At 64.0% G+C, this 54850-nt stretch carries 52 protein-coding genes and 2 pseudogenes (2 of these 54 only partly in view); 25 read left to right on the top strand and 29 right to left on the bottom strand.

Translation table 11 applies throughout. The annotated features are described in order from the left end of the window. Positions 1-3088: the 3' portion of a bifunctional proline dehydrogenase/L-glutamate gamma-semialdehyde dehydrogenase PutA gene (gene putA, locus ACMGE0_RS05750; RefSeq protein WP_436814900.1), read on the top strand. Its footprint begins 35 nt before the window's first position; 3088 of the gene's 3123 nt are visible here — the last part of the coding sequence; its start codon lies off the left edge, out of view; its stop codon occupies positions 3086-3088. A 335-nt stretch (positions 3089-3423) separates the two neighbouring features. Here the strand turns inward: putA and ACMGE0_RS05745 are convergent, their stop codons facing one another. After that, positions 3424-5757: a TonB-dependent hemoglobin/transferrin/lactoferrin family receptor gene (locus tag ACMGE0_RS05745; RefSeq protein ID WP_436814899.1), complete on the bottom strand. Its 2334-nt coding sequence runs from the start codon at positions 5755-5757 to the stop codon at positions 3424-3426. A gap of 302 nt (positions 5758-6059) precedes the next feature. Between ACMGE0_RS05745 and ACMGE0_RS05740 the strand changes: the two genes are divergently transcribed. After that, positions 6060-7739, top strand: coding sequence for a formate--tetrahydrofolate ligase (locus tag ACMGE0_RS05740; RefSeq protein WP_436814898.1), 1680 nt, complete (start codon positions 6060-6062; stop codon positions 7737-7739). Between the two features lie 163 nt (positions 7740-7902). On the opposite strand, the gene ACMGE0_RS05735 is transcribed toward ACMGE0_RS05740, so the two are convergent. Continuing rightward, a complete protein-coding gene (locus tag ACMGE0_RS05735; protein WP_436814897.1) occupies positions 7903-8823 on the bottom strand; it encodes an extensin-like domain-containing protein in 921 nt (306 codons plus the stop codon). Between the two features lie 320 nt (positions 8824-9143). On the opposite strand from ACMGE0_RS05735, the gene ACMGE0_RS05730 reads away from it, so the two are divergent. The 6 genes and pseudogenes from ACMGE0_RS05730 (at position 9144) to queF (ending at position 13981) form a co-directional block, all read left to right on the top strand. After that, the gene (locus ACMGE0_RS05730) at positions 9144-11333 is read left to right on the top strand and encodes an anthranilate synthase (RefSeq protein ID WP_436814896.1); all 2190 of its coding nucleotides are present in this window, start codon (positions 9144-9146) and stop codon (positions 11331-11333) included. Then, entirely contained in the window at positions 11333-11836 is a 504-nt protein-coding gene (locus ACMGE0_RS05725) for a GNAT family N-acetyltransferase (RefSeq protein ID WP_436814895.1), read from the top strand. The genes ACMGE0_RS05730 and ACMGE0_RS05725 overlap by 1 nt, the downstream gene beginning before the upstream one ends. 63 nt (positions 11837-11899) lie before the next feature. Next, positions 11900-12101 (top strand): annotated as a pseudogene (locus ACMGE0_RS05720) (type II toxin-antitoxin system RelE/ParE family toxin); the annotation flags it as partial. A gap of 27 nt (positions 12102-12128) precedes the next feature. Beyond that, positions 12129-12431, top strand: coding sequence for a HigA family addiction module antitoxin (locus tag ACMGE0_RS05715; protein WP_436814894.1), 303 nt, complete (start codon positions 12129-12131; stop codon positions 12429-12431). A gap of 171 nt (positions 12432-12602) precedes the next feature. Next, positions 12603-13520, top strand: a complete 918-nt coding sequence (locus ACMGE0_RS05710) for a cation diffusion facilitator family transporter (protein ID WP_436814893.1) — start codon at positions 12603-12605, stop codon at positions 13518-13520. Continuing rightward, the gene (gene queF, locus ACMGE0_RS05705; RefSeq protein WP_436814892.1) at positions 13517-13981 is read left to right on the top strand and encodes a preQ(1) synthase; all 465 of its coding nucleotides are present in this window, start codon (positions 13517-13519) and stop codon (positions 13979-13981) included. Before ACMGE0_RS05710 ends, queF begins: the two co-directional genes overlap by 4 nt. Here queF and ACMGE0_RS05700 read toward each other — a convergent pair whose 3' ends face one another. Then, positions 13982-14794: a DUF2076 domain-containing protein gene (locus tag ACMGE0_RS05700; protein WP_436814891.1), complete on the bottom strand. Its 813-nt coding sequence runs from the start codon at positions 14792-14794 to the stop codon at positions 13982-13984. 95 nt (positions 14795-14889) lie between these two features. Next, the gene (locus ACMGE0_RS05695) at positions 14890-15477 is read right to left on the bottom strand and encodes a HupE/UreJ family protein (RefSeq protein ID WP_436814890.1); all 588 of its coding nucleotides are present in this window, start codon (positions 15475-15477) and stop codon (positions 14890-14892) included. Between the two features lie 217 nt (positions 15478-15694). On the opposite strand from ACMGE0_RS05695, the gene ACMGE0_RS05690 reads away from it, so the two are divergent. After that, positions 15695-16282: an ATP-dependent Clp protease proteolytic subunit gene (locus tag ACMGE0_RS05690; RefSeq protein ID WP_436814889.1), complete on the top strand. Its 588-nt coding sequence runs from the start codon at positions 15695-15697 to the stop codon at positions 16280-16282. A 64-nt stretch (positions 16283-16346) separates the two neighbouring features. On the opposite strand, the gene ACMGE0_RS05685 is transcribed toward ACMGE0_RS05690, so the two are convergent. After that, the gene (locus tag ACMGE0_RS05685) at positions 16347-17381 is read right to left on the bottom strand and encodes a MerR family transcriptional regulator (protein WP_436814888.1); all 1035 of its coding nucleotides are present in this window, start codon (positions 17379-17381) and stop codon (positions 16347-16349) included. Positions 17382-17438: 57 nt separating this feature from the next. Further along, the gene (locus ACMGE0_RS05680; RefSeq protein ID WP_436814887.1) at positions 17439-17633 is read right to left on the bottom strand and encodes a hypothetical protein; all 195 of its coding nucleotides are present in this window, start codon (positions 17631-17633) and stop codon (positions 17439-17441) included. A gap of 149 nt (positions 17634-17782) precedes the next feature. On the opposite strand from ACMGE0_RS05680, the gene ACMGE0_RS05675 reads away from it, so the two are divergent. From ACMGE0_RS05675 to leuA, 3 genes and pseudogenes are all read left to right on the top strand, one after another. Beyond that, positions 17783-18997, top strand: a complete 1215-nt coding sequence (locus ACMGE0_RS05675) for an alpha/beta hydrolase (protein WP_436814886.1) — start codon at positions 17783-17785, stop codon at positions 18995-18997. Between the two features lie 109 nt (positions 18998-19106). Next, positions 19107-20290, top strand: a pseudogene (locus tag ACMGE0_RS05670) (benzoate/H(+) symporter BenE family transporter). Positions 20291-20620: 330 nt separating this feature from the next. Further along, the gene (gene leuA, locus ACMGE0_RS05665; RefSeq protein ID WP_436814885.1) at positions 20621-22363 is read left to right on the top strand and encodes a 2-isopropylmalate synthase; all 1743 of its coding nucleotides are present in this window, start codon (positions 20621-20623) and stop codon (positions 22361-22363) included. Between the two features lie 12 nt (positions 22364-22375). Here the strand turns inward: leuA and ACMGE0_RS05660 are convergent, their stop codons facing one another. Beyond that, on the bottom strand, positions 22376-22840 hold the full coding sequence (locus ACMGE0_RS05660; RefSeq protein WP_436814884.1) for a winged helix-turn-helix transcriptional regulator: 465 nt from the start codon (positions 22838-22840) through the stop codon (positions 22376-22378). A 21-nt stretch (positions 22841-22861) separates the two neighbouring features. Here ACMGE0_RS05660 and ACMGE0_RS05655 point away from each other — a divergent pair, with 21 nt between their 5' ends. Beyond that, positions 22862-23824, top strand: coding sequence for a quinone oxidoreductase family protein (locus ACMGE0_RS05655; protein ID WP_436814883.1), 963 nt, complete (start codon positions 22862-22864; stop codon positions 23822-23824). Here the strand turns inward: ACMGE0_RS05655 and ACMGE0_RS05650 are convergent. From ACMGE0_RS05650 to ACMGE0_RS05640, 3 genes are all read right to left on the bottom strand, one after another. Next, positions 23821-24666, bottom strand: a complete 846-nt coding sequence (locus ACMGE0_RS05650) for an anti-sigma factor family protein (RefSeq protein ID WP_436814882.1) — start codon at positions 24664-24666, stop codon at positions 23821-23823. The two genes, ACMGE0_RS05655 and ACMGE0_RS05650, sit on opposite strands and share 4 nt — an antisense overlap. Positions 24667-24669: 3 nt before the next feature. Continuing rightward, positions 24670-25149, bottom strand: a complete 480-nt coding sequence (locus ACMGE0_RS05645; protein WP_436814881.1) for an RNA polymerase sigma factor — start codon at positions 25147-25149, stop codon at positions 24670-24672. A 100-nt stretch (positions 25150-25249) separates the two neighbouring features. Then, entirely contained in the window at positions 25250-26203 is a 954-nt protein-coding gene (locus ACMGE0_RS05640) for a metallophosphoesterase family protein (protein ID WP_436814880.1), read from the bottom strand. A 65-nt stretch (positions 26204-26268) separates the two neighbouring features. Between ACMGE0_RS05640 and ACMGE0_RS05635 the strand changes: the two genes are divergently transcribed. Continuing rightward, positions 26269-26757, top strand: coding sequence for an NUDIX domain-containing protein (locus tag ACMGE0_RS05635; protein ID WP_436814879.1), 489 nt, complete (start codon positions 26269-26271; stop codon positions 26755-26757). On the opposite strand, the gene ACMGE0_RS05630 is transcribed toward ACMGE0_RS05635, so the two are convergent. Next, positions 26748-27131 (bottom strand): SecDF P1 head subdomain-containing protein, encoded by a 384-nt coding sequence (locus ACMGE0_RS05630; protein ID WP_436814878.1) that lies wholly within the window; start codon positions 27129-27131, stop codon positions 26748-26750. The two genes, ACMGE0_RS05635 and ACMGE0_RS05630, sit on opposite strands and share 10 nt — an antisense overlap. 26 nt (positions 27132-27157) lie before the next feature. Further along, a complete protein-coding gene (locus ACMGE0_RS05625; RefSeq protein ID WP_436814877.1) occupies positions 27158-28147 on the bottom strand; it encodes a glutathione S-transferase family protein in 990 nt (329 codons plus the stop codon). A 263-nt stretch (positions 28148-28410) separates the two neighbouring features. Here ACMGE0_RS05625 and ACMGE0_RS05620 point away from each other — a divergent pair, with 263 nt between their 5' ends. Then, positions 28411-28929, top strand: coding sequence for a GNAT family N-acetyltransferase (locus ACMGE0_RS05620; RefSeq protein WP_436815069.1), 519 nt, complete (start codon positions 28411-28413; stop codon positions 28927-28929). Between the two features lie 74 nt (positions 28930-29003). Then, complete coding sequence (locus tag ACMGE0_RS05615) at positions 29004-30317, top strand: MFS transporter (RefSeq protein WP_436814876.1); 1314 nt, start codon at positions 29004-29006, stop codon at positions 30315-30317. Between the two features lie 15 nt (positions 30318-30332). Here the strand turns inward: ACMGE0_RS05615 and ACMGE0_RS05610 are convergent, their stop codons facing one another. The 6 genes from ACMGE0_RS05610 to ACMGE0_RS05585 all read right to left on the bottom strand — a co-directional run bounded on the left by ACMGE0_RS05610 (position 30333) and on the right by ACMGE0_RS05585 (position 38288). Next, positions 30333-30752, bottom strand: a complete 420-nt coding sequence (locus ACMGE0_RS05610; RefSeq protein ID WP_436814875.1) for a GNAT family N-acetyltransferase — start codon at positions 30750-30752, stop codon at positions 30333-30335. A 42-nt stretch (positions 30753-30794) separates the two neighbouring features. Then, complete coding sequence (locus ACMGE0_RS05605; protein WP_436814874.1) at positions 30795-31211, bottom strand: GNAT family N-acetyltransferase; 417 nt, start codon at positions 31209-31211, stop codon at positions 30795-30797. 4 nt (positions 31212-31215) lie between these two features. Then, the gene (locus ACMGE0_RS05600) at positions 31216-33282 is read right to left on the bottom strand and encodes a hypothetical protein (RefSeq protein ID WP_436814873.1); all 2067 of its coding nucleotides are present in this window, start codon (positions 33280-33282) and stop codon (positions 31216-31218) included. 198 nt (positions 33283-33480) lie between these two features. Further along, a complete protein-coding gene (locus ACMGE0_RS05595; protein WP_436815068.1) occupies positions 33481-36327 on the bottom strand; it encodes a DUF4159 domain-containing protein in 2847 nt (948 codons plus the stop codon). Continuing rightward, entirely contained in the window at positions 36327-37247 is a 921-nt protein-coding gene (locus ACMGE0_RS05590) for a DUF58 domain-containing protein (RefSeq protein ID WP_436814872.1), read from the bottom strand. Before ACMGE0_RS05590 ends, ACMGE0_RS05595 begins: the two co-directional genes overlap by 1 nt. 27 nt (positions 37248-37274) lie before the next feature. After that, positions 37275-38288, bottom strand: coding sequence for an AAA family ATPase (locus ACMGE0_RS05585; RefSeq protein WP_436814871.1), 1014 nt, complete (start codon positions 38286-38288; stop codon positions 37275-37277). Between the two features lie 198 nt (positions 38289-38486). On the opposite strand from ACMGE0_RS05585, the gene ACMGE0_RS05580 reads away from it, so the two are divergent. The 3 genes from ACMGE0_RS05580 to ACMGE0_RS05570 are packed head-to-tail and all read left to right on the top strand — an operon-like array spanning position 38487 to position 41001. Then, the gene (locus tag ACMGE0_RS05580; RefSeq protein WP_436814870.1) at positions 38487-39110 is read left to right on the top strand and encodes a DUF1285 domain-containing protein; all 624 of its coding nucleotides are present in this window, start codon (positions 38487-38489) and stop codon (positions 39108-39110) included. Next, the gene (locus ACMGE0_RS05575; RefSeq protein WP_436814869.1) at positions 39107-39742 is read left to right on the top strand and encodes a CoA pyrophosphatase; all 636 of its coding nucleotides are present in this window, start codon (positions 39107-39109) and stop codon (positions 39740-39742) included. The genes ACMGE0_RS05580 and ACMGE0_RS05575 overlap by 4 nt, the downstream gene beginning before the upstream one ends. Continuing rightward, positions 39739-41001 carry a CCA tRNA nucleotidyltransferase gene (locus ACMGE0_RS05570; RefSeq protein WP_436814868.1) on the top strand — a complete coding sequence of 421 codons (1263 nt, stop codon included), beginning with the start codon at positions 39739-39741 and terminating at the stop codon, positions 40999-41001. Before ACMGE0_RS05575 ends, ACMGE0_RS05570 begins: the two co-directional genes overlap by 4 nt. Positions 41002-41005: 4 nt before the next feature. On the opposite strand, the gene ACMGE0_RS05565 is transcribed toward ACMGE0_RS05570, so the two are convergent. From ACMGE0_RS05565 to hemF, 3 genes are all read right to left on the bottom strand, one after another. Beyond that, positions 41006-41197: a DUF1059 domain-containing protein gene (locus tag ACMGE0_RS05565; RefSeq protein WP_436814867.1), complete on the bottom strand. Its 192-nt coding sequence runs from the start codon at positions 41195-41197 to the stop codon at positions 41006-41008. 101 nt (positions 41198-41298) lie between these two features. After that, a complete protein-coding gene (locus ACMGE0_RS05560) occupies positions 41299-41577 on the bottom strand; it encodes a hypothetical protein (protein WP_436814866.1) in 279 nt (92 codons plus the stop codon). A 128-nt stretch (positions 41578-41705) separates the two neighbouring features. Beyond that, the gene (gene hemF / locus ACMGE0_RS05555) at positions 41706-42629 is read right to left on the bottom strand and encodes an oxygen-dependent coproporphyrinogen oxidase (protein WP_436814865.1); all 924 of its coding nucleotides are present in this window, start codon (positions 42627-42629) and stop codon (positions 41706-41708) included. A gap of 190 nt (positions 42630-42819) precedes the next feature. Here hemF and ACMGE0_RS05550 point away from each other — a divergent pair, with 190 nt between their 5' ends. Continuing rightward, entirely contained in the window at positions 42820-43077 is a 258-nt protein-coding gene (locus ACMGE0_RS05550) for a hypothetical protein (RefSeq protein WP_436814864.1), read from the top strand. Here ACMGE0_RS05550 and ACMGE0_RS05545 read toward each other — a convergent pair. From ACMGE0_RS05545 to soxR, 3 genes are all read right to left on the bottom strand, one after another. Then, entirely contained in the window at positions 43074-43376 is a 303-nt protein-coding gene (locus ACMGE0_RS05545) for an addiction module antidote protein (protein ID WP_436814863.1), read from the bottom strand. The two genes, ACMGE0_RS05550 and ACMGE0_RS05545, sit on opposite strands and share 4 nt — an antisense overlap. 3 nt (positions 43377-43379) lie before the next feature. Next, the gene (locus ACMGE0_RS05540; protein ID WP_436814862.1) at positions 43380-43676 is read right to left on the bottom strand and encodes a type II toxin-antitoxin system RelE/ParE family toxin; all 297 of its coding nucleotides are present in this window, start codon (positions 43674-43676) and stop codon (positions 43380-43382) included. Between the two features lie 61 nt (positions 43677-43737). Next, positions 43738-44217, bottom strand: a complete 480-nt coding sequence (gene soxR / locus ACMGE0_RS05535; protein WP_436814861.1) for a redox-sensitive transcriptional activator SoxR — start codon at positions 44215-44217, stop codon at positions 43738-43740. Between the two features lie 92 nt (positions 44218-44309). On the opposite strand from soxR, the gene ACMGE0_RS05530 reads away from it, so the two are divergent. Together ACMGE0_RS05530 and ACMGE0_RS05525 are read left to right on the top strand one after the other, a co-directional pair. Further along, entirely contained in the window at positions 44310-44879 is a 570-nt protein-coding gene (locus tag ACMGE0_RS05530) for an NADPH-dependent FMN reductase (protein ID WP_436814860.1), read from the top strand. After that, complete coding sequence (locus ACMGE0_RS05525; protein ID WP_436814859.1) at positions 44876-46105, top strand: MFS transporter; 1230 nt, start codon at positions 44876-44878, stop codon at positions 46103-46105. The genes ACMGE0_RS05530 and ACMGE0_RS05525 overlap by 4 nt, the downstream gene beginning before the upstream one ends. Before the next feature lie 11 nt (positions 46106-46116). On the opposite strand, the gene ACMGE0_RS05520 is transcribed toward ACMGE0_RS05525, so the two are convergent. Together ACMGE0_RS05520 and ACMGE0_RS05515 are read right to left on the bottom strand one after the other, a co-directional pair. Next, the gene (locus tag ACMGE0_RS05520; RefSeq protein WP_436814858.1) at positions 46117-47769 is read right to left on the bottom strand and encodes a Na/Pi cotransporter family protein; all 1653 of its coding nucleotides are present in this window, start codon (positions 47767-47769) and stop codon (positions 46117-46119) included. Positions 47770-47908: 139 nt separating this feature from the next. Beyond that, complete coding sequence (locus ACMGE0_RS05515) at positions 47909-48382, bottom strand: tRNA (cytidine(34)-2'-O)-methyltransferase (RefSeq protein WP_436814857.1); 474 nt, start codon at positions 48380-48382, stop codon at positions 47909-47911. Between the two features lie 383 nt (positions 48383-48765). Here ACMGE0_RS05515 and ACMGE0_RS05510 point away from each other — a divergent pair, with 383 nt between their 5' ends. Next, positions 48766-50619 (top strand): ABC transporter ATP-binding protein, encoded by a 1854-nt coding sequence (locus ACMGE0_RS05510; protein WP_436814856.1) that lies wholly within the window; start codon positions 48766-48768, stop codon positions 50617-50619. A gap of 32 nt (positions 50620-50651) precedes the next feature. Here ACMGE0_RS05510 and ACMGE0_RS05505 read toward each other — a convergent pair whose 3' ends face one another. Beyond that, the gene (locus ACMGE0_RS05505) at positions 50652-50933 is read right to left on the bottom strand and encodes a type II toxin-antitoxin system RelE/ParE family toxin (RefSeq protein ID WP_436814855.1); all 282 of its coding nucleotides are present in this window, start codon (positions 50931-50933) and stop codon (positions 50652-50654) included. Then, positions 50933-51193: a CopG family ribbon-helix-helix protein gene (locus tag ACMGE0_RS05500; RefSeq protein WP_436814854.1), complete on the bottom strand. Its 261-nt coding sequence runs from the start codon at positions 51191-51193 to the stop codon at positions 50933-50935. The genes ACMGE0_RS05505 and ACMGE0_RS05500 overlap by 1 nt, the downstream gene beginning before the upstream one ends. 152 nt (positions 51194-51345) lie before the next feature. On the opposite strand from ACMGE0_RS05500, the gene ACMGE0_RS05495 reads away from it, so the two are divergent. Continuing rightward, positions 51346-53208 (top strand): ABC transporter ATP-binding protein, encoded by a 1863-nt coding sequence (locus tag ACMGE0_RS05495; protein ID WP_436815067.1) that lies wholly within the window; start codon positions 51346-51348, stop codon positions 53206-53208. Between the two features lie 3 nt (positions 53209-53211). Here the strand turns inward: ACMGE0_RS05495 and ACMGE0_RS05490 are convergent, their stop codons facing one another. Next, positions 53212-54156, bottom strand: a complete 945-nt coding sequence (locus ACMGE0_RS05490) for an endonuclease/exonuclease/phosphatase family protein (RefSeq protein WP_436814853.1) — start codon at positions 54154-54156, stop codon at positions 53212-53214. 378 nt (positions 54157-54534) lie between these two features. Here ACMGE0_RS05490 and petA point away from each other — a divergent pair, with 378 nt between their 5' ends. Next, positions 54535-54850, top strand: partial view of a ubiquinol-cytochrome c reductase iron-sulfur subunit gene (petA, locus tag ACMGE0_RS05485; RefSeq protein WP_436814852.1) — the 5' portion only. It continues 263 nt past the right edge of the window; only the first 316 of its 579 coding nucleotides appear in the window; it begins with the start codon at positions 54535-54537; its stop codon lies beyond the right edge, outside the window.

Raw genomic sequence — 54850 nt, 5'->3', positions numbered from 1 at the left:
CTTCAACGCCCCCTATGCCGGCGACGACGACCGGCTGATCCGGCAATTCGCAGCCCGCACCGGTTTCTCGCCGGCGCAGGACGCGGCGATCGACCAGCGGGCGCGGCGGATGATCAGCGCCATCCGCGACGGTTCGGGCAAGGTCGGCGGCGTCGAGGATTTTTTGCGCGAATACGGGCTTTCGACCCGCGAGGGGCTGGCGCTGATGGTGCTCGCCGAAGCGCTGCTGCGCGTGCCGGACGCGCTGACGCAGGACCGGCTGATCGAAGACAAGCTGCGGGAGGGCGGCTGGAGCACCCACGAGGCGTCCGGCGAGAGCTGGTTCGTCTCGGCCTCGGCATGGGCGCTCGCCGTCTCGGCCCGCGTCATCGGACCCGGCGAGACGCCGGAGGGGATCCTTCGCGGCCTCGTCAAGCGCGTCGGCCTGCCCACCGTGCGCAGCGCCACCAAGCAGGCGATGCGCTTCCTCGGCCACCATTTCGTGCTCGGCGAGACGATGAAGGACGCGCTTTCCCGCGCCGCCAGGAGCGAGGAGAAAGGGTACCGCCATTCCTTCGACATGCTGGGCGAGGGCGCCCGCACGGCGGAAGACGCCAAGCGCTATTTCCGCTCCTATGCCGACGCGATCCAGTCGATCGGCGCCTATATGGCGAAGAACGGCAAGGGCAAGCAGCTTCCCGACCGCATGGGCATTTCCGTCAAGCTCTCGGCGCTGCATCCGCGCTATCTTGCGACCCATCGCGACCGGGTGATGAAGGAGCTGGTGCCCGACCTTCTTGACCTTGCGCGGATGGCGAAGGAATACCAGCTCAACTTCACCGTCGACGCGGAGGAGGCCGACCGGCTGGAACTTTCGCTCGACGTGATCGCGGCCGTCTTTTCCGACCCCTCGCTTTCCGGCTGGGACGGCTTCGGTCTCGCCATCCAGGCCTATCAGAAGCGCTCGACGGCGGTGATCGACTATGTCGACCAGCTCTGCGCGACGCTCGGCCGGCGGATGATGGTGCGCCTCGTCAAGGGCGCCTATTGGGATACGGAGGTGAAGCGGGCGCAGGAGCGCGGCCTCGAAGACTATCCGGTCTGGACGCGCAAGCCCGCGACGGACCTTTCCTATCTCGCCTGCGCGCAGCAGCTCCTTTCCAAGCGGGCGCGTATTTTTCCGCAGTTCGCGACCCACAACGCCCTGACGGTCTCCACCATCCTGGAGCTTGCCGGACCGGACCGTTCCGGCTTCGAGTTCCAGCGGCTGCACGGCATGGGCGAGGCGCTCTACGACGACCTGCTCGAAAGCAACGACCGGATCGCCTGCCGCATCTATGCGCCGGTCGGCGGCTATCGCGACCTGCTCGCCTATCTCGTGCGCCGCCTGCTGGAGAATGGCGCCAACTCCTCCTTCGTGGCGGTGGCCGGCGACAAGAACGTCGCGGTGGAGAAGCTGCTGGAAAGACCGGCGGCGCGGCTGGGGCTCGACGACGGCATCAGCGCGCGGCACAGGCAGATCCCGCTGCCCTCCGACATCTACGGGCGCCGCAAGAACAGCGCCGGTTTCGAATTCGGCCATCGGGAAAATCTGGAAAAGCTCATGGCGAGCCTCGACAGGCCGTGGCCGGAGGTGAAGGCGGGGCCGCTGGTCGCCGGCCTCGCCTCGAAGGCCGAGGAAAAGCCGGTCACGTCGCCGGCCGACCGGTCGAAGATCGTCGGCACCGTGCGTCACGCGACCGTGCAGGACGTCGACGCCGCGTTTACGGCAGCCGGCAAGGCCTTCAAGGCCTGGTCGCGCCAGCCGGTGGAGACCCGCGCCGCCTGCCTGGAGCGGATGGCCGGCCTGCTCGAAGAAAACCGAGACCGGCTGCTGGCGCTGCTTGCCGCGGAAGCCGGCAAGACGCTGGACGACGGCATCGCGGAGATCCGCGAGGCGGTGGATTTCTGCCGCTACTATGCCGACAGAAGCCGCGAACTCTTCGGCATGCCGGTGCCGATGCCCGGCCCGACCGGCGAGGACAACCGGCACTTCTGGCGCGGCCGCGGCGTGTTCGGCTGCATCTCGCCCTGGAATTTCCCGCTCGCCATCTTCCTCGGCCAGGTCTCGGCGGCGCTCGTGGCCGGCAATACCGTGATCGCCAAGCCGGCGCCGCAGACGCCGCTTATCGCTTTCGAGGCGGTCAAGCTCTTCCATCAGGTCGGGGTGCCGGCGGAGGCGCTGGCAATGCTGCCGGGCGGTCCGGAGGTGGGTGCGGCGATCACCGCGCATCCGAAGCTCGCCGGCGTCGCCTTCACCGGTTCGACGAAGACGGCATGGGCGATCAACCGGGCGCTTGCCGCCAAGGACGGTCCGATCGTGCCTCTCATCGCCGAGACCGGCGGCATCAACGCGATGATCGTCGACGCCACGGCGCTTTCCGAGCAGGTCGCGGACGACGTGGTCGTCTCGGCCTTCCGCTCGGCCGGCCAGCGCTGCTCGGCATTGCGGCTGCTCTTCCTGCAGGAGGATGTCGCCGACGGCATGCTGAAAATGATCGAAGGGGCGGCGGCGGAACTCAATCTCGGCGATCCCATCAGGCAGAACACCGATGTCGGCCCGATCATCGACGAGAGCCAGCGGCGGATGCTTTCCGACCATGTGGCGGAGATGCGGACGAAGCAGAAGGTGCGCTATGCCGGACATGTGCCGGAGACGGGCAATTTCTTCGCGCCCCATATCGTCGAGCTCGACAGCCCCGCGGCGCTGACCAGGGAAGTCTTCGGCCCCGTGCTGCATGTGGTGCGCTGGAAGGCGAAGGAGCTCGACAAGGTGCTTTCCGCCATCGACGCCACCGGCTACGGCCTGACGCTCGGCATCCACAGCCGTATCGAGGCCACGATCCGCAAGGTGACGGAGGCGCTGGATGTCGGCAATGTCTATGTCAACCGCAACATGATCGGCGCCGTGGTCGGCACCCAGCCTTTCGGCGGCTCGGGCCTTTCCGGCACCGGCTTCAAGGCGGGCGGCCCGGCATACCTGATGCGGTTCGCCGAGGAGCAGGTGATCTCGGTCAACACGGCCGCCGCCGGCGGCAATGCCAGCCTGATCGCGATCGGCGAGGGGTGAGACGCGCCGGCCGCAGGCCGGCAAAACGCTCCGGTGGAGCGTTTTGAGCGTCGAACGCCCGGAGATCAAGCGACGGGCTGGGATACGGCGCAGCGTACTGGGTCTTACTCCCGCAAACGGAAAGGCTCGGACCGCCGCTCCGGGCCCTTTTCGTCGAGCGGTGAAACATCGAGGATGATCTTTTCGACCCGCAATTCCAGCGGTTTCATGCGATCTCCGCGCGGTTCAAGGACGCGCTCCGCATAGTCGGCGATAGGGAAGGCTGCAAGACGGATGCAAACGAAGAAACGCCGCACCTTGCGGCACGGCGTTTCTTCGTCTTGGGCAGGGAACAATCAGAATTTCTTGCTGACGGACACTTTGAACGAGCGACCGGCTTCGCTGAAATAGTCGCGGCTGGCCATTGTCGTGCCGTCCGGCACGCTGACGGCATCCCAGTATTTCTTGTCGAAGACGTTGAAGACGCCCGCCTGCACCCGGAGGCCCTTGACGTCGATGTCGCCGATCCGTTCGGGAGCCCACCAGGCGGACAGATCGACGATACCGTAGCCGGGCGCTTCGAAACCGCGGGACGTGCCGGTTCCGCTTACCTTGTCACGCTTCGATGCCATGGAGAGCGAGACGTCCGTGCCCCAGGTCTCCGCCGCATAACCGAGGCCGACGATCGCCCGCAATGGCGCGACGGAGTTCAGATATGCGCCGGTTCCGGTATCGCGGCCATGCGTCCAGGCGAACGAGCCCCAGGTGCGCCAGTTCGGGTGGAACTGCCATTCGCCCGAAAGCTCGAGACCGTATATGTGGACCTTGTTGAGGTTTTCGTAGCCAGTGATGCCGCCCACCGGATACTCGCCACCCGGAGGCGCGATCATGACGGTGTCGATGAAGTTGCGATAGTAGTTGTTGAAGACCGTGGCCGAGAACGCATAGTCGGTCGCCTGGTATCTGGCACCGATCTCGAAGCCGTTGCTGGTTTCCGTCTCGAGGTCGGGATTGCCGATGCGGGCATAGGAGCCCGGAGCGCCATAATTCTGGTAGAGCTCCAGTGCGGTCGGGGCGCGGAAGCCGCGGGCATACTGGGCGAACAATTCCAGTTCCTGGGTTGCCTGCCAGGCGAAGCGGAGCTTTGGCGAAATGCCGAAATCTTCGCTCGACTTGAGATAGGCGGGATCGAAGTTTGGGCTGCCTTCGAATGCGGCGGTGGACTTAGGATCGTGGCTATACCAGTCGAAACGGACGCCAGGCGTTATCGTCAGGCGGTCATCCATCAGCTTGATATCGTCTTCGACAAAGGCGCCGAATGTGACGCTATCGACGTCGGGCATATCCGATGAGTTCGAATGCAGCATACGGCAAGATTGCGGGCCGACGCTTTCGCCGCCGATCGTCAATTCGGGGATCGTCGACCAATCGACATCCGGGCAATTGTCGACGCCGGAGGAATATTGGTGGGTCTTCTGCCAGTAGAGTTCGCCGCCAAACCGGAATTCGTTGCTGACGCCGCCGATCTGCAGCTCTTTCTTGGCATCGCCGGTGATGCCGTAGGAGGTCTGCTCGATCATGTTGTTGCGTTTGTAGACGCCGTAGGGAGGACCATACAGCAGGTCGGCGCCGCTTTGCCCCGTATCGGTGATGAAACCCGGAATGAAGGCACGCCCGTCCATGAGGCGGGTCGCATCGACCGTGTTGTTCAGTTTTTCCTTCTGCCAATAGATGTTGACGCTCGCCTGGTCGACAATGTCTGTACCGTCGGGGGAGATGAAGTCGTAGGAGCCGGAGAAGCGCTTGCGATCGACCTCCTCTCCGGATTTGAAACTGCCCTGTTCGTAGCTCGATGTCGTGCCACGCATATTGTCGATGTCTTCATCGCGATTGAACAGGTCTGCCGTCAGGCCGAACCGGTGGCCGCCTTCCAGATACTGATGGAATTTTACCAGCAGATTCTTCTGGTTGTAATCCATTGGATTGGCCTCGGTGCGCGTCGAGCCGTAACCACCGACATCACCCTGGTTGTCGGTCTCGTGTCCCTTCTTGTAGCCGCCCTGAATCAGGAGCCAGCTGTCGTTGGCACGACCGGCAATGGCGGCGTTGCCGCCAAAGCTGTCATCCGTGCTGTCATAGGTGCTCTTGGTAAGCGCGCCGAAATTCTTGCCGTCTTCGATAAGGTCCTCGGGATTGAGAGTGCGCAGTTCCACGACACCGCCGAGCGCGCCGGAGCCGAAGCGGCTGGAATCGGCGCCCTTGGTGATGTCCACCGAAGACAGGCTGTCGAAGTCGAAAGCATTCACGCCACCCTGCGCGCTGTCGCGCGGGTCGGTCAGCCAGGGCAGGCGGATGCCGTCGATAGTTGTCAGGACGCGCTGGTCCTGAAGGCCGCGGATGTTGACGCTCTTGGTGGCGCTGTTGAAATTCACGCCGGCATCGATGCGTCTGGCGAAATCCTTGAAATCGGTGACCATGCGCTGATCGAGCTTCGGGCGTTCGGTCGTCTGCGTCAGCGGGGAATCAGCCACCCGGCCACCTTTTTCCGCCTGCAGGACGATCGGTTTCAGTTCGGTCGACTGGCTGGCCGTTTCCCCTTCCTGTGCGTTGGCCGCAGACGTGATGCCCAAAGCAACAACGACTGCCGTTCCGGCCCACAGATGCCGGTGTCGTGACGAAGCTGAAATCATGAAAGTCCCCTAAAAAACATGCGACAGCGCCACGCGCCGTTGCTCACGAGCGCGCGGGAAGAGCTTGGATTTATCGATTTCCGCTCAGCGGAAGCCCCGGGAAGGAGAATTAAAAATCTCCACAAAAGGAGTCAAGTTTAAAATGGAATATGATACTCAAGTTATGGTGTGGCGGGATGACACGGTATTCGGAATGCGCGACGTGACCGGTCCAGCCATTCCCACATTGCTTTTCCTTCGTTATTCATAACTAAACGGGCATATTTTAAACGCCGCCAACCATGGGAACGGGGGAAGAGCGCATGGCAGCCGTCAAGTCGGATATCGAGATCGCGCGCGCCGCGGCCAAGAAGCCGATCGCCGAGATCGGGACGCGATTGGGAATACCTGCGGAGGCGCTGGCACCCTACGGCAACGACAAGGCGAAGGTGGGTGCCGAATTCATCGCCTCGCTTTCGGGCCGCGAGGACGGCAGGCTGATCCTCGTCACCGCGGTCAATCCGACGCCGGCCGGCGAAGGCAAGACGACCACGACGGTCGGCCTCGGGGACGGATTGAACCGCATCGGCAAAAAGGCGGTGATCTGCATTCGCGAGCCTTCGCTCGGCCCCTGCTTCGGGGTGAAGGGCGGGGCGGCCGGCGGTGGTTATGCGCAGGTCGTGCCGATGGAGGACATCAACCTGCATTTCACCGGCGATTTCCACGCGATCACGGCGGCGCACAACCTGCTTTCGGCGCTCGTCGACAATCATATCTACTGGGGCAATGCCGAGAACATCGACGTGCGCCGCATCACCTGGCGGCGCGTCATGGACATGAACGACCGGGCGCTGCGGCAGGTCGTCGCCTCGCTCGGCGGTGTCGCCAACGGCTTTCCGCGCGAGAGCGGCTTCGACATCACGGTCGCCTCGGAAGTGATGGCGATCCTCTGCCTGGCGGCGGATCTCGAGGATCTCGAAAGGCGGCTCGGCGATATCGTCGTCGGCTACCGCTTCGACAGGACGCCGGTGTTCGCCCGCGACCTGAAGGCGCATCAGGCCATGACGGTGCTGCTCAAGGATGCCATGCAGCCGAACCTGGTGCAGACGCTCGAAAACAACCCGGCCTTCGTGCATGGCGGCCCGTTCGCCAACATCGCGCATGGCTGCAATTCGGTCATCGCCACGAAGACGGCGCTGAAGCTCGGCGACTACGTGGTGACCGAAGCGGGGTTCGGAGCCGATCTCGGCGCGGAAAAATTCTTCGACATCAAGTGCCGCAAGGCGGGGCTGAAACCCGATGCGGCCGTGATCGTCGCGACGGTCCGGGCGCTGAAGATGAACGGCGGCGTGAGGAGGGACGATCTTGGCCGCGAAGACATCGAGGCGCTGAAGCGCGGTTGCGCCAATCTCGGCCGGCACATCGCCAATGTCAGGAAATTCGGCGTACCGGCGGTCGTCGCCATCAATCATTTCACGTCCGATACGGAGGCCGAGATCGCGGCGGTGAAGGACTACGTGGCGCGGCACGGGTCGGACGCCATCCTTTGCCGGCACTGGGCGGAAGGTTCGGCGGGCATAGAGGAACTGGCGGAGAAGGTGGTGGAGCTTGCGGAAGGCGGGCAGGCGAAGTTCCAGCCGCTCTATCCCGACCATCTGCCGCTTCTCGAAAAGATCGAGATCATCGCCTCGAAGATCTATCATGCCGGCGAGGTGACGACCGACAAGGGCGTGCGCGACCAGCTCAAAGCCTGGGAGGAGCAGGGCTACGGCGACCTGCCGATCTGCATCGCCAAGACGCAATATTCCTTCTCCACCGATCCCAGCCTGCGCGGCGCGCCGGAGGGCCATGTGGTGCATGTGCGCGAAGTCAGGCTTTCCGCCGGCGCCGGCTTCGTCGTCGCCATCACCGGCGAGATCATGACCATGCCCGGCCTGCCGCGCGTCCCCTCGGCCGAGCGGATATTTTTGAATGAAGAGGGGTTCGTGGAGGGGTTGTTCTGAAGGGGGCGCCGAGCCGATTGCCCCTCACCCTGACCCTCTCCCCGCTTGCGGGGAGAGGGGACGTGCCATGCTTGACGGTTTGATCAGCGGAAAACGGTGCGGCACATTTTCTTCTCCCCGCGTGCGGGGAGAAGGTGGCGGCAGGCGGATGAGGGGCGATGCTCTAGCGGCAATACCTGTAGCCGTTCGTCCGCTCCATGATGTCGAGATGCAGGTGGGTTTCGTGGGCGGCGTCGCTGCCCGGTGACAGGACGGTCGTGAAGTGCAGGCAGGCGCCGGCCGTCGCGGTGCGCTGGAAGGCGCCTTCGAGCGTGGAATCCTCGTCGCGCGGCTTCATCTCCATCGTCTTGCCGTTGTCGAGCTTGAAGGCGGCGACGTCGAAGGCGTTGCCGCGGGCGTGTTCGGAAATCTTTCCCGTCGAGGCGCCGTTGCGAAGCCGGCAGGCATAGGTGGAGCCCGGCACGATCCCTACGATCTTCCGCCCCGGCATGGCGATGTTCATCGCCGGCTGGACCGTGTCCTTCAGCCAATGCGCCAGGGTGAGCGCCGTCTTGCATCGCATCGGTGCGCGGCCGAGCCCGATGTCCGGCAGGACCTCCGTGACCTCGATGGGATGCTCGATCCCGCAGCCGTTGCCGTCGTCGATCGGGTCGATCGGCTGGAACTTCGCGCCGAGAGAGGTGAGTTCCGCAAGACAGGCTTTCAGTTCCTCGGGGTTTTCCTTGACGAGCGGAGGCGGTGGAGGAGGAGGTGGAGCCGTGGCCTTATCCTCTTCTTCCTCCTTGCCGTCGGGCTTGGGGCCGTCGTCGGTTGCAGGGGGCGTGGAGGTGTCCTGGGCCGGTTTCGGCAGGGGCTTGGGAACCTTGGCGGCTTCGGGCGGTTCGGGCCCGGTGGGAGCTGGCGGCGCAAGGGTGCCGGCTCCCGGAGCCTGAGCGTTCGGAGCTCCGGCTTCGGGAGCCTTTATCTCTGGTGCCGGCTCGGCTCTTTCGGCCGGTTTTTCGATCGGGACCGGGCCGGTTCCCGGCAGGGTGGCGCCCATCAGAAAGGGTGCGCCGATCAGAAGCAATGTCCGGAACCACGGCATGCTCGTTTTTCCTCCCCGGAGCGGGTTTCCGGGGTGCAACGCGTTTGCCCCGGTTTTGGTCGCATCGCGGCAGAAGAAATTCGCTTGCGCGCCGTCGCGACTGCGGCTAACAATTCCGCCCATGACGATTTCGATGAACATCGGTAACTGGTGGCCGGCACGCTTCACGCGGCCTTGACCAGTCATGTCCATCGACAGACGACACAAAGCCGCCCGAGAACCGAGGCGGCTTTTTTGTTGGCCGCAAGGGACCGGGCAAACGAGCAATTCCAGGAAGGTTTCCGTCCGGAATTGCGCCGAACATGGGATCGGAGAAGACAATGGTGACGATCATTCGGGATGACGGTTCGGAAGTCTACGAGACCAGGGGAGGGATCACCGTCAGCCGGCAGCGGCGGGCGGCCGATTATGCCAGCGCCATCTCCTCCTATGTGGACAGGCTCGACGAGCGGCGCGGCGCCGTCTTCTCCTCCAACTACGAGTATCCGGGCCGCTATACCCGGTGGGATACGGCGATCGTCGATCCGCCGCTCGGCATCTCCTGCAACGGCCGCGAGGTGTGGATCGAGGCCCATAACGAACGCGGCGAAGTGCTGCTCGGCTTCATCGCGGCCAAGCTGAAGACCATCGCCGATCTGACGCTGGGGGAGCAGACCGCCCGCAGGCTGGACCTCACCGTCAACGAGCCCACCCGGGTGTTTACCGAGGAGGAGCGGTCCAAGATGCCGACCGTCTTTTCCGTGCTTCGCGCGGTGGTAGACCTCTTCCATTCCGAGGCGGACTCGGCGATCGGCCTGTTCGGCGCCTTCGGCTACGATCTCGCCTTCCAGTTCGATGCGATCAAGCTTTCCATGGCGCGGCCGGAAGACCAGCGCGACATGGTGCTCTTCCTGCCCGATGAAATCCTGGTCGTGGACCATTACTCGGCCAAGGCCTGGATCGACCGCTACGATTTTGCCAAGGACGGTCTGACCACCGAGGGCAGGTCTTCGGAAATCGCGCCGGAACCTTTTCAGCGCACGACCGTGGTGCCGCCGAAGGGCGACCACAAGCCGGGAGAATACGCGGCTCTCGTCACCAAGGCGAAGGAAAGTTTTCGACGCGGCGACCTGTTCGAAGTCGTGCCCGGCCAGAAGTTCATGGAGCGCTGCGACTCGAAGCCCTCGGAGATTTCCAACCGGCTGAAGGCGATCAATCCGTCGCCCTATTCCTTCTTCATCAATCTCGGGAAACAGGAATACCTGATCGGCGCCTCGCCGGAAATGTTCGTGCGCGTTTCGGGCCGGCGGATCGAAACCTGCCCGATTTCCGGCACGATCAAGCGCGGCGAGGATGCGATCTCGGATAGCGAACAGATCCTGAAGCTCTTGAACTCCAAGAAGGACGAGTCCGAACTCACGATGTGCTCGGATGTGGACCGCAACGACAAGAGCCGCGTCTGCGAGCCGGGCTCGGTGAAGGTGATCGGCCGCCGGCAGATCGAGATGTATTCGCGCCTCATCCATACCGTCGACCATATCGAGGGGCGCTTGCGGCCGGACATGGACGCTTTCGACGGTTTCCTCTCGCATGCCTGGGCGGTCACCGTCACCGGCGCGCCAAAACTCTGGGCCATGCGCTTCATCGAGAACCACGAGAAAAGCCCGCGCGCCTGGTATGGGGGGGCGATCGGCATGGTGGGGTTCAACGGCGACATGAACACGGGCCTGACGCTGCGCACCATCCGCGTCAAGGACGGCATTGCGGAAGTAAGGGCAGGAGCGACGCTTTTGAACGACAGCGATCCCCATGAGGAAGAGGCCGAGACGGAACTCAAGGCTTCCGCCATGCTTGCCGCCATCCGCGATGCCCGCACCGGCAACACGGCCACGGCCGGCCGCGACGTCGCGCGCGTCGGTCAGGGCGTGAAGATCCTGCTCGTCGATCACGAGGACAGTTTCGTCCATACGCTCGCGAATTACTTCCGCCAGACGGGGGCGACGGTCTCGACCGTGCGCACGCCGGTGCCGGAAGAGGTGTTCGACCGCCTCGACCCAGACCTTGTCGTCCTGTCGCCCGGACCGGGCAATCCGAAGGATTTCGACTGCAAGGCGACGATCAAGACGGCGAGGGCCAGAAACCTGCCGATCTTCGGCGTCTGCCTCGGCCTGCAGGCGCTCGCCGAAGCCTATGGCGGCGAACTGAGGCATCTGGCGCTTCCCATGCACGGCAAGCCGTCGCGCATCCGCGTGCTGGAGCCGGGCATCGTCTTCTCCGGCCTCGCCCGGGAAGTGACGGTCGGGCGCTATCACTCGATCTTCGCCGATCCGAAGACGCTGCATCCGGACTTCATGATCACGGCGGAGAGCGAGGACGGCACGATCATGGGCATCGAGCACGTCAAGGAGCGCGTGGCAGCCGTGCAGTTCCACCCGGAATCGATCATGACGCTCGGCGGCGACGCGGGCATGCGGATGATCGAGAACGTCGTGGCGCATCTGGCGCGCAAGCGCGAGACGAAGGCGGCGTGATGTCTTCCGAAACCGTCGTCATCGAGGCCATGCGGCCCGAGCATATCGAGAGCTTTCACAAAGCTCTCGATATCGTTTCGAGAGAACGGAGATACCTGACCTTTCTGGAGGCGCCGCCGCTCGAAAGCTTGCGCGAATTCGTTCTCGGGATGATCGAGGGCCGCCATCCGCAATTCGTGGCGGTGATTGACGGCGAAGTGGTCGGCTGGTGCGATATCCGCCGCGAAGGCAGGCCGAGCCATGCTCATCGCGGCTCGCTCGGCATGGGCATCGTTCCGGCCCATCGCGACAAGGGGCTGGGCAGGAGGCTGATTACGGCGACGCTCGATGCGGCTCGAACGCTCGGCCTGCATCGGGTCGAGCTCGACGTTCATGCGGACAATCCAAGGGCCATCGCGCTCTACGAAAAGGTCGGCTTCGTGCGCGAAGGCGTGGCGCGCGACGCGGTGAAGATCGACGACCGGTATATTGACGCGATTCAGATGGCGGTGATTTTCGGGTAGGCTTGGTATCATTCAATGATACCAAATCTTGACTTCCTTTGGTATCTCACTATGATACCAATCATAGTTCGTCGGGCACAGATGCTGCTGGCGGTGCTGGATGCGGCGAGTTCGCTGGAAGATCTTCGCTCACCTCCGGGTAATCGCCTCGAAAAACTTTCTGGAGACCGAGAGGGAGAGCATTCGGTCCGTATCAACAAACAGTGGCGGATTTGCTTCGTCTGGACCGAAGCCGGAAGAGGTGGAAATCACCGATTATCACTAAGCCAATCGTGGCACGAAGGAGATCGATATGGGTGTCAGCAAGCTTCCGCCTATCCATCCCGGCGAAATTCTGCGGGAGCTCTATCTCGAGCCTCTGGAAATGACGCCTTATGCGCTTGCCAAGAAGTTGAACGTCCCTCGTACCCGCATTGAGCGGATCGTGGCGCAAAAGACTGGAATTACCTCCGATACCGCTCTGCGGCTTGCGAAGTTCTTCAAGACATCGCCGGAATTCTGGATGAATCTCCAGAACGGTTTCGACCTCAAGATCGAAGCTCAAGCGCTAAAGGACGAGCTTGAACGGATCCCGGAGTTTGAGGCCGCCGCTTAAAGCGGTCACGAGAAGACATTCTCCGTCGAGGCGATGTCTCCTTTGACAAGCCATCTCATCTGAGTCATACACCCGGCCAACCGAAACCGCCGAGCGACCTGCGTCGCTCCGGCGGTTTCGCCGTTTTGGGGCTCAGGTCCTGCAAATCATTCGCATACGCATGAGGAATAAATGGTGGCGAGGGATACGAAAATCGTCGAACGGCTGGCCTTCTGGAGCATCCCGCTGTCGCTTGCGGTGATGGGCCTGAAGATGCTTGCCTGGTGGGTGACGGGCTCGGTCGCGTTGCTTTCGGACGGGCTCGAATCCTTCGTCAACGTCGCCGCCGCCTTCATCGCCTATTTCGTCATCCGATATGCGCAGCGCCCGGCCGATCACGACCATCAGTTCGGCCATCACAAGGCGGAATATATCTCCGCCGTCGTCGAAGGCGTGCTGATCGTCGTGGCGGCGCTGCTCATCATCCAGGAAGCGTGGGGTGCGCTTTTTGCGCCTAAACTTCTGGATGCGCCGGTGCTCGGCCTCGCGATCAACGGGCTTGCGGGCATCATCAACGGCGTCTGGGCGACGATCCTGATCAGAACCGGCAAGGCGCATCGTTCGCCGGCGATGGAGGCGGACGGGCGGCATATCATGTCCGACGTGGTGACATCGGCCGGCGTCTTCGTCGGCCTCATCCTCGCCCTCCTCACGGGCTATGCCATCCTCGACCCGCTGCTCGCCATCCTCGTCGCCTTCAACATCTTATGGCAGGGCTACAAGGTGATCTCCCATTCGCTCGGCGGGTTGATGGACAGGGCGCTGGAACCGGAGGAGGAGGCGGCGGTGCGCGAGGCGATCACCACCCATTCCGGCGGTGCGCTCGGCGCGCACGATCTGAAGTCCCGACGGGCGGGGGCGGCCGCCTTCATCGATTTCCACCTTGTCGTGCCGGCGGAAATGAGCGTCGAGGAGGCGCATGGCATCTGCGACCGCTTGGAAGATGCGATCAAAGAGATTATTCCCGGCGCCACGTTGGCGATCCATGTGGAGCCCGAAGGCGAGCGCGCCCATGGACAGAAGGTAGAAGTCGAAGGAACAGGCAAATGACGATGACGGATGTCAGCGGGCTCAAGCAGCTCGGATCGAATGTGGAAGCGCCGCAGAACCCGGAGGCGGCGGTGCTCGAAAAGGTGCCGAACGGCAACCAGGGCACGGATTACGTGGTGCGCTTCACCGCACCGGAATTCACCTCGCTCTGCCCGATGACCGGGCAGCCGGATTTCGCGCATATCGTCATCGACTACATTCCCGACGGCTTTCTGGTGGAATCGAAGTCGCTGAAGCTCTTCCTGCATTCGTTCAGGAACCACGGCGCCTTCCACGAGGACTGCTCGATCTACATCGCCAAGCGGATCGTCGATCTGCTTCAGCCGAAATGGCTTCGGATCGGCGCCTACTGGTATCCGCGCGGCGGCATCCCGATCGACGTCTTCTGGCAGACGGGCGAGGCGCCAGCCGGCGTCTGGCTGCCGGAGCAGGGTGTGGCGACGTATAGAGGGCGTGGCTGACTACACGTCCATCGAATCGTCGCTGCCGAGATCGCTGTTGTCGAAGTCGGGCTGGTCGTCGGCAAAATCGTTGCTGCCGTAGTCGGCCGGCTGCCAGCCGTCGTTGGTATCCGCATCCGCAATTGCCGCATCATCACCGCTGGCTTCGCGGATCGCGTCGTCGCCGTAGTAGTTGTTGACGACGGTTTCCCCGGTCGGCGCGGCGTTTCCGAAGGGATTGGCGCCCTCGAAGGGCGAACCCCAGCCGAGCGAATTCATGTGGCTGCCGAAAATGCCGGACAGCGAATTGGCAAGCAGCATGCCGCCCGCCACGCCCGCTGCCGTGCCCAATGCGCCGCGCAAAAAGCTGCCGCCGGCGGAGGGGGCATGGGCTTGGGCGCTCCAGGGACCGGAAGGCGGCGGAGCGCGATAGCCGTCGTCGTCATCGCGGCCGGTGCGGTAGCTCCGGCGCGGGGCGCTGTCCCATGGGCCGGAGGATGGAGAGCTGGATTGCGAAGCGGGCGCCGGCTGCTGCGGCTGGCCGGACCCGAAGATCGAGCTCAGGAACCCGCCGCCCTGTTCGGCGCGGTGGTGTTCGCTTTCGCCGGCCTCGAGCTCACGGACGCGGTCTTCCAGTTCCCGGATGCGGTTGGCGGCGGCTTCCAGGCCCTTTTCCTGTACGACCACGGCTTGGGCCAGATAATAGGTGGCGTAGGGCTGCTCTCGGGTCGCCTGGCCAATGAAGGCTTCCGCCTCATGGTCGCGCGGCGTGGCGGAGGCCGTTCGCACGCGGTCGAAAAGCGTGGTGAGGAGCTGGCGTTCTTCCGGTGACATGTCTGCCTCCTTGCGGATTGTTGCCACGTCCAAGGAGGTAGGCAGGGATTCCGGTTTTTCAAAGCCGGAATCCCTTAAATCTCGGTAATCTTGGCTTAGCCGAAGACCAGCGAGAGGCCGAGAAGGGCGGTGACCGCTCCGGCGATGCGGGTGATGGAGGGAGCGAAGCGGGAGATGCCCAAGCCCAGCACAATGCCGGCCGCATGCAGGAGTGCGGTTGCGATTGCAAAGCCGATACCGAATTGCAGGGCGCCGGCCGATCCGAGCTCGCCGCCATGGGCATGGCCGTGGAAGAGGGCGAAGACGCCGACGACGGCCGCGCAAGCCGAAACGGGCAGCTTCACAGCCATCGCTACCAGAAGGCCGAGGCCGATGACGGAGGCGAGGATCGCCGGTTCGACGAAGGGAAGGCCGATACCGGAAAGCGCCAGAAGGAAGCCGACGGTCATGGTGCCGACAAAAGCGGACGGAACGATCCAGAGCGCGCGGTTGTCCTTTTCGCCTGCGCCGATCTGCGCCGCCCAGAGGCCGACCGCGACCATGGCGAGGACGTGGTCGAGGCCGAAGAGCGGATGCGAGAAGCCGGCCATGAAGGAGCCGTGCTCATCCGGGTTGAGATGGGCGAAGGCGGGAGCGGTTGCGGCGGTGAAAATCGCGGCGGCAAGCGAAAGGCGTTTCAGCATTTTGGTTCCCTGGAAATTATCGGATATGCGGAATGATCTGAAGGATAGGCGGGCGCCTTCCGCCTGTCCATCGGCAATCGCAGCGCAGCACGGCGCGCGGCTACGTCATTCACCTTAGTCCGAAGAAGGTGTCGCCTTAGACTGAGCGCTCCATTGTTTTACGGCCGCGAACACATTATGTCCCTCATATGAATCCATGCAGGAGACTTTGACCGTGATGAACGACGAAGACGACAACGACGACAAGACGAAGGAACTGCCGCTCGGCAAGGAAACGGAGGCGAACCTTTTCAAGTCGCGTTCGATCTTCATCTACGGGCCGATCACCCAGGAACTGGCGCAGAAGGTCAATACGCAGCTCGTGGCGCTTGCCGCCGCCAGCGACGAGGACATCCGCGTCTACGTCAATTCCCCCGGCGGCCATGTGGAATCGGGCGATTCCATTCACGACATGGTCAAGTTCATCAAGCCGAAGGTCTGGATGATCGGGACGGGCTGGGTCGCTTCCGCCGGCGCGCTGATCTACGTCTCGGCCCCCAAGGAACGCCGCATCGCCCTGCCGAACACCCGCTTCCTGCTGCACCAACCGTCCGGCGGCACGCGCGGCATGGCATCCGACATCGAGATCCAGGCCCGCGAGATCATCAAGATGAACGAGCGCCTCATCAAGATATTCTCCAAGGCCACCGGCCAGCCGGAGGAAAAGATCGCCAAGGATATCGATCGCGACTACTGGCTCGGCGCCGAAGAGGCCAAGGATTACGGTCTGGTATCGCGCATCGTCACCTCGCAGAGCGAAATCTGATCGGGTCGATTTTTTGAAGACGAAACCCCGCCGGCGCAAACCGGCGGGGTTTTTGTTTGGGGGCTCAGGCTATCTCGGGCCGCCAGGCGACAACGCCTTCGGTGCGGGCGCGAACGTCCGGCGCGGCGAGGCAGGTGGCGACGGCCTCATAACCCGGCGCTCCCGGATAAGGCATCACGCGGCTTGGGGGATTGTGGTTGGCCGGGCAGAGAACGATCGCCTCATCGGGGCCAACGGCGGCGAGGTCCAGGATCGCCGAGGAACGCGTCAGCATGAAGATCGGCCGGGCGCCTGACCCCCGGCGGCGCAAGTGGGCGATCACCGCCTCCTGCGTCGCCTGATCCAGCCCCTGTTCGATCATGTCGATGACGGGAATATCGGCCGGGTCTGTCTCCAAGGCGACGAGCAGGGCGGCGAGATCGGGGGAAAGCGTGGCGCCATCCTCCACGAGCCAACCCAGCGCCCGCTCGACGCGCGCCTTCAAGGCGGGATCGGTTTCCATGCGGGCCCGCGCTTCCGCCGCATCATTGGCTGCACGGCCAGGACCGGCGAAGACGGCGCCCGGCAGGTTTTCGGCAATCGCTCTGGCAAAACGCGTCTTGCCGCTGCCGAGCGGGCCGATGATGTAGTTCAGTGGCTTGATATCCCTGAGTTCGAACCGCTCGCCGCCCCAGGGCCAGGGAAGGTCGAAGGCAGCGACGGCCTCGGCCGCCGGCCGGACCAGCCGCGCCAGTTCCTGCATCCTCGGCGGATGGCCGTCGGCAAGGCCGGCGCGCAGGTCGCGGACGGTCTCGATCCTGACCGAAAGCTCGCGGATTTCCTCTTCGAGCCGTTTCTGATGGGCGGCAAGTGCGGGCGCCAGCCCCTGCGGATCGCCCTTCAGCACCCGCGCCACCTGGGCGAGGCTGAGGCCGAGAGCCCTCAGCGCCGCGATCTCGGCGGCGCGGGCCATTTCGGCCGGGCCGTAAGTACGCCAGCCCGCGGCGGTGCGGACGGGCGACACGAGGCCGCGCTGTTCATAAAGGCGAAGCGCCTTCTGGGATATGCCGAGCCGCCCGGCGGCTTCGGATGCGTTGAGATAGTGTGCGGCAGACGTCAAGGAATCACCTCGCTGGTTGTTGACCGCCCCTCTATCGGGGCAGTCCCAGGGGCCGGGTCAATGGGGTGTCCGTGACGTTCGGGCGATATTTCCGATCAGCCTTGCGATCAGCCAGCCCGAATGCGCCAACCAGCCTGCCGGCTTCTCGCGCAGTGCCGAATGGCGCAGGCGTGCTGCGCGATGCGCATAGAAGTCGATGTCGATCGATCCGTCGGGTCGGCGGCGAACGGGCTCTTCGTGGTCCTGCGTCATGGCAGCCTCCGTCAGTCATGCGCATTCCTTACCGCTGGGAAGTCCGTTCCGCTTGATCAGGACCTTGCGCTTTCCTTGTCTTTTTCCTGTCTTTTCCTGGGCTCTTGTCCGGCGGTACGATCGCAATGCGCTCCATGGTAAAAGAAGGAATGCGCTATCGGTTCGGAACCTTCGAGTTGGTGCCGGAAACCCACGAGCTTCTCGCGGGCGGCCTGCCGCGTCCGATCGAGCCGCAGGTCTTCGATCTTCTCCATCATCTGGTGAGGGAGCGGGACCGGGTCGTTTCCCAGGAAGAGCTGATAGAGGCGATCTGGAAAAGCCGCATCGTCTCGGATTCCGCGATCAGCGCCCGCATCAGCGCCGCCCGATCCGCCATTGGGGATGACGGCCGGCGCCAGGAGTGGATCAGGACCGTGCCGCGACGGGGCTTCCGTTTCGTCGGCCGGGTCGAGCTGATGGCCCTGCAACCGGACACGGTTACGAGCAGCGACGGGAGCGATCGTCAACGGGTCGGCTTCTGCCGATCCGCCGACGGCACCCGGATCGCCTATGCGACCAGCGGCGGCGGCTACCCGCTGGTGAAGGCCGGCCATTGGCTCACCCATCTGGAACATGACTGGCACAGCCCGATCTGGCGGCCGTTCCTCGACAGGCTGGACGCGAGCTTTCACGTGATGCGCTACGACCAGCGCGGCAACGGTCTTTCCGAATGGGACGTGCGGGATTTCTCGCTGGACCGGTGCGTCGAGGACCTGGAAGCGGTCGTCGAGACCTGCAGGATCGAGCGTTTCGCGCTTTACGGCACGTCGCAGGGCGTGCCGATCGCGATCGCCTATGCGGTTCGCCATCCGCAGAAGGTCAGCCATCTGGTGCTGCAGGGCGGCTATGAAAAGGGCCGTCTCATCAGGGCGGCGGAGAGCGACCGGGCGCAGGGGGAGGCCATCCTCGCGCTGATACGCTACGGCTGGGGCAGGGCAAACAGCCCGTTCATCGATGCCTTCGCCACGATGTTCATTCCGGAGGGCAGCCGCGAACAGATCGAATCGCTGGCCGAGTTGCAGCGCCATACGACCTCCCCGGAAAATGCGGTATCCCTGCGCTCCGCCGTCGATCGCTTCGACGTCAGCGGCCTGTTGGAGAGGGTCGCTGTTCCGACGCTGGTGATCCATGCGCGTGACGACGGCATTCATCCGTTCGAGCAGGGCTGCCGGCTTGCATCGGGAATTCCGGACGCCGAATTCCTGATGCTCGAAAGCCGCAACCACGTCATCCTGCCGCAGGAAAAGGCGTGGCCTGTCCTTTTCGAGGCGATCGAGCGCTTCGTGCTCCATACGGGGCCGCCGGATCGAACGGAATCCTCATGACCACCTGTCCCGGTGTGGCGTCCCGTACTCTTTTCGTCCAACCCCACCTTGCCTTCCCCGTCCGGCTTGTGCTCGATAACGGGCTTCCGTCTTCACGAGTCCCGCCCGCATGCTCAAGGATTTCTCCGTCTCCGCCCTGATGATGGGCCTGCTCACGGCCTTCGTCGGCTTCATCAGTTCCTTCGCCGTCATCATGCAGGGGCTGCAGGCGATGGGGGCCACGGCGCCCGAGATCGCGTCGGGACTGCTGGCGCAATCGCTCTCGATGGGGCTGCTCGCGATCGTCTTTTCCAGCCTCTACCGCATGCCGATCAGCATGGCCTGGTCGACGCCCGGCGCGGCGCTGCTTTCCGGCATCAGCGCGATCGAGGGCGGGTTTCCGGCGGTGGTCGGCGCCTTCGTCGTCTGCGGCGCGCTGATCATCCTTGCCGGCCTGTTCCGGCCCCTCGGCCGCGCGATACGGATGATTCCGGCGCCGCTCGCCAACGCCATGCTCGCCGGCATCCTCCTGGGCCTCTGTCTGGCACCGGTGAAGGCGGTGGCCTTCGATGCGGCGCTCGCCTGCCGATCGTATTGACCTGGATGGTGGTGGTGTCGCGCTGGCGTCTCTGGGCTGTGCCTGCGGCTCTCGCCGCGCTCGTCCTGGTGCTGATCTTCGGTGTCGACCTGCCGCCCGACACGATCAGCCAGATCGGCGCTGCAATCCATCCGGACCTGACGTTCATCACGCCGGTCTTCACCTGGCATGGGGTGGTTTCCGTCGCCGTGCCGCTTTTCATCGTCACCATGGCGTCCCAGAACATTCCGGGCATCGCCATCCTCAAGGTGCATCATTACGAGCCGCCGCCGGGCGTGCTGTTTGCCGGCACCGGGATTTTCTCGATCCTCGGCGGGTTGCTGGGCGGCGTGCCGGTCAACATGGCGGCGATCACGGCGGCCATGTGCTCCAGCGAGGATGCCCATCCGGATCCGAAGAAGCGTTACTGGGCGGCGATCGTCGCCGGTTTCGGCTATATCGCGTTCGGGCTGATCGCCGGCGGCATCATCGCCTTCGTGTCGCTCGCGCCGCCGATCCTGCTGCAGGCGGTCGCCGGCCTCGGCCTCATCAGCGCCTTTTCCGCGGCGGCCTTTGCGGCCTATCGGGAGCCGGAAACGCGCGAAGCGGCGGCGATCACCTTCCTCGTCACCGCATCCGGCCTGTCCTTTGCAGGCATTTCCGGCGCCTTCTGGGGACTGATCGCCGGCGGCGCCATGATGGCGCTGCGGCATTTCATGCAATCGCCGAAAAAGTGACCGGGGGCTTGCCTCGATTTCCGGCCGCGGTTATACATCCGCCCATGACCATGACAGGCGCCATCATGTCAGACCGTTCGCCGACCCGCCGTATGACGGCCGGGGCGCCGGTTCTTGCGCTTTCCTCGCTTCTTAGCCTCGACCTTACGCGCGGTTGCCGGGTCCGTTGAGGAGCGCCCGGCGGCCGAAAAGCCCTGCCGGCGTAAGAGCTCCTCTCACGAACATTCAAGACTTGAGCCACACAAGACCGCTAAAGGTCCGCATCGGCGACGGCTTTTCCCCTCCAGATGGGCGCCGAACCGATGCGTGAAGCGAGAAGAGACGACGACAATGGACGCCAAGACCCAACCTTCCGAGGTCCGATCCGCCGGGGCCCGTTCCGCGAGCCACGGCATGCCGCAGGCCGCGATGAAATACCGTGCCTACCCGACGATCGACATTCCCGACCGTAGCTGGCCTTCGAAAACCATCACCAAGGCGCCGATCTGGTGTTCGGTGGATCTGCGTGACGGCAACCAGTCGCTGGTCAACCCGATGGGGCACGACCGCAAGGCCCGCATGTTCAAGCTGCTGCTCGACATGGGCTTCAAGGAGATCGAGATCGGCTTTCCCTCCGCCTCGCAGACCGACTTCGACTTCGCCCGCTGGTGCGTGGAGGAAGGCGGCGTGCCGGAGGACGTTTCCATGCAGGTCCTCGTTCAGTGCCGGCCGGAACTGATCACGCGCACCTTCGAATCCCTGGAAGGTGCCCACAAGCCGATCATCCATTTCTACAACTCGACCTCCGAACTGCAGCGCCGCGTGGTGTTCGCCAAGGACGTCGGCGGGATCAAGCAGATCGCCGTCGATGCCGCCAAGATGATTACCGACATGGCGGAGAAAGCCGGCGGCGGTTATCGCTTCCAGTATTCGCCGGAAAGTTTTACCGGCACGGAGCTCGACGTGGCGCTGGAGATCTGCAACGCGGTGATCGAGGTGGTGAAGCCGACGCCCGAGAACAAGCTGATCATCAACCTGCCGTCCACGGTCGAGATGGCGACGCCGAACATCTATGCCGACCAGATCGAATGGATGTGCCGCCAGATCGACAACCGCGAGAACATCATCATCTCGCTGCATCCGCATAACGACCGCGGCACCGGCATCGCCGCCACCGAACTCGGCCTGATGGCGGGCGCCGACCGCGTCGAAGGCACGCTCTTCGGCAATGGCGAGCGCACCGGCAATGTCGACGTGGTGACGCTGGCGCTCAACATGTACACGCAGGGCGTCGATCCGGAACTGGACTGCTCGAACATCGAACACATCAAGGATGTCTACGAATATTCCAACGAGATGAAGATTCCGGAACGCCATCCTTACGTGGGCGAGCTGGTCTATACCGCCTTTTCGGGCTCGCATCAGGACGCGATCAACAAGGGGATGAAGGCGATCAAGGTCGCCAACCACCCGGTCTGGGAGGTTCCCTACCTGCCGATCGACCCGCGCGACGTCGGGCGTTCCTACGAGGCGATCATCCGCATCAACTCGCAGTCCGGCAAGGGCGGCATCGCCTATATCCTGCAGGCGGATTATGGCCTCAACCTGCCGCGCAACCTGCAGGTGGAGTTCCGCGAGGACATCCAGCGCATCACCGACGAAGAGGGCAAGGAGCTTCCTTCGAAGCGCATCCACGAGCGCTTCATTGAGCGCTATGTGGAGCAGCCGGATGCGCGGCTGAAATTCGTCGACCACCACACCTATCCAGCCGGCTCGGACCAGAAGGGCGTGCGGATCGTGGCGGCGGAGATCACCGATCGCGGCGAGACGAAACGCATCGAGGGCAAGGGGACGGGACCGATCGACGGCTTCATCAACGCTCTGTCGACCTATCTGGAGATCGATCTCTCGGTGGCCGATTATTCCGAGCATTCGCTGCAGCACGGCTCCAACGCCTCGGCCATCGCCTATGTGGAGATGGAGCATCCGGGCGGAAAGCTCTTCGGCGCCGGCATCAACACGAATATGGTGGCGGCTTCGCTGGAGGCGATCGTCTCAGCGGCGAACAGGGTGCTCGAAGAGCGGAAGGGCTGACAGGCCCGTGCGTCAGGCCGCGGCGGCTTGTTCGTCGCGCGGCCTGACGATGCAATCGAGAAGCGCGCGCTCTTCGCCGCGCGCTTCCGCATGGCGCTGGCCCCATCGGCAGAGCGCATAGAGGATCGGTTCCAGGCCGAGCCCGAGTTCGGTCGCGGTATATTCGACGCGTGCCGGCACTTCGGCGAAAACCTCGCGGCGCACGAGACCGTGTTCCTCCATTTCCCGCAACTGCTGGATCAGCACCTTCTGGGTGATGTCGGGCATCATGCGCTTCAGCTCGGAAAGCCGTTTCGGGCCTGAGAAGACGTAGTAGAGGATGATCGGCTTCCAGCGGCCGGAGATCACTTTCAGTGCACGCTCCACCGGCAGTCTCGGCAGGTTTTTCAACGGGTCCGCCATGGTCACCTCCTGGTGGGTATGGCACGAAAGAGTTTCTATCCCGGCCGGGCCGCCTGCTGCTAAGCCCCGCCTCATGTCTTCTACATGAGGTTTTCCATGAAAGCTGTCCAGTTCTCCCGTTTCGGTCCGCCCGAGGTTCTTGACCTCGCCGACATGCCGACGCCCGTACCAGGCGATGGCGAGGCGCTGGTCAGGATGAAGGCGTCCGGCGTGAACTTCTTCGAAGTGCTGATGCGGGCCGACAGATATGCAGTGACGCCTCCGTTGCCCTTGGTGCCGGGCGTCGAGGTGACAGGCGTCGTCGAGGCGGTCGGAGAGGGGGTGGACCATGCGCTTATCGGCGCGCGGGTCGCGGTGCCGCTGTTTGCCATCGGACGCGCCGGCGGATACGCGGAATACGTCGCCGCCGATGCCGGTGCGCTGGTGCCGGTGCCGGACGGACTAAGCTTCGAGGATGCCACGGCCTTGATGGTGCAGGGGCTGACGGCATTGCATCTCGTCCGCCAAAATCCCGTCGCCGGCAAGAATATACTGGTGACGGCGGCTGCAGGCGGCGTGGGCTCACTGCTGATCCAGCTTGCGAGGCGCGATGGTGCCGAAGCGATCATTGCTGCGGCCGGCAGCGAACGGAAGCGGCAACTTGCCCTCTCGCTCGGGGCTGATCAGGCTTTGGATTACAGGCAGCAGGGATGGGCGAAGGCGGCCGGAGCAGACATTGTCTTCGATCTCGTCGGCGGCGAGATTTCAAAGGCTTGCATGGCGGCGCTCAAGCAGAATGGCAGGCTGGTGCTCGCCGCCATGGGCCGGTTCTCCCTGGAGCGCGCCGATATCGAGGCCATGCTTGACGCCAACCAGTCGCTGCAGGGTTTCTCGCTTCTGCCGCTGCTGACGAAGGAGGAATTGGCCCGCGATCTCGCGGATATTTTCCGGCTGGCGGCCGAGGGAGAATTGAAGATCGTCAGGGGCGGCACGTTTCCGCTGGCTGCGGCTGCCGATGCGCATCGGGCGATCGAAAGCCGCGACACGGCCGGCAAGATCGTGCTGGTCGCGGAGGGCTAAATCAATCCCGCGGCCTTGGCGGCGATGTCGTCGAGGTCGGCGGCGGAGGAGGGGCCGATGACCATGTAGGTGGCGAGCGGCGTGACCCAGGTGACAAGCCCGGTGTCGTTGCGGATCTCCTCGACGGAGCGGTTGCCTTCGGGCCGGGTCTTGGTGAAGGAGATGGCAATCACGTCGCCGTCTCCCTCTCCATCGGTGCGCCGGTAGAGAAGCTGGCCGACCGGCGTGCCGCCGGCCGTAAAAAGCCGGGCGCCTTGGAAAGTCAGGCCGCTATCTCCGAGATCTGGAATCCGGAAGCCGACGCCGGTGCTGGTGGTCAGCCATTCGAGTATGTCCGCCGCCCTTTCGGGCGGTATCTCGGCGAGATGATTGGTCTGGCGCGCATAGAGCCGGTAATGGGCGATGATATCGTCCAGCCAGTCGCGGCTGCTCGCCGCAGGAGCCGAAATCGGCGCCGGCTCCAGCGTGACCGGACGATCGCCGAGCATGTAACCGACCCCGCCGCCCAGCGCGAAGAAAAGAAGGCAGGCTGCAAAAGCCTGCGAGCCGGACGGCTTGAAGGCGATCGTCGGGCGCGGCGCCTGTGGCAGACGTACGGCCCGGCGCGGCAGCGGTGCGTTCTTGATGGCGCGCACCAGGTCGAGCGGCACGGGCTCCTTCAGCATGTCGTCGAAGGCTTGCCGGCCGATATCGGCGCCGCGCTTCAGCGTATCGTGCAGCGCGCGCGCCTGCGGATCGTTGACCAGCAGTTCCTCGACCGAGTGCCTGTCGTGTTCGCCGGCTTGGCCGTCGACATAGGCGGAAAGCCGCAATTCCAGCGGCGAAGGCCGAACGGCGCTCATCGATCAGGCTCTCCGTTCGCTTGTTCGCGCGCCGGCAGCGGCAAGATCGAGGCGGGCGGCACAGAGGCGGGCGGCGAAGAGATCAGGCTGGATGCCGAGGATGGCGGCGGCTTCGGCATAGGTGAAGCCTTCCACATCCACGAGGAGGAAGGCGCTCGCCAATCCATCCGGAAGGTTCAGAACGAAATTCGACGGTTTGCGGCTTTCGGCCGCGGAGCCGACATCGACGAGGTCCGGGTCCATCCGCCTGCGCTTCTTCGCCTCGTCCGCCCAGGCGCTGCGCATCATGCTGAAGAGCCAGTTCTCCAGCCGGCCTTCGCCCTTCCAGTGATGGCTCTTCTGGATCGCCCGTCCGGCTATTTCGCGCACCAATTCATCCGCTTCCGATGCGCCGCCCGTCAACGTCAGCGCGAAGCGGCGCAGGCGCGGCAGGAGGGCGACAAGATCGCGCCGGATGTCGGTCGATGCGCTCGGCTGGTTCATGGACAGGAGGCGGCTCTGCTTCTGATGCGTTCCGATGACGGTAGAGGGTTATTAGCTATGACTGGATTGTGGCGATTCCGCAACATTCACGCCGATTACTCTACAACATTCTGGCCGCTTCGGGAATCGACAGCGCAGCCGGTGTCTCGCCGTAGAGGAGGCGGCTGTTGTCGAGGGCGACGCCGTCGCCGGTTTCCGTCAGGCCGTACCGCTCACAAAGGAGGTTCCACGCGCCGGGCTCACCCGAAAGCGTGAAGAGGTTGTAGGCGGCGCGAGGCTTGTGGCCGCCAGGGCCTTGAGAGGCGGAGGCGATACCGACGACCGGGACCTGGCCGTGGTGGCTCCTCAGCCAGTAGAGCGTGTTCAGGTGGGTGTGGCCGTGCAGCACGAGCTCCGCGCCGCCGGTGGAGATCGCGGCGGCGAAACGGCGGATGCCGAGCATGCGCTTGTGGGAAGGCGTGGCGCCACGGATCGGCGGATGGTGGATCAGCACGATGCGAAAGAGGCCTTCATCGCCTGCCTTCTTCAACAGGTTCACCGTTTCGCGCGCCTGGCGGGGACTATAATAGCCGGACGCCGAAAAGGGTGGAGTGGCGTTGGACGTGGAGCAGCCGATGATCGCGACGGGGCCGCGGCGGCGATAGGTGGGGAAGATGTGATCGTCTTCCGGCCAGTCCTTCGGGTCGTCGTCGCCGGCGATGAAGGGATACCAGGCCTTGACCGACTTGTCGTGGGCGCCCGGCACATAGGCGTCGTGATTGCCGGGCACCACGGTGGTATCGAGCGGATCGCCGATCGTCTCCAGCCATTCGCCGGCAAGCCTGATCTCGATGCCGGTCGCCAGATTGACGATATCGCCGGTGATGACGAGATGATCGGGGTCCCGCGTCTTCAAATCGCTCAAAAGCAGATCGAGCGTGTTGACGAAAAGGTGCTTGCGCCGGTTCCGGTGCCAGTTCACAAAGCCGGTGATCCGTTTGGAGAAAAGCTCACGCAACGTGAGTTTCGGAAGCGGTCCCAGATGGATGTCGGAAATATGCGCGAATTTGAACATGGCGCACACATAACGCATAAGCCGATAAATCGTTATCGTTTTTCTGGCCGCTCCCGGAGTTCTGAATGAGTGATGAAGGCATCCCGGAAATCCGGGGATTTAGGACCCGGGCGCTGGTCTGGCTGATGCACCGCTTCTTCCTCCTGAGGCGCGGCATGACGCTCGGCGTCCGGGCAGCGTGCTTCGACGCGGAAGGCCGCGTCTTCCTCGTCCGCCATACCTACGTGCCCGGCTGGTACATGCCGGGCGGCGGCATGGAAGTGCTCGAGACGGCGGCCGATGCGTTAAGGAAGGAGTTGCGGGAGGAAGGCAATCTCGAAATCCGCGGCGAGCCGGAACTCTTCCACGTCTACTTCAACCGCAACGCCAGCAAGCGCGACCACGTGCTGTTCTACCGGGTGATCGTGGAGCAGACGGCGCCGCGCGCACCCGACAGGGAGATCGCCGAGGGCGGTTTCTTCGCCTTGGATGCCCTGCCGAAGGACACGACCAGCGCGACGCGGAGAAGGCTTAAGGAGCTCAGCGGGGAGGCGGAGAAGTCGGATTATTGGTGAACGTCGGCGACAGGCTCATTGTCGACCGTAAAATTGACACCCATCATCAGGAGCCTGGCCAGCGCCAGCGCCGATTCCATAGTGAGACCGCCGCTGATCTGAATCGTCCTCGTTTCCATATGATTCAGTACGTAGGGAGAGCTTAGAAGCTTGCCATCGGCTCGAAGATGGATCTGCTTGCCGATATTGCGGGCGCTGAACATGGCGGCATGCGTGGAACTCGCCGGCGTGAACGTTATTTTCACGATCGGCCTGCCGTCCCTCTGGTCCAACGCGGGAACGGCCTCCTGAATATGGAGCTGGATCGTTTCCGCGCCAGCTACGCTGGGCATGGCCAGCGCCAGGCCGAGGCCTATCAGCAATTTCGCCTTCATGCGCTCCTCCTGTCGAAGTCGGGTTGTCAGGCCGCCTGCTTCAACTTCTCCCGCCCGTGCGGCGCATCGAGATCGATCGCCGGGCCGACAGGCACGATGCCGGTCGGATTGATGGCCCGGTGGCTCTGGTAATAGTGGTTCTTGATGTGGAAGAGATTGCAGGTCCCGGCCACGCCCGGGTGCTGGTAGAGGTCGCGGAGGTAGCCTGAGAGATTGGGGTAGTCGGCAATGCGGCGGATGTTGCACTTGAAATGGCCGACATAGACCGGATCGAAGCGCAGCAGCGTGGTGAAGAGCCGCCAGTCGGCCTCGGTCAGGCGGTCGCCGAAAAGGTATCGGCTGCCAGAGAGGCGCTTTTCCAGCATGTCCAGCGTTTCGAACAGACGGGTGACGGCTTCTTCGTAGGCCTCCTGCGCGGTCGCGAAACCGGCCTTGTAGACGCCGTTGTTGACGGTGTCGTAGACGACGGCGTTGAGCGCATCGATGTCGCCGCGCAGCTCCGCCGGGTAATAGTCCGCCGTCGAGCCGGTCACCTTGTCGAAGGCGCCGTTGAACATGCGGATGATTTCCGCGCTCTCGTTGGAGACGATCGTCTGTTGCTGTTTGTCCCACAGGACCGGCACCGTGACGCGGCCGGTATAGTTCGGGTCGGCCTTCTGGTAGATCTGATAGAGGTAGTCGAGGTCGTAGAGATCGTCGCCGGTGGCACCGTCGCGCTTCTTGAATTCCCAGCCGTTTTCCAGCATCAGATAATCGACGACGGAGACGGAGATCAGGTCTTCCAGTTTCTTCAGCTTGCGGAAGATCAGCGTGCGATGCGCCCAGGGGCAGGCATAGGAGACGTAGAGGTGGTAACGTCCGGGCTCCGCCTTGAAGCCCTCCTTGCCGGAGAGACCAGCGGAACCGTCGGCCGTCACCCAATTGCGGAACTGAGATTCCGCCCGTTTGAAATGGCCCTTGCTTTCCTTCGTGTCGTACCAGACGTCGTGCCATTTTCCATCGACGAGCATGCCCATGGCGGTCTCCTTCGGGTTCCTTTCGCAGAAAGATACGGCAGCCGTGGGAGATTACGAGACAGGAATTTATGAACGCTCTGTTTTTGCATTGGACGCGGCCACATTTTCCTGCTAGGTCGCTTTCCGCAATTTGGAGACGAACCTCTCTCATGACCGAAGCACGGGCACTGCGACGACGCTGATCTTAAGACCAGGACGCCATGAACGGCGTCATCGAGATCACTTGTCCTGTCCGCTCTTTATCTTACGGCTTCAGTCTCTCCATGCATAAGCACAACCTCCAGCCAAAGCACGAACTCGTCTACCTCACCGAGGACGCGTCTCATGACGCCGTCATCGAACTCATCAATGCGGAAGCCTTCGGCCCCGGCCGACATGCCCGCGCCGCAGCCCGCATCCGCGAGCAGGGGCCGCATGACCGGTCGCTCTCCTTCGTCTGCACCGACGATGGCGAGACGATCGCTTCGGTCCGGATGACGCCGGTGCTGGCGGGCGGTGTGAAAGGGCATCTGCTCGGGCCGCTCGCCGTCCGGCCGTCGCACAAGAACCGGGGCATCGGCCGTGAACTGGTGCGGATCGCGATCGAGGCTGCCAAACGCAAAGGGTCCGAGGCGGTGATCCTCGTCGGCGACCCGCCCTATTATGGCCCGCTCGGCTTCGAGAAGGTCGCCTACAACGCGCTGGAATTCCCGGGACCGGTCGATCCGGCCCGCGTTCTCGTCGTGCCGATTGCGGAAGATGTGCATTCCCGGCTGAAGGGAACAATCGGCTGGCGCGCCTAGGACAATTCCATTAAGCCCTATGCATGGGCCGGCAATGATTGCGGGCGATACTCGCCAACTCAGGGGATGGGGCAATGACGGCGATCACCATGGACGAGGCGCTCAACCGCGCGGGGGCCGGGACTTACCAGCGGCGATTGATGGGGATATTCGGCCTCGTCTGGACGGCGGATGCGATGCAGGTCCTGGCTGTCGGCTTCACTGCGGCGTCGATCGCGGCGACCTTCGGGCTGACGGTGCCGCAGGCGCTGCAGACCGGCACGGTCTTCTTCCTCGGCATGCTGCTCGGCGCGATCGGCTTCGGCAGGCTCGCCGACAGGATCGGCCGCCGGCAGGTGCTGATCGTCACCGTGGCCTGCGATGCGCTGTTCGGCACGCTTTCGATCTTCGCGCCCGATTTCACCATCCTGCTCGTGCTCCGCTTCCTGACGGGTGCGGCCGTCGGCGGCACGCTTCCCGTCGATTACGCCATGATGGCGGAATTCCTGCCGGCGAAGAACCGCGGCCACTGGCTGGTGCTGCTCGAAGGGTTCTGGGCCGTCGGCACGCTGATCGTCGCGCTCGCGGCCTGGGCGGCGAGCCTTGCGGAAGTGGCGGATGCGTGGCGCTACATCTTCGCGGTCACCGCGCTTCCCGCGATCATCGGCATCGGCCTGCGCTTCCTCGTGCCCGAATCGCCGCTCTATCTGATGCGTTCCGGCCGGGGAGACGAGGCCAAGGCGATCGTCGACCGGATGCTGGTCGTCAACGGCCATGCGAAACTTCCGGCCGAGACCGGCCTCGTCACGCCCCCGCCGGTCCAGGCAAGCGGTATCTTCTCCGGCGAACTGCGCCAGCGCAGCATGATGATCCTGGCGATCTGGTTCCTCGTCTCCGTCTCCTATTACGGCGTCTTCACCTGGATGCCGGCGAGGCTCGCGGGCGAAGGCTTCGGCTTCGTGCGTGGTTACGGGTTCCTGGTCCTGGTGGCACTCGCCCAGCTTCCGGGTTATGCGCTTGCGGCCTACGGAGTCGAGAAATGGGGTCGCAAGCCGACGCTGATCGGCTTCTGCCTGCTCTCCGCCCTCGGTTGCCTGCTCTTCGTCATGGCGCCCTTCGCTCTCCTGATCGGGATTTCGCTGCTGGTCATGAGCTTTGCGCTGCTCGGCACCTGGGGCGCGCTCTATGCCTATACGCCGGAACTCTATCCGACGACGTCGCGCGCAACCGGCATGGGGGCGGCCGGCGCCATGGCTCGGCTCGGCGGGCTGCTCGCCCCGTCGCTGGTGGGCTATGTCGTCGCGCAGGGTTTCGGGCTGACGATCGGCATCTTCGCCGGGCTGCTGGTGGTCGCCGCGCTCGCAGCGACACTGATCAATACGGAGACGCGCGAGGCTTCGCTCGCCTGAGATCCCCGGGGAAATTCAGAACCGCTTTTCCAGCCACGTCACCGCATGGCCTCCCGCGAGGCCCTTCAGGCTGCCGATCTCGTTATAGCCCTGCTTCAGGTAGAGCCTGAGCGCCTGCGGGTTCATCGTGTCGATATAGGCGCCGATGCAGCCGCGGGCGCGGGCCTCGGCCTCCGCCATGTCCAGCATGCGGGCGGCAAGCCCCCGGCCGCGCAGCTCTGCGGGGACGTAAAGCATGGCGATATAGAGCCAGCCACGGCCGGTATAGCCGGTCAATCCCCCGACGATCTTGCCGCCGTCACCGTAGAGCGGCACGGCGAGCTCCCGGCGGTCGCTCTGCCCGAAGGTCGCGACATTATAGGCTTTCAGCCGGTCGAGGATGATCTCCTCTTCCCCGGAAGCGAGGCCTTCGGTGAGTTTCAGCTCGATATCCATGCGCTCTGTTCCATCCGGGAGATTTGAGGGCGAATGGATAACCTAAAGCGCCTTTTTGAGGAAGGTGCGGGTGCGGCCCTTCGGAAAATCCGGCAGTTCGCCGAAGATCTCGTAGCCCTGGCGCATATAGGCCTTGCGGGCGAGGGGGCTGAACGTATCGATCCATGCGCCGTGGCAGCCGCGGGCGCGGGCTTCATTCTCCGCTTCCGCTAGCAGCCTGCCGGCCATGCCGCCGCCCCGCAGCGCTTCCGGGATGAAGAGCCACTGGGTGAAGAGCCAGCCCCAGGCGGTATAGCCCGACAATCCGCCGATCACGCTACCTTCGACATCGCGAATCAGCACGGCGAGGAGCCTGCGCTCCGACGGACCGACATCGGCCTCGTTGAAGGCGGAGAGACCTTCGCCGATCGCAGCCAGTTCGTCGGCCGAGGGCGAGGCCGTCACTTCCAATCCGGACATGCGCTCACCGACCTTCGCGCCACCACATGGCCGAGACGGCGAAGAGCAGGGCGGCGAGGCCGGCAAAGCCGGCAAACAGCGGTAGCGTGTTGATGCCGCGCAGCACGGTCTCGTCGGTGAGGCGGATCACCAGGCGGTCCGGATCGCTGACGCGCACCTCGCCGCGCACCGGCAGGATATCCGGCAGCGATACGCCGCTTCCCGAGGCGACGCGGGTGACGAGGCCCCTGGTCTTTTCGGCATAGGGTTTCAGCGTCTCCTCGGTCGAAATCATCGCCTTGAACTCCGGCGCATCCACCGTGCCGACATGCACGAGGGTGGAGAACTCGCCGTTCGTGACCTCGAAAAGGCCCGTCTCCTCCATGCGGCGCTCCAGCCGGTATTGGCCGGGACCGGATGCGGCCATCGGCACCGTCTCGGTGCGGCCGGACGGATAGCGGATCGTGGCAGGGCCGGGATCGTCGCCGATCGTCTGACGGGTCGCTTCCAGCGTACGGCCGACGGCGCGGGCGGTCAGCGCCTCTTCCTCGAGCTCCGGCTCCTTCATCAGCCAATGGGCGATGCGGCGATAGAGCGAGACATGCGGGCCGCCGCCTTCGAAGCCGCGCGCCCAGAGCCAGCCCTGATCGGAGAGCAGCATGGCGACGCGGCCCTCGCCCTGCCGGTTGAGGACGAGGAGGGGGCGGTCGCCGTCGCCTTCCATGACCGTCTGCCCTTGCGGCGTGCCCACGTCGATCGTGCGGAACCAGCGGCCCCAGGCGGGCGGATTCTGGTTCGATCCGTCGAGCCCGCGGGTGACCGGGTGCTTCTGGCCGGCTTCGGAAAGATGGGGGAAAAACGCTGCATTGTGGACATTGCCGGTCGGTGCGGCGGGCAGGACCTGTTCCAGCGGCGTCGAGGCGATCGAATCCTCGCCCGCATGTTCGGGGCCGGCGGCGATCAGCAGCGCGCCGCCGTTCTGCACGTACTGGGCGATGTAATCGTAATAGAGGATCGGCAGGACGCCGCGGTGCTTGTAGCGGTCGAAGATGATCAGGTCGAAATCCTTGATCTTCTCGACGAACAGCTCACGGGTCGGAAAGGCGATCAGCGACAGTTCGTTGATCGGGGTACCGTCCTGCTTTTCCGGGGGGCGCAGGATGGTGAAATGCACGAGGTCGACGGAGGCGTCGGACTTCAACAGGTTGCGCCATGCGCGCTCGCCCGCATGCGGCTCGCCGGAGACGAGCAGGACGCGCAGGTTCTGGCGGATGCCGTCGATGACATGGACGGCGCGGTTGTTGGCGGTCGTGACCTCGCCCGGAAGCTCGGCGACCGAGAACTCCATGACGTTGTTGCCGCCGCGCGCGACGGTGAAGGAGAAGGGCGTCTCGGTGCCGGGCGTCGCCTGGAGCGTGGCGATCTGCTGGCCGTTCATGCGCACCGTCACCTCGGCCGTGCCGCCATTGGAGCGGCCGTCGTCGAAGACGCGCAGCGTCAGCTCCTGCTCTTCGCCGACAATCCCGAAGCGGGGCGCGCGCACCACTTCGACGCGGCGGTCGAACTCGTCCGGCTGGCCGGTGATGAGGCCGTGGACGGGAGCGTTGAAGCCGAGGTCCTGGTTGACGCCGGGGAGGTCGTGGATCTGGCCGTCGGTCAGGAAGACCGCGCCGCCGATGCGGGCCGGCGGAACGTCGGAGATCGCCGAGCGGAGCGCCGTGAAAAGCTTGGTCGCAGGCGTATCGGAATCGCCGTCGTCGTCGACTTCGACGACGCGGGTCTCGATGCGCGGATAGCGCGAGAAACGGTCCTGGAGACTTGCAAGCGCTTCGTCGGTCTGCTCCCGGCGCTCGGCGGTATCCTGGCTTTGGGAGCGGTCGACGATGACCGGCACGATGGTCGAGAGCGGCTCGCGATCCTCCTGCGTCAGCATCGGGTTGGCGAGCGCCAGAAGCAGGGCGGCGAGCGCCAGCGTGCGCAGCGTGGCACCCCGGACGCCGCGCCAGAAGCCGAGCGCGGCGAGGATCAGCGCGAACACGCCGATGCCGGCAAGGATCGGCCAGGAGAAGAAGGGTGCGAATTCGATGGTCATGAGGCTTTCCCTTCATCTGGGAGGGAAACTACGTTTAGACAGACCGAGCCGCGAACTCCCATTGATCTCCCCCTCAAGGGGGGAGATCGGCGAGACGCACCGCGTTGCCACGCAAACCGGACCTGCGTATCGACTGCCGGAAAACAGGATCGAAGGACAGTGACGGACGAGAGGCAATTGACCATATGCGACTGCTCCCTACTGGCCGAGCCGTTCGAGGAGCGCCGGCACGTGCACCTGGTCGGCTTTGTAATTGCCGGTCAGCATGTACATCATGATGTTGACGCCGGCGCGGTAGGCGTATTCGCGCTGCATCTCGTCCGGCGGCACGGTCGGCAGGACGGGCGCGCCCTGAGGGTCGATCGCCCAGGCGCCGGCGAAGTCGTTGCCGGTGATGAGGAGCGGCGTCACGCCGTCGCCCGTGGAGGAGAGCTGCGCACCGGACGCCCTCGCATCCTGCCGGGCCTCGACCCAGAGGGGGCTGCCGGTATAGCGGCCGGGGAAGTTGGTCAGCAGGTAGAAGGAGCGCGTGAGGACGTGATCCTCCGGTGTCGGCTCCAGCGGCGGAATGTCGATATTGGCAAGGATCGCCTGCAGGCGTTCGCCGTTCGGCGTCGTTCCGCCGCCGTCGAGCGCCGAATACTGGTCGCGGGTATCGAAGAGCACGGTGCCGCCGTTGCGCATATACGCATCGATGCGGGAGATCGCAGCCTGCGACGGCATGGGCGCATTGGCGGAGATCGGCCAGTAGATGATCGGATAGAAGGAGAGCTCGTCCTTGGTGATGTCGAGGCCGACCGGCGCGCCGGGCTCGAGCGTCGTGCGGTAGGTGAGGAACTGGCTCAGGCCTTCGAGGCCCTCTTCGGAGAGCTTGTCGACATCCGTTTCTCCGGTGACGACATAGGCAAGATGGGTGGTGTCGAGCCGTTCGAGAACCTGCTCGTCGCCGGGCTTGGACCCCGCGCCCGGCTGCATCTCCTGCGCTTGACCCTGGCCGGGCGCGAGGGCGAGGAGACCGAAGGCGAGGGCGGCGATCGCGGCCGTGGCGGCGCCACGGCTCGGGCGAGGGCCACGCGGAATGCGGGAGAAGGCGCCGTTCATGAAGAGCACGACGAGGCTGTCGAGCACCAGCAGCGCGAAGGCGGCGGCGAACAGGGCCGGGCGGAGCGAGACGGCTTCGCCGCCCGCAAGACCCTCGCGGGCGATCGGCCGGCCGGCGGCAGCCGGATCGAAGGGGGCGATGACGGTGCCGGGGGCGAGCAGGTTGACGGCGGTGAAGCCGTCCTCCGTGCCGTAGAGGCCGGGCGGGTGGTCGAAGCTTGCGACCGGCGTCTGACCGGCGGCGATCGGGATCGGCCGCGCCGTGCCGGTCTCGGTGGTCAGGATGCCGTCGGCCGTCAGAAGACGATAGGGCGGCAGCGTCGCGGCGGCCGCGCCATCGGTGCCGGAGCCGGAGGAGGCCGCGCCGCCGGCGCGGGCGAGTTGCACGAGACGGCGCAGCATCTCGACGAAATTGCCGGAGAGCGGCAGGTTCGACCAGGTCGCCTCGGCGCTCGTGTGGAAGAGCACGATGCGGCCGGCTTCGACCTCCTTCTCGGTGATGAGAGGCGTGCCGTCGGCAAGGCTTGCCCAGGTGCGCTCCGCAAGATCCGGCGTTGGCTCGGCAAGCACCTGGCGGGTGACGGTGATGTCGGCCGCGCGCGGCAGGCCGGCAAAGGGGCCGAAACTCGGGAAGTCGGCGAGCGACTGCGGCTCCGACCAGGACATGGCGCCGCCCAGTGCGCGCTCGCCCTGGCGCAGGATGACCGGCACGAGCGGATCGTCGGCGGGAGCGGCGGCAAGGCGCGGGCCGGCGAAGCGGATCAGCGTGCCGCCGCGGGAAATCCATTGCTGCAGCGGCGCGTAGGTCTCGGCCGGCAGGCGTCCGACGTCGGCCATGATGATGGCGGACGGATTGCCTTCGAGGATCTGCGGGATGGAGACGGAAAGATCGGCCGTGTTCGGCTGGATGATGTCCGCATAGGGCTGCAGCGCGCGGCTGATGTAGTAGAGCGGCTGGAGGAGCGGCTGGAAATCGCTGCCGCTTTCGCCGGCGATGAGCGCGACGCGGCGGCGCTTGAAGCCGTCGTCGAGAAGATGCGCGGCGCCCGCGGTCGCAAGGCCTTCGACGCCGAGGCGGGCGAAATCGTTGCGCAGCTCGAAGGGCGAGGTGATCTCTGCCGTTGCCGTCGCAGCGCCGGCAGAGAATTCCAGCGTGCCGGCGGCGAGCGCACGGCCCTGCGTGTCGAGCGCGTTGACGGTCAATTGCTGCGGCGCAGCTCTCGAAAGCCGGGTCGCGGTGACCGACATGGCGCCGGCATTGTTCACCGCGTCGGTGATCGCAACCGCACTGCGTCCGTCGCCTTCGATGAGGCGCATTTCGGTCGGCGAGAGCGCTGCGAGCGCAGACATGGCCTGATCGTCGTCCGGGGCGGCCATGCCGTCGGAGAGGATGGCGAGCGTACCGGGGCGCGTGCCGTTCATGGCTTCGCTGACGGCTTCGGCGGCGCGGGCACGGTCCGGCACGAGAGGTCTGGGGCTGGCGGCAGCGAGCTTGTCGCGGGCGGCGGCGGCGGTGCCCGGCACCGGCTCGTGGCTGGCATCGGCGGTGAAGGCGATCGAGACGGGCACGTCGGCGCTTTCGGCGTCGTCGATCAGGAGGTTGGCGGTCTGGACGCGGCGCTCCCAATCGGCGGCGGTCGCCCAGCCGTTATCCACGACGAGCACGAGCGGCCCGCCGGAATTCAACGAACTGGCGCGCGGGTTCATGACGGGATCGGCGATCGCCAGGATCACGGCGGCGGCAAGCAGCATGCGCAGAAGCGTCAGCCACCAGGGGCTTTTCGACGGCGCCTCCTCGCGCTTCAGAACGCTGGCGAGAATCCTCAACGGCGGAAAGACTTCCGCTTTCGGACGCGGCGGCGTGAGGCGCAAGAGCCACCAGATGACCGGCAGCGCGACGAGGCCGAAGAGAATGGCGGGATTTGCGAAAGCGAGCGCGCTCATCATGGCCGTTCTCCGCTTGGCCGGCGCGCCGGCATGCCGGACAGATAGCCGTGCACGGCGACCAGCGCCTCGGATGCAAGATGGTCGGTCCGGTGGAAGACGAAGCTCCAGGCTAGCCGGCGCAGCCCCTCGCCGAGCGCCTCGCGGCGGGCGAGATAGGCGCGCTGGTAGTCCTCGCGGATCATTTCGGCGCGGCCGGAGACGAGCTTCTCGCCGGTTTCCGGATCGGTGAATTCGGTATGGCCGGTATAGGGGAAGGTCTCCTCGGCCGGGTCTGCGATCTCGACCACGTGGCCGCGCAGGCCCCTGCGGCCGAGCGGCGTGATGCGCTCCATCACCTTGTCGGCGTCGTCGAGGAAATCGCCGATGAGCACGATATCGCTGTGGCCGCGGATCATGGCGGTTTCGGGCAGGCCGGTGGTCGGCGGCGCATGCATGATGGCGGCCGCGAGGCGCTCGGCGGCGTTGCGGGCCGAGACCGGCTCCATGATGCCCGGACATCCGATCCGCTCGCCGGAGCGGGCAAGGATTTCGGCAAGCGCCAGCATCAGCACCAGCGCGCGGCTTTCCTTGGAGACGAGGGCGAGCGTCGATTTGTACATCATCGACGGCGACATGTCGGCCCAGAGCCAGACGGTGTGGGCTGCTTCCCATTCGCGGTCGCGGACGTAGGTATGGTCGTCGCGGGCGGAGCGGCGCCAGTCGATGCGCGACAGGCTTTCGCCCTCCGCATAGGGCCGGAACTGCCAGAAATTCTCGCCGATGCCGCGCTTGCGGCGCCCGTGCCAGCCGGCGATCACCGTATTGGCGATGCGCTTTGCCTCCACCATGCAGTCCGGCACCAGGATGGCACGCGCCTGGGCGCGGGAGAGGACTTCGCTACTCGGTGTCTGCTCTACGATCTGGCCGATGGATGCCACGCATTGTCCTTTCTGAGCCGGCGGACGTTACCCGCGAGCCTGCTTCACCAGGCCGGCGATGACGTCGCGCACCGACATGCCTTCGGCGCGCGCCGCGAATGTAAGCGCCATGCGGTGCTCGAGAACCGGCTCGGCAAGCGCATAGACGTCATCGAGCGACGGGGCGAGGCGGCCTTCGTAAAGGGCGCGGGCGCGGGCCGTCAGCATCAGCGACTGACCGGCGCGCGGGCCCGGACCCCAGGCGACATGCTTGTCGGTGGTGGCATTGCCATGGCCGGGGCGGGCGGAGCGTACCAGCGAGAGGATCGCGTCGACCACCTTGTCGCTTACCGGCATCTGGCGGATGAGGACCTGGATTTCCTGAAGGTGGGCCGCATCGATGATGCCGCGCGGCTTTGCTTCCGAAAGGCCGGTCGTCTCAAGCAGGATCTGCCGCTCGGCGGCGAGTTCCGGATAGAGCACGTCGACCTGCAGGAGGAAACGGTCGAGCTGGGCCTCGGGAAGCGGGTAGGTGCCTTCCTGCTCCAGCGGGTTCTGGGTCGCGAGCACGTGGAACGGAGCTGGCAGATCGTAGCGCTGGCCGGCGACGGTGATGTGGTATTCCTGCATGGACTGCAAGAGCGCCGACTGGGTGCGCGGCGAGGCGCGGTTGATCTCGTCGGCCATCAGGAGCTGGGCAAAGACCGGACCTTTGACGAAGCGGAAGGAGCGGCGGCCCGTCTCGTCGGTGTCCATGACTTCCGAGCCGAGGATATCCGAGGGCATCAGGTCCGGGGTGAACTGGATGCGGTTGGAGCCGAGGCCGAGGACCGAGCCGAGCGTCGCGACGAGCTTGGTCTTGGCCAGGCCCGGCACGCCGACGAGCAGTGCATGACCGCCGGAAAGAACGGCCAGGAGGGTATTCTCGACCACCTTTTCCTGACCGAAGATCACCTTGGCGACTTCGGTGCGGATGGCGGCGATATCGGAAAGCGCGTTTTCGGCAGCGGCGATGATGGCTTTCTCATCGAGGACGGTTTCGGTGGAATTCATCATGCCCATGTCGCTCTCCATCAATCAGAACCGGCAGGCTTTCCAAGACCGGACGTCATTGCCCGGCGGCGAATCGCTGCGCTGCAGCACGCGCCTCATCCGATCAAACTTATTCCCCGAAATATGGCTGACAAGCACGTTTCGAATGACTATCTCGTGAGGAACAATTGCTTGCGTGAATGATTACGGGCGAACCGGGACTGAAAGATGGCGGCGCAGACGATAAATTCGGCACCCGATGCCGCGGGGCTTGCGGCTCTGATTTCGCGCGCTTCCGAGCAGGCGGGCGCGGAAACACGCGGGCTTCCGCCCGTCGAGAAGTGGAATCCGCCGTTTTGCGGCGACATCGACATGGAAATCCGCGCCGACGGCACCTGGTTCTACACGGGCACGCCGATCGGCCGGGCGCCGCTCGTCAGGCTGTTTTCGACTGTTCTGCGCCGGGACGAGGACGGCAGGACCTATCTCGTAACGCCTGTGGAAAAAGTCGGCATAAGGGTCGCGGACGCGCCCTTCCTGGCGGTCGAGATGCAGGTGACCGAGCGTGAAGGCGACCCCCTCCTCACGTTCCGAACAAATGTCGGTGACGTGGTGGAGGCCGGGGCGGAACATCCGCTGCGTTTCGAGATTGCCGGCGAGAACCGGGAACTGAAACCCTATCTGCTGGTGCGCGGCCGGCTGGAGGCGCTGGTCTCGCGCGCCGTGATGTACGATCTCGTGGAACTCGGCGAGACGATCGTGATAGACGATGTGCCTATGTTTGCCGTCCGCTCCGGAACGAAGGTCTTTCCGGTCATGCCGGCAGCCGAACTGGATGCCTTGTCGCAATGAATGAATTTCCGCTTTATTCGGCCGAGGATTTCCGCCGGCGGGCGCTGAACCAGAACGGCGGCCCGATCGATCACGCCTGGCGCGACCATGGCGACCATCTGCTCAATCCGACGCTCGTCGATCTTGCGGCGGGATTGAAGCTCAAGGACGCGGCCGTGCTGGTGCCGGTCGTCGAGGACGGCGACGAGGCCAAGGTGATCCTGACGCAAAGGACATCGACCCTGCGCAAGCATTCCGGCCAGATCGCCTTTCCGGGCGGCGCGATCGATCCGGAGGACGTGTCGCCGGAAGAGGCGGCGCTGCGCGAGACGGAGGAGGAGATCGGCCTCGACCGGTCCTTCGTGGAGCCGCTGTCGCGGCTTCCCACCTACTATGCCGCCACGGGTTTCCGCATCACGCCGGTGCTTTCGGTGGTGAGGCGCGGTTTCGATCTCAAACTCAACCCGACCGAGGTGGACGACGTTTTCGAGGTGCCGCTTTCCTTCCTCATGAACGAGGCGAACCACCAGCGCGGCAGCCGCGAGTGGAACGGCACGGAACGGCATTTCTACCTCATGCCCTATGAGGAGCGGAACATCTGGGGTATTACCGCGGGCATCCTGCGCACGCTTTACGAAAGGCTTTACGCATGACCTCGGTTGCGGGCGAGGCCTGGTTCAAGGATCCGGCGCTGCGGCGCGTGCTGACGCTGCTCAACGCCGATGGAGGCGAGGCACGTATCGCGGGCGGCGCCGTACGCAACGCGCTGATGGGCTTGCCGGTCGCCGATATCGACATCGCCACCACATTGCTGCCGGAACAGGTCGTCGAGCGTGCCAGAGAGGCCGGCATCAAATCCGTGCCCACCGGCATCGAGCACGGAACGGTGACGCTGGTCGTCGGTGGCCATCCCTTCGAAGTGACGACGTTGCGCCGCGACGTGGAGACGGACGGGCGGCATGCCAAGGTCGCCTTCGGCACAGACTGGCAGGAGGATGCGGAACGCCGCGACCTGACGATCAACGCGCTCTATGCCGGTCAGGACGGCGAGGTCATCGATCTCGTCGGCGGCCTTCCGGATATCGAGACGCGCACGGTGCGTTTCATCGGCGAGGCGGCGCAGCGGATCGCGGAAGACCATCTGCGCATCCTGCGCTTCTTCCGCTTCTTTGCCCATTACGGTTCCGGCCGCCCGGATGCGGAAGGCTTGCGCGCCTCGGCACGGGCCAAGGACAAACTTGCGGCCCTGTCTGCGGAACGCATCTGGGCCGAAACGAAGAAACTGCTTTCCGCCGCCGATCCCTCCCGCGCGCTTCTGTGGATGCGGCAGGCGGGCGTGCTGACGGAGGTGCTGCCCGAAACGGAGAAATGGGGCATCGACAGCATCCATGGACTGGTCGCGACCGAGCAGGCGCTCGGCTGGGCTCCCGATCCGATGCTGAGGCTGGCGGCGATCGTGCCGCCGGATGCCGAACGGATGGCGGGCCTGGCGAAGCGGCTGAAGATATCGAATGCGGAAGCTGCGCGGTTGAACGCCTGGGCAACCGCCCCCCTGCCGCCGGATGAGGTGACCGACGTCGGCTTCGACCGGCTGCTCTACCGCCATGGCGCCGAGGGGCTGATCATGCGGCTGAAGCTCGCCTTGGCATCCGCGCGTGCCGCGGCGGCGGGCGATCCGGCCGCCATGCGCAAATCCGCACGGCTTTCCACGCTTCTGAAACGGGCGGAGGATTACAAGCGGCCGGTTTTCCCCTTGAGCGGCGCCGATGTCGTCGCAGCCGGCGTGCCGGCGGGCAAGCGGGTCGGAGAGATATTGAAGACGCTGGAGGACTTCTGGGTGGAGCGCAGTTTCGCGCCCGACCGGGCGGCATTGACCGCCCGGCTCGACGACATGATCCGCAGCTCGCTCTAAAGTATCAGGCCGCTTCGGCGCCCCCTTCGTCGCGGATGCGCGCCTTGATGTTCTCGACCATGTTCTCGCGAATGATCTCCTCGCCATGGGCGGTGCGCATGTGCTCCACGGCGCGGCGGACCACTTCGGCGTCCTGATCGGCGCGGGTGTGCCACTGGCAGCCGGGCACGAGCGTGCCGCATTCGAACAGTCGCATGGCATTTCCTCCTGCTGTCGTTGACCGGAGGCCGCGGGACATCTTCTCTTGTCCCCGCCTCAATGCCGATAACTCGGAAAGACGGCGACCGTTCCCGCCAATTATTCGGAGAGTGCCCAGGCATGGAAGACCGAGGGTTGTTCCGGCGGCTTGCGCTGTACCGGCCCGTCGTTGGCCGCGGCGGTTTCGGCGGGTTTGCCCGAAAGCTGGCGCTTCACCTGCTCGACGCAGAAGGAATGAGGAAGTTCACCGCCGCTTCTTGCACGCATTTCGGTGGCGAGCCGGTCGATCATTTCGGGAGTGCCGAGGAAACGGCGAGTGCCCTTGCTATCGGACACATCTGGCATTGGCACGCTGTTCGATGCGGTCATGGCGATCATCCTCCCGGTGCAACCGGAACGAAAGCTAACACCCGCCCTACGATTCGAATATCGCATTTGTTAAGGACGAGATTTTATGCTGCAGACCGTTTTAAGCAACTCATCTTCCCGTGAGGAGGGAAATTTATCTAAGGCCACCTTACAACCGGAGGCAGCGATGAAAGAATGGATTCGACATTGCCTCCGGTCTTCAGACCGAAGATCGTGCCGCGGTCGTAGAGCAGGTTGAATTCCACGTAGCGGCCGCGGCGGATGAGCTGCTCGTCGCGGTCCTCTTCCGTCCAGGGCTTGTTGAAGTTGCCGCGCACGATCTTCGGGTAGACGAGGTTGAAGGCGCGGCCGACATCCTGCACGAAGGTGAAATCGGCCTCCCAGCCGCCTTTCTCCTCTTCCGAATGCAGCCAGTCGAAGAAGATGCCGCCGATGCCGCGCGGCTCGTTGCGGTGCTTTAAAAAGAAATAGTCGTCACACCAGGCCTTGTAGCGGCCGTAGTCGGCGACCGGATGGCGGCTGCAGGTGATCTCCATCACCCGGTGGAAGAGGGCGCTGTCCGGATCGGTCTGGGTGCGGCGGCGGTCGAGCACCGGCGTCAGGTCAGCGCCGCCGCCGAACCAGTTGCTCGACGTCACCACCATGCGGGTGTTCATGTGCACGGCCGGAACATTGGGGTTGACCGGGTGGGCGATCAGCGAGATGCCGGAAGCCCAGAACCGCGGATCCTCTTCGGCGCCGGGGATCTGGCCGCGGAAATCCGGCGAGAATTCGCCGTAAACCGTGGAGGTGTGGACGCCGACCTTCTCGAAGACGCGGCCTTCCATCATCGACATCCTGCCGCCGCCACCCGTTCCATCACCGTCCCCTTGGGAGCGCAGCCAATCCTTCCGCCGGAACCGGCCTGGCGCCAGATCGGAAAGGGGGCCGGTCAGCTCGTCCTCGATAGCTTCGAAGGAGGCGCAAATCGTGTCGCGCAGGCTCTCGAACCATGCCTTCGCAGTCGCCTTCTTGTCTTCGATGTCTTCGGGTAACCCCTTCGGCAGTACCGGCCGTTCCATATCCTGTATTCCTCTCGCCATGCCCCGGATCGGGGATCGGGCGCGATTTCCGTATTTCTCCGAAGCTCGCATTAGCAGCCGTGGCTTTCGCGAACCATTCCGCCGGTTGTCGCAGACGGAAATCGGACTCGCAAAGGGCGCTGTCTCGCACTATCTTTACCTTTCGTAAAGGTGCGGATCAGAGGCTTTCATGGCGAAATTCACACCCCCGCCACTTGATGGGCTGAAGCGCAGGATCGAACGCCACCGGCAGGAGAAGGCCGGCGAGCGCGCGGGCATGTTCGTACGGGAAACCTTTCTGCTCTCGCGGGAGGAAGCGCGCGAGAAGGCGCGGCAATGGTTCGACGAATTCCCGAAGGCCGCCTATTGGACCGAGGTGGAAAGCTGGCGTCAGCTCGACGGCGACCGGATCGAGTTCACCATGCGGCGGCTGCCGAGCGCGGATTAGGCGGCGTCCTCCGTCTTGGCGAGGACCGGCGTCAGCTCGAGCCCCAGCGCCTTCATCACCTTCAAAATCGTTGCGAATTCCGGATTTCCTTCGCCGCTCAACGCTTTGTAGAGCGCCGCACGGCTCATGCCGACATCGCGCGCCAGTTTGCTCATGTTCTGGGCCCTTGCGACAATGCCGAGACATTTTGCAATGAAGGCGGGGTCGCCTTCCTCGAAGGCGGCTTTTACGAACTCTTCGATGCTTTCTTCCGTATCGAGATATTTCGAAGCGTCAAAAGGGAATGTTTCCAAAGGCATACGTCATTCCTTCCATTCTTTCGCGAGTCTCTTTGCTTCCATTATATCGCGCTGCTGAGTGCTCTTATCGCCGCCACAAAGCAGCACGATCAACACGTCGCCACGCTGAACAAAATAGACACGATAACCCGGGCCGTAGGGTATACGCATCTCGCTGACCCCTTCACCGACTGGCTTAACATCACCCAGATTCCCGTTTGCGGCTCTGGCAATGCGTATGGCGATACGTGAGGCCGCTCTTTTATCCCTAAGCATTTCCAGCCATTCGCTGAAAACAGACGTCTCTCGAATGATAAACATAATATATGTACTCTATAGAGTGCAGTCTGGCAATAACCATAGAATAAACCCAGGCGTGCAATCAATCGCTGTCCGCTATCTCTTCTCCGTCCAACAGCAGCGGACCGGCGCCTTTCTCGCCGAGGACGTCGTAAGGGTTCCTGAGCGGGCAATCCTGCATCGAAAGGCAGCCGCAGCCGATGCAGCCGGTCAGCTGGTCGCGCAGCGCGGTGAGGCTGGCGATCCGCGCGTCGAGCTTCCGTTTCCAGGTTTCGGAAAGCCGCTGCCAGTCCTTGGCGGTCAACGGCCGATCGTGCGGCAGGACGGACAGCGCCTCGGCGATGTCGGCGAGCGGGATGCCTGTCCGCTGTGCCACCTTGATGACGGCGACCCGGCGCAGCACGACGCGGGGGTAGCGCCGCTGGTTGCCGCGGTTGCGCCAGCTTTTGATCAATCCCTTGGTCTCGTAAAAATGCAGCGTCGAGACCGCGACGCCGCTGCGCTCGGCCACTTCGCCCACGGTCAGTTCAAGGGGGATGCGTCCATCCGGAGTTTTCTTCATTGCCGCTCTTGACCTCAATATTACTTGAGGTTTTATAGCAGAGGCTCCCGTAAACGAAAACCGCTCGATTGAAACTTTGGGAGCCCTGTCCGATGCAGGCAAAATTCACCCTGGCGCTGGTCTATGGCAGCGCGCGCGAAGGCCGTTTCTGCGATACGGTCGTCGATTGGCTTCTGGCCCGATTGCCGCAGATGCTGGCCGCCGACATCGTCATCGTCGATCCGGCGGATCTCATCGCGGAATCCCGTATCGTGAGGGCGGAGGCCGAAAGCCGGATCGCGCGCGATCTTGCCAGTGCCGATGCGTTTCTCATCGTGACGCCCGAATACAACCACGGCTATACGGCCGCGCTGAAGGAGCTGATCGACAGTTTCTACCGGCCATGGTGGGGAAAGCCGGTGGCCTTCGTCTCCTACGGCGGCATTTCCGGCGGGCTGCGGGCGATCGAGCAGTTGCGGCAGGTCTTTGCCGAGCTCGGTGCCGCGACGATCCGCGAAACCCTCAGCTTCACGCATGCCGTCGAGCGCTTCGACGAGAACGGCAATCTCCGCGATCCAGAGCGGACGATCCGTCAGCTCGAACGTCTGGCAAAGCAGCTTTCGTGGTGGGCGGTGACGCTCAAGGCCGGCCGCCAAACGGTGGTTCTGGAGGAGATGGCATGATGCCGGCCCGTACGGATGCGTCTTCGGCAGCACAGCCCGTTTCGCGGATCGGCCGCAACGCCACGCTGCTTTCGGTGAGCACGCTGACCATTATGTCGGGTGCGACCATCTCCGCCTCGCTGCCGGGCATCGCCGCGCGTTTCGCCGACATGCCGAACGTCGAATTGCTCAGCCGGCTGGTGCTGACGCTGCCGGCGCTGTTCATCGCAGCCTTCGCGCCGGTCGCGGGCCTGATCATCGACCGCTACGGCCGCAAGCCGATGCTGATCGCCACGCTGGTGCTCTTCGCGCTCGCCGGTTGCTCGGGCCTCTTTGCCGGCAGCCTCACGGGCCTGCTGATCGGCCGGGCCGTGCTCGGCATCGCGGTCGGCGGCATCATGACGACCGGCACGGCGCTGGTCGGCGACTTCTTCGCCGGACCTGCGCGCGACCGCTATATGGGTTTGCAGCAGGCCTTCGTCGGCATCGGCGGCGCGATCTTTCTCACCGGCGGCGGCTTTCTGGCCGAGGTTCACTGGCGTGCGCCATTCCTGATCTATGCGCTGGCCTTCCTGCTTCTGCCGGCGGTCCTGATATTCATCCGCGAGCCGGTCCGGGCCGGGCCAGTGCAGGCGGCAATCCCGCAAGCAGGACTCGGTTCGCGCGGCATGCTGCTGCTGACGATCCTGCTCGCCGGCGCGGTCTTCAACATGATCTGCTTCTACATGATCCCGACGCAGCTTCCATTCTTCCTGAAATCGATCGGGCTCGATGCGCCGAGCCTTGCCGGCATGGCCATCGGCCTCGGGCAATTGATCGGCATTCTCGCCTCGCTGGTCTTCGCCCGCTTCCGGCAAGCTTTCGGCGCGATGGGCGTCTTCGGGCTCGCCTTCGGATCGCTGGGGCTTGCCTTCGTGCTCTTGTCTTTCGCAACGGATTACGCGGGCATCCTGCTGGGGATGGCCGTCTCGGGCATCGGCATGGGCACGATCATGCCGAATTTCGCCGGCGCTGCGATGATGATCGCGCCGCCGCACCTGAGAGGCCGGATATCGGGCCTGCTGGTTGCCAGCATCTTTGCCGGCCAGTTCCTGTCGCCGGTCCTTTCGCAGCCGGTGATCGGCTCCGCCGGGTATGCGGCGACCTACGGCATGGCCGGTATAGCGATGCTCGCCGTCGCCCTGGCATCCCTGGCGGTGCGGCTCGGGCCAAAGATCGGGATGAGGATCGAGGGAGGACGCTCATGACCCATGAAGCCTTAGCTGTGCGGCTCCGCGTGACGCAGGCGGCTTTCGATCAGCACGCCGCTGTCGTCGAGGATCGGATGGGCGACCGAAACGATATGGGCGTTGATGCGCTTCAGGTCTCGCAGCATGTCGAGATGCAGCGAGCTGGTCTGGAGGCTCTCCATCCGGCCATCGCGCAAGCGCTCCAGATGACGTTCGGCGGAACGTTTCTCCAGCCGCCGGACGTCGACCTTGATCTCCATGAGATGGCGGGCGAGGTTGAAGTCGCCCGTCTGGAAAATAGTCTGGGCGGTCCGCAGGTTGTCGATGGTCAGGTTGAAGAGGTTTTTCAGTTCTTCGTACCCGTCGTCGGAGAACTTGAGACCGTTCGAGATCTTCTTGCGCACCTGGTCGCAAATGCCCTTTTCGATGATGTCGCCGATATGTTCGAGGTTGACCGCATAGTCGATGACGACGATCGAACGGCGCGCATTTTCGGCGTCGAGGCCCTCGCGGCCGAGCTTCGAAAGATAGATCTTGACCTCCTGCTGGAGACGGTCGACGCGCTTCTCCAGCGCGGCGATTTCAGACAATGGCGCAAGATCGTTGTGCTTGAAGGCGTTTTCGGCGCGGATCAGCATGCGCTCGATCGCATCGCCGACGCCGAGAACCTCGCGCGTGGCATTGGCGAGCGCCATGACCGGATTGTCGAGCGCCTGCGGATCGAGGAAGCGCGGCCCGTCCTCGACTTCCGGATCGGCCGGAACGAGCCGGGCCGTCAGATCCGACACGAGACCTGAGAAGGGCCAGACGACCAGCGCCAGCAGGATGTTGAAGGCGAGGTGCGCGTCGACCGGCAGCTTTTCGGGCGAAAGCGGCAGCGCCTGCATGATCTCGGCTCCGAAGCCGGCAAGCGGGAGCGCGATGGCGCAGCCGATGCCCCGGACGATCAGATTGCCGAGAGTGATGCGTCTTGCCGAGGCCGGTCCGGCAAGCGTGGCGATGACCGGCGGGATCGCACCGCCGAGATTGGCGCCGAGAACCAGAACGATGACGAGACCGGTCGAAAGTATGCCCGTCGAGGCGAGCGACAGGATCAGCACGATCATCGCGAGGCTGGAGGATGAGACGAAGGCCAGTGCTGCGGAGACGATCAGCGCGACGGGCCAGGCGTCGTCGAGCAGGCCGACGAAGGCGGCAAGCGCCGGCGACTGGCGCATGGGCTCGGTCGCGAGCCCGAGCAGATGCAGCGACAGCAGCATCAATCCGACGCCGATCAGCGCCGTGCCGGCACCCTGGCGGGCGCTGGAGCGGCCGCGATGAAGGATGAGGCCGATGAGGATGATCAGCGGAGAGAGCCATTCGATGCCGGTCGCGACCAGCCAGGCGGTGACGGCGGTGCCGACATTCGCGCCGAGCAGCACGATCTGCGCCATGCGCGGGCGGATCAGGCCGCGTTCGGCGAAGGAGGCGACGGTGAGGGCCGTCGCCGTCGAACTCTGCAGGGCGATAGTGGCCAGAAGGCCGGAGACGAAGGAGCGCAAACCGCTGCGGGTGCCGGTGGCAAGTCCGCTTCGCAAGCGCATGCCGAAAGCCCGCGTCACACCGTCCTTCACCTGCGCCAGGCCGAAGAGCAGCAGGGCTACGGCGCCGAGAAGATTGACGATGACGATCGTGGATTCCATGCGGGCATTCCTCATTTCCAAATGCTTGGAAATAGCGGGAGAGGGTGGCGATTTTCAGTTGCCGGCTAATAAATATAAGCCGCCTGCCTCCCTTTGCACAGGGGCGTTTGCGACAGCTTATGACAAGAAATGTGCGGAATTAGTTCCAGTTTGTTTGCCGCAAGGCCTCGCCCGCGATCATCGCCGCCGACATCGCGACATTGATCGAACGCTGGCCCTCGACCATCGGGATCAGGATGCGGGCGTCGGCTGCCTCGTGGACGATGTCCGGCACCCCGGCGCTCTCGCGGCCGAAGAGGAGGATGTCGTCCGGCTGGAACCCGAAACGGGTATAGGGCAGGGCGGCCTTGGTGGAGGCGAGCACGAGGCGTCTTCCGGATTCTCGCCGCCATTCGTCGAAGCGCTGCCAGTTGACGTGGCGGCTGAGCGTGACGCCGGCGAGATAGTCCATGCCGGAGCGCTTCAGGTTCCGGTCGGAAATATCGAAGCCTGCGGGCTCGATGATGTCGACGCCGAGACCAAGGCAGGCGGCGAGACGCAAGATCGTGCCGGTATTGCCGGGAATGTCGGGCTGGTAAAGGGCGATGCGGAGCCCGGAGGAGATGTCGTTCATGACCGGTCCTTACGGGAAAGGCCGGGGCGATCTCAAGCCTTTTCAACGCGCCTTACGGCTGTGACGATCGGGCAACAGAAAAGTCCCGGATGGGGTTTCAGGTCGATTTGCTCTTTCCAATTTTTGATTAAGCAGGTAGAAGGCTCTCGCATCTCAACGCCAACTTTCGGAGGCCCACATGGATATGACCGTGCTCTCGCGCCTCCGCAGCCGGAACATTTGGATTCTGGCCTAGGCGTTTCGCGGTTTCACGCAAACTTTCCCTTTTCTGATCCGTTACGTGGCCGCCTTCGGCCGCGCTTTCTTGAACGTTCGCCGCCCGGCCCGTGGTCCGCATGACGTGACGCAGGGCAGGACGGCAGTCCGACTTACGGAGCTTTTCCATGTTCTCGTGGTTCGAACGGCGCATCAATCCCTATCCGGATGAGACGCCTACGTTACCGCCCTCCGGCCTTCTGGCCTTTCTGTGGCATTATACCAAGCCGGTCTGGCCATGGCTCGTTATCATGTCGACCTGCACGATGCTGATCGCGATCGGGGAAGTGGCGCTGTTCCAGTTCCTCGGCGATATCGTCGACTGGCTGTCGCATGCCGACCGCACGACCTTTCTGGAAACGGAAGGCCCGAAGCTTTTCCTGATGGCGTTCGTCGTGCTCATCGGGCTGCCGGCGGTAGCGGGCCTCAACGCGCTCATCATGCACCAGATCCTGATGGGCAATTTCCCGATGATCGCCCGCTGGCAGATGCACCGCTTCCTGCTCAGGCACTCGATGACGTTCTTCGCCAACGAGTTCGCGGGGCGCGTCTCGACCAAGGTGATGCAGACATCGCTCGCCATCCGCGAGACCGTGATGAAGGTGCTCGACGTCTTCGTCTACGTCGTCACCTATTTCGTCTCGATGATCGCGATCGTCGCGTCGGCCGACCTTCGCCTTGCGGCGCCGCTCGTCGTCTGGATCATCGTCTATTCGGTGACCGTCGCCTATTACGTGCCGCGTCTTCGCAAGATTTCGGCGGAACAGGCGGATGCGCGCTCGATGATGACCGGCCGGGTGGTGGACAGCTATACGAACATCGCGACCGTCAAGCTGTTCTCGCATGCAGGCCGCGAAGAGGCCTACGCCAAGGATGCGATGAACATCTTCCTGGAAACCGTGCACGAGCAGATGCGCAAGGTGACCAGCTTCCAGGTGCTCGTATATTTCTACAACTGTACGGCACTCTTCGTCATCGGCGGCCTGTCGATCTGGTTCTGGCTCGACAGCGCCATCTCGATCGGCGCGATCGCCATCGCCATCGGCCTTGCGATGCGCATCAACGGCATGTCGCAATGGATCATGTGGGAGGTCTCGGCGCTGTTCGAGAACATCGGCACCGTCTACGACGGCATGTCGATGATGACCAAGCCGCACGACGTGGTCGATCGTACGGATGCAGGCAAGCTTGCCGCGAAGAAGGGGCATATCCGCTACGAAAACGTCCATTTCCACTACGGCAAGACGAAGGGCGTCATCGACGGGCTGACCCTCGATATCCCGGCTGGGCAGAAGATCGGTCTCGTCGGACGTTCCGGCGCCGGCAAGACGACGCTGATGAACCTGCTTCTGCGCTTCTACGATCTGGAGGGCGGCCGTATCACCATCGACGGGCAGGACATTTCGACGGTGACGCAGGACAGCCTGCGCTCGCTGGTCGGCGTGGTGACGCAGGATACTTCGCTGCTGCATCGCTCCATCCGCGACAACATCGCCTATGGCAAGCCGGAGGTGAGCGATGCGGAAATCATCGAGGCGGCGAAGCGTGCGAATGCCTGGGACTTCATCGAAGGGCTCGTCGACATGCAGGGGCGCAAGGGTCTCGATGCGCAGGTGGGCGAACGGGGCGTGAAGCTTTCGGGCGGCCAGCGGCAGCGCATCGCGATCGCCCGTGTCTTCCTGAAGGACGCGCCGATCCTGGTGCTCGACGAGGCGACCTCGGCGCTCGACTCGGAGGTGGAAGCGGCGATCCAGGAAAACCTCTTCGCTCTGATGGAGGGCAAGACGGTGATCGCCATCGCCCACCGGCTGTCGACGCTGACCGAGATGGACCGGCTGATCGTGCTCGACCGCGGCCGGATCATCGAGGCCGGCACGCATCAGGAGCTCGTGGCAGGCGGCGGCATCTATGCCGATCTCTGGAACCGCCAGTCCGGCGGTTTCATCGGGAATGGGGCGCTTGAGGAAGAGGCGGCGGAGTAATCCGCCGCTTCTTTCACCCCAGGGCCTTCGAACTATCGGAGCCGGTTCTCACGTGTATGCCAGATGCGCAGCAGAAAGATCGTGCTACCCTGGATTTCGTATCGCATTTCATAAGCGCCGATCAAAAGACGGCGAATTTCACGAGGTGCGAATTCATCGAGCCTCTCGCCGAGCCGCGGATGCTGGATCAGCTTCTTGGGCGCAGCGACGAGACTTTGGACGGCGCGAGCAGCGGCGGGAGGGTTCGCCGCAGCCAGGAAATCATGAAGGCGATCAAGGTCGGATACCGCCTTGGAGGACCACCTCAGTTCCATCAGAGTGGGCGGGAGAGAGGCTTATCGGTGCCGAGACTGGAAGCCCATTTCTCGACCGCGTCATGATCGATGGTGTTGCCAGCGTCGATATCCGCCATCGCTTCCAGTGTAAGCCGATGACGTTCCTCCTCGAGCTCGATCCATTCCGCCAGGGCTTCTTTCACGATCCAGCCTCGCGAACGTTCCAAACGGCTTGCCAGCTCATCGACTTTTTCCGCCAGCGATACGGGGACATGGGCAGTCAGAACACGCGTTTCCATTGGCTTCTCCTTAAGCTCAATCATAGTGATTGATTATGATTGCGTCCAATTCTTTGTAGGGCATGGGAAACTGGTCCGGCATTAACAAAATGTAAGCCGCGTCCCGGCGGCTTTTGCTTTGCCGGGAGAGGGAATCCGCCTATATCCGGCTGATGCTGAGCTCGGTCTTCCGCACCTTCGAGAACTGGATCAAGCCATTCGACAGGCAGGACGACCTGAAGCCGCCTGTCGGTCTGATCGGCTTCATCTGGTTCTACGTGCGCCAGGCCAAGCTTCCCTTCCTCGCCATGCTGGTGCTCGGCGGTCTCGCCGCCGGCGTCGAGGCGGCGATGTTCTGGTATGTCGGCCGGCTGGTCGATATCCTCGACACGGCGAAACCTGCCGACGGCTGGTCGGGGCTCATCGCCGAACACGGAACCGAACTGATCGTCATGGCGCTGGTCGTGGGTATCGGCCGTTTCCTGATCGGGCTTTTCACGGCGTTGGTCGACCAGCAGATCATCACGCCCGGCTTCTACAATCTGGTGCGCTGGCAGTCCTATATCCATGTGTCGCGTCAGTCGCTCTCCTTTTTCCAGAACGATTTCTCCGGCCGCATCGTCACCAAGGTCTGGTCGGCGGGGCAGGCGACCGGCGACGTGCTCACCTCCTTCATGGAAAGCGTCTGGTTCGTCGGCATCTATTCGGTGTCGACGATCGCGCTGGTGGCGCAACTCGACTGGCGGCTGGCGGTGGTCGTCGTTGCCTGGCTGGCGATTTTCTCCCTGCTGGCGAGACATTACGTGCCGCGCATCCGCGAACATTCCAAGGCCTCGGCCGAGGCGGGCTCGATGATCAGCGGCCGCATGGTCGATGCCTATTCCAACATCCAGACGCTGAGGCTCTTCGGCCGCGACGAAGCGAACGACCGCTACATGCGCTCCGGCTTCGAGAGCTTCCAGGACACGATCATCGCGTTCACGCGGATGCTGACCCGCGTACGCGCCTCGATGGCCTTCCTCTCCGGCACGATGATCGTCACCATGGCGGCGATGAGCGTGCATCTGTGGCTCTCGGGTCTCATCAGTTCCGGCGCCGTCGCCTTCACGCTGGCGCTGATGCTCAGGCTCAATTTCCTGCTCGGCCGGCTGATGACGCAGCTCAACAGCATCATGCGCAATATCGGCACGATCCAGAACTCCGCCGAGCTGATCTCGCAGCCGATCGGACTGGTCGATGCGCCGGATGCGGCCGCGCTTGTCGTCAAGCGGCCGGAAATCCGCTTCGAGAACGTCAGCTTCCACTACGGCCGGGCGAGGGGCGTGATCGACAACCTGTCGCTCACCATCCGGCCGGGCGAGAAGATCGGCATCGTCGGCCGTTCCGGCGCGGGCAAGTCGACGCTCGTCAACCTGCTTTTGCGCTTCTACGACCTCGAAGGCGGCCGCATCCTGATCGACGGGCAGGATATTGCCAGGGTGACGCAGGAAACGCTGCGGGCCCAGATCGGCATGGTGACGCAGGATACCTCGCTGCTGCACCGTTCGATCCGCGACAACATCCTGTTCGGCCGGCCGGATGCGACCGAGGCGCAGCTTGTCGAGGCGGCGCGCAAGGCAGAGGCGGACGTCTTCATCGCCGCACTGGAGGACCAGCGCGGACGCAAGGGGTTCGACGCGCATGTGGGCGAGCGCGGCGTGAAACTGTCGGGCGGTCAGCGCCAGCGCATCGCGATCGCCCGCGTCATGCTCAAGGATGCGCCGATCCTGGTGCTGGACGAGGCGACGTCGGCGCTCGATTCCGAAGTCGAGGCGGCGATCCAGTCCAATCTGGAGCGGCTGATGCATGGCAAGACCGTGATGGCCATCGCCCACAGGCTCTCGACCATCGCTGCCCTCGACCGGCTCGTCGTGATGGACAAGGGCCGGATCATCGAGGAAGGCACTCACAACGAGCTGATCGCGCGCGGCGGGCTTTATGCCGAACTCTGGGCGCGGCAATCGGGCGGGTTCCTGGCCGCGGACGCGGCGCAGTAGCTTCTATCGCGCGGGGCCGGTGATGGCGATCTCCGCGATGAGGCCGTAATGGTTCGAACCGTGAGCGTCGGGAAGTCGTGTCACCGATTTTATCTTTAGCGGTGCCCGGGCATAGACGTGGTCGATCGGCACGCCGAAGGCGCCGGCCCTGATCGGCCATGTGGCGGGCTCCCATGCTCCGGTCTTCAACTGTGTCACGCGCAGGAACCGGCGCATGTTCGGCGCGAGGCTGGACGCGTTGAAATCTCCCGAGAGAAGCAGCGGTCCCGTCGTCTCGGTGATCGCCAGAGCGGCCCTGGTCAGCTCGAGCGAATGGAAATTGTCGAAATAGGGTTTCGTGGTGTGGATGCCGGCGAAATTGATCGTCGTGCCGGCGATCGTGACCCTGGCCAGGATGAAGCGCTCGGGAAAAATCTCGCTGAGCGTGCGGATCATGGGCGCGTCGATCGGCACCTTGGACAGCATCAACTGATCGCAGTCCCGGGTGACGATGCCGCAGCCGACCCGGTAGGGATAGGTCTTCGCAAGTTCCTCCATGTGGACGCGCAACGGCGCCGCCTCCATGATGTTCACCAGGTCGGCGCCGGAAGACAGGATCGTCCGGGTGAGATCCTCCGCATTGGCGTAATTGCTGTTGAGGATGTTGAAGGACAGCAGCCGGAAGGTCGGTGCGCTCGCATCCGCCCCGGTCGCCGGCTCTGCAAAGTCGCGGCCCATCAGAACTGCATGGCAGGTGAAGAGCAGCGCTGCGGCGAACAACAGCCAGGTGACGAAGTGGCGCTTCACGACGAGGGCCACGGCCATGGCAACGACGCAAGCCGCCGCCGCATGCAGCTGCAGGCTGTAAAGCGTCGCCAGAATCCAGTGAGGGTGGATGTAGCGCGTGCCGATTGCCAGGAGGACGAGCGACACGATGACGCAGATGGCAACCGATAATGTCTGTCTCATTCGGGCCTGTCCGGATCGGTCGCCTTCTGTCCTGCATCTGGCCTACCATGCGACCCGATTTGTTGCAATGCGGCATCGGGCGGCGCGGTTAACGGTGACGCGAAATCCTCGCTAAGGCCCCGGTTTTGCAGGGATAAACACGAAACGCGCGGCGCTTTCCCTGTGCCGTTCGCTAGGTCCTCCCCGAAGCGCCGGAACGCTTCGCGTTTTCCCGCGACAAACTGGCTTCCGGCACTTGCCAAGGCTGGACATATTTTGCGATCAAGCATAGAACGCGCCGGATTGCCGGGGAATCTGTGTTCGAATTGTGTTCAGATGAGATTCGCCGGAACGGGGGCAATGCGGTTTTCGCGAATGCGTGAGAAGGAAAATTGAGCCGTGAGCGAGCACGAGACACATAGCGAAACACTGGGCGAGCCTACTCGCCGTGATTTCCTTTACCTGACGACCGGCATGGCCGGCGCGGTCGGCGCTGTATCGGTCGCCTGGCCGTTCATCGATCAGATGCGCCCGGATGCTTCCACGCTGGCGCTCGCCTCGATCGAAGTGAATGTTGCCGCAGTCCAGCCGGGCATGTCGCTGACCGTCAAGTGGCGCGGCAAGCCGGTCTTCATCCGCAACCGCACGCAGCAGGAAGTGGAAGAGGCCAACGCGGTAGCTTTGGCCGATCTCAAGGACCCCGTTGCCCGCAACG

This window comes from Neorhizobium descurainiae (assembly GCF_051400715.1).
Taxonomy (GTDB): Bacteria; Pseudomonadota; Alphaproteobacteria; order Rhizobiales; family Rhizobiaceae; genus Neorhizobium.
The sequence above is the reverse complement of the archived record's forward strand: the minus strand, read 5'-3'. Positions and strand labels throughout refer to the sequence as shown.

Excerpts from the sequence above, each read along its gene's own strand:
- ACMGE0_RS05645 (WP_436814881.1), bottom strand. The coding sequence starts at position 25,149 with ATGAACCAGCCGAGCGCATCGACCGACATCCGGCGCGATCTTGTCGCC.
- ACMGE0_RS05565 (WP_436814867.1), bottom strand. The coding sequence starts at position 41,197 with ATGCGACTGTTCGAATGCGGCACGCTCGTGCCCGGCTGCCAGTGGCAC.
- ACMGE0_RS05615 (WP_436814876.1), top strand. The coding sequence starts at position 29,004 with ATGACGGCGATCACCATGGACGAGGCGCTCAACCGCGCGGGGGCCGGG.
- ACMGE0_RS05600 (WP_436814873.1), bottom strand. The coding sequence starts at position 33,282 with ATGACCATCGAATTCGCACCCTTCTTCTCCTGGCCGATCCTTGCCGGC.
- ACMGE0_RS05510 (WP_436814856.1), top strand. The coding sequence starts at position 48,766 with ATGTTCTCGTGGTTCGAACGGCGCATCAATCCCTATCCGGATGAGACG.
- soxR (WP_436814861.1), bottom strand. The coding sequence starts at position 44,217 with ATGAAGAAAACTCCGGATGGACGCATCCCCCTTGAACTGACCGTGGGC.
- ACMGE0_RS05710 (WP_436814893.1), top strand. The coding sequence starts at position 12,603 with ATGGTGGCGAGGGATACGAAAATCGTCGAACGGCTGGCCTTCTGGAGC.
- ACMGE0_RS05525 (WP_436814859.1), top strand. The coding sequence starts at position 44,876 with ATGATGCCGGCCCGTACGGATGCGTCTTCGGCAGCACAGCCCGTTTCG.
- ACMGE0_RS05540 (WP_436814862.1), bottom strand. The coding sequence starts at position 43,676 with ATGTTTATCATTCGAGAGACGTCTGTTTTCAGCGAATGGCTGGAAATG.
- ACMGE0_RS05500 (WP_436814854.1), bottom strand. The coding sequence starts at position 51,193 with ATGGAAACGCGTGTTCTGACTGCCCATGTCCCCGTATCGCTGGCGGAA.
- ACMGE0_RS05640 (WP_436814880.1), bottom strand. The coding sequence starts at position 26,203 with ATGTTCAAATTCGCGCATATTTCCGACATCCATCTGGGACCGCTTCCG.
- ACMGE0_RS05505 (WP_436814855.1), bottom strand. The coding sequence starts at position 50,933 with ATGGAACTGAGGTGGTCCTCCAAGGCGGTATCCGACCTTGATCGCCTT.
- ACMGE0_RS05625 (WP_436814877.1), bottom strand. The coding sequence starts at position 28,147 with ATGGGCATGCTCGTCGATGGAAAATGGCACGACGTCTGGTACGACACG.
- ACMGE0_RS05585 (WP_436814871.1), bottom strand. The coding sequence starts at position 38,288 with ATGGGCATGATGAATTCCACCGAAACCGTCCTCGATGAGAAAGCCATC.
- ACMGE0_RS05545 (WP_436814863.1), bottom strand. The coding sequence starts at position 43,376 with ATGCCTTTGGAAACATTCCCTTTTGACGCTTCGAAATATCTCGATACG.
- ACMGE0_RS05695 (WP_436814890.1), bottom strand. The coding sequence starts at position 15,477 with ATGCTGAAACGCCTTTCGCTTGCCGCCGCGATTTTCACCGCCGCAACC.
- ACMGE0_RS05735 (WP_436814897.1), bottom strand. The coding sequence starts at position 8,823 with ATGCCGTGGTTCCGGACATTGCTTCTGATCGGCGCACCCTTTCTGATG.
- ACMGE0_RS05530 (WP_436814860.1), top strand. The coding sequence starts at position 44,310 with ATGCAGGCAAAATTCACCCTGGCGCTGGTCTATGGCAGCGCGCGCGAA.
- ACMGE0_RS05715 (WP_436814894.1), top strand. The coding sequence starts at position 12,129 with ATGGGTGTCAGCAAGCTTCCGCCTATCCATCCCGGCGAAATTCTGCGG.
- queF (WP_436814892.1), top strand. The coding sequence starts at position 13,517 with ATGACGATGACGGATGTCAGCGGGCTCAAGCAGCTCGGATCGAATGTG.
- ACMGE0_RS05605 (WP_436814874.1), bottom strand. The coding sequence starts at position 31,211 with ATGTCCGGATTGGAAGTGACGGCCTCGCCCTCGGCCGACGAACTGGCT.
- ACMGE0_RS05580 (WP_436814870.1), top strand. The coding sequence starts at position 38,487 with ATGGCGGCGCAGACGATAAATTCGGCACCCGATGCCGCGGGGCTTGCG.
- ACMGE0_RS05490 (WP_436814853.1), bottom strand. The coding sequence starts at position 54,156 with ATGAGACAGACATTATCGGTTGCCATCTGCGTCATCGTGTCGCTCGTC.
- ACMGE0_RS05650 (WP_436814882.1), bottom strand. The coding sequence starts at position 24,666 with ATGAGCGCCGTTCGGCCTTCGCCGCTGGAATTGCGGCTTTCCGCCTAT.
- ACMGE0_RS05560 (WP_436814866.1), bottom strand. The coding sequence starts at position 41,577 with ATGATCGCCATGACCGCATCGAACAGCGTGCCAATGCCAGATGTGTCC.
- ACMGE0_RS05575 (WP_436814869.1), top strand. The coding sequence starts at position 39,107 with ATGAATGAATTTCCGCTTTATTCGGCCGAGGATTTCCGCCGGCGGGCG.
- ACMGE0_RS05655 (WP_436814883.1), top strand. The coding sequence starts at position 22,862 with ATGAAAGCTGTCCAGTTCTCCCGTTTCGGTCCGCCCGAGGTTCTTGAC.
- ACMGE0_RS05635 (WP_436814879.1), top strand. The coding sequence starts at position 26,269 with ATGAGTGATGAAGGCATCCCGGAAATCCGGGGATTTAGGACCCGGGCG.
- ACMGE0_RS05675 (WP_436814886.1), top strand. The coding sequence starts at position 17,783 with ATGCGCTATCGGTTCGGAACCTTCGAGTTGGTGCCGGAAACCCACGAG.
- ACMGE0_RS05515 (WP_436814857.1), bottom strand. The coding sequence starts at position 48,382 with ATGAACGACATCTCCTCCGGGCTCCGCATCGCCCTTTACCAGCCCGAC.
- ACMGE0_RS05700 (WP_436814891.1), bottom strand. The coding sequence starts at position 14,794 with ATGTCACCGGAAGAACGCCAGCTCCTCACCACGCTTTTCGACCGCGTG.
- ACMGE0_RS05595 (WP_436815068.1), bottom strand. The coding sequence starts at position 36,327 with ATGAGCGCGCTCGCTTTCGCAAATCCCGCCATTCTCTTCGGCCTCGTC.
- ACMGE0_RS05495 (WP_436815067.1), top strand. The coding sequence starts at position 51,346 with ATGCTGAGCTCGGTCTTCCGCACCTTCGAGAACTGGATCAAGCCATTC.
- ACMGE0_RS05690 (WP_436814889.1), top strand. The coding sequence starts at position 15,695 with ATGAACGACGAAGACGACAACGACGACAAGACGAAGGAACTGCCGCTC.
- ACMGE0_RS05610 (WP_436814875.1), bottom strand. The coding sequence starts at position 30,752 with ATGGATATCGAGCTGAAACTCACCGAAGGCCTCGCTTCCGGGGAAGAG.
- ACMGE0_RS05550 (WP_436814864.1), top strand. The coding sequence starts at position 42,820 with ATGGCGAAATTCACACCCCCGCCACTTGATGGGCTGAAGCGCAGGATC.
- ACMGE0_RS05520 (WP_436814858.1), bottom strand. The coding sequence starts at position 47,769 with ATGGAATCCACGATCGTCATCGTCAATCTTCTCGGCGCCGTAGCCCTG.
- ACMGE0_RS05680 (WP_436814887.1), bottom strand. The coding sequence starts at position 17,633 with ATGACGCAGGACCACGAAGAGCCCGTTCGCCGCCGACCCGACGGATCG.
- ACMGE0_RS05745 (WP_436814899.1), bottom strand. The coding sequence starts at position 5,757 with ATGATTTCAGCTTCGTCACGACACCGGCATCTGTGGGCCGGAACGGCA.
- ACMGE0_RS05725 (WP_436814895.1), top strand. The coding sequence starts at position 11,333 with ATGTCTTCCGAAACCGTCGTCATCGAGGCCATGCGGCCCGAGCATATC.
- ACMGE0_RS05660 (WP_436814884.1), bottom strand. The coding sequence starts at position 22,840 with ATGAGGCGGGGCTTAGCAGCAGGCGGCCCGGCCGGGATAGAAACTCTT.
- leuA (WP_436814885.1), top strand. The coding sequence starts at position 20,621 with ATGGACGCCAAGACCCAACCTTCCGAGGTCCGATCCGCCGGGGCCCGT.
- ACMGE0_RS05620 (WP_436815069.1), top strand. The coding sequence starts at position 28,411 with ATGCATAAGCACAACCTCCAGCCAAAGCACGAACTCGTCTACCTCACC.
- ACMGE0_RS05740 (WP_436814898.1), top strand. The coding sequence starts at position 6,060 with ATGGCAGCCGTCAAGTCGGATATCGAGATCGCGCGCGCCGCGGCCAAG.
- hemF (WP_436814865.1), bottom strand. The coding sequence starts at position 42,629 with ATGGAACGGCCGGTACTGCCGAAGGGGTTACCCGAAGACATCGAAGAC.
- ACMGE0_RS05570 (WP_436814868.1), top strand. The coding sequence starts at position 39,739 with ATGACCTCGGTTGCGGGCGAGGCCTGGTTCAAGGATCCGGCGCTGCGG.
- ACMGE0_RS05630 (WP_436814878.1), bottom strand. The coding sequence starts at position 27,131 with ATGAAGGCGAAATTGCTGATAGGCCTCGGCCTGGCGCTGGCCATGCCC.
- ACMGE0_RS05730 (WP_436814896.1), top strand. The coding sequence starts at position 9,144 with ATGGTGACGATCATTCGGGATGACGGTTCGGAAGTCTACGAGACCAGG.